Here is a 56,977-nt window from a genome sequence, read left to right on the forward strand (position 1 = left end):
GGCTTTACCCTGATCGAGGACGCAACCCTGCCCCCGCTCGGTTTTACCGATGACGAGCTGGAGGCGCTGGTTCTGGGTCTGCGCGAGGCGGAGCTGATCGGCGACCCGGCGCTGAGCCAGGCCGCCAGCGCCGCTCTGCGCAAGCTTCAGGGCCGCCTGCCGCCGCGCCAGTCGCACCGGCTGTCCCATGCGGTGCTGACCGCGACCCGGTTTGACCGGCCCCAGCCGCCAACAATCCCGGTGGCCGAACTGCGCGCCGCCGCCTGGGACGAGATGGCGGTGAGCTTCGATTATACCGACATGCATGGTGCGGCCACCTCGCGCACCGTCTATCCGCTGTCCATCGTTTATATGGATCGCTCCAGCGTGCTGATCGCCTGGTGCCTGTTGCGAAAGGATGTGCGGGTGTTCCGGCTTGATCGGATGCGCGATCTGGTGATCACCGGGCAGAGCTTTCGCCCGCGCCGGGTGCCGATGCTGCGCGATGCGCTGGCACAGATCCGCGCGCAACAAGCGTGAGTACTTTGTCCGCCGCCGCTTTCGCGGTAGGCTGGGGCCCGAGCAGCAAAACAGGGCGCGACCCATGATCCGGTTCCTGACATCTCTGGCGCTTTGCCTGGGCGGCAGTGTTGCGGCGGAAACACCCGCCACGTTGATCCCGGCGGTGGCGCAATCCTTGCGCCCGGTGCTGCGGCCTGACCTGCTCACCCCTGTGTCTCAGGATATCGAAGCGCAGTTTCAAACCTGGTTGATCGAGTTTCGCGCCCGCGCGCTGACCCTCGGTATCACCCCCGCCACGCTGAATGCCGCCCTGCCCGGCCTCAGCTATGACGCCGAGGTGGTGCGGCGCGACCGCAATCAGGCGGAGTTCACCAAGACGATCTGGGACTATCTCGACACCGCCGTGTCCGAGGCCCGCATCGCCAACGGCCGCAAGGCCGTGGCCCGTCACCGGGACCTGCTGGCCCGGATCGAGGCGCGATGGGGCGTCGACCGCCATGTGGTCGCTGCCATCTGGGGGCTGGAAAGTGCCTATGGCGCGGTGCGCGGGGGAGACAGCACCCTGCGTTCGCTGGCTTCGCTGGCCTTTGACACCCGTCGCGCCGAGTTCTTCGAAGGCCAGCTGATCGCCGCCCTGCGTATTCTTGACAGCGGCGATGCCCGGCTGCGCGATCTGCGCGGCAGCTGGGCGGGCGCGATGGGCCATACCCAGTTCATGCCGACCTCGTATCAGGAGCATGCGGTGGATTTCACCGGCGACGGGCGCCGCGACATCTGGTCGGATGACCCCAGCGACGCGCTGGCCTCGACCGCCGCCTATCTCAAGGCCAATGGCTGGGTCAGCGGCCAGCCCTGGGGGATCGAGGTGCTGCTGCCCAAGGGGTTCGACCTGACCACAGCCCGGCGCGAGTTGACGCGGATGCCCTCGGACTGGGCCGCTGCCGGAGTGCGCGATCTGGAGGGGCGCGCAGTGCCCGACCATGGCCCCGCCAGCATCCTGCTGCCCGCCGGACACAGCGGCGCGGCCTTCATGATCTTTGACAATTTCGCGGTGATCGAGACCTATAACACCGCCGATGCCTATGTGATCGGGGTCGGCCATCTGGCCGACCGCATCGCCGGCGGGGGGCCGATCCGGGGCAACTGGCCACGCGCCGACCGGGCGCTGACCTTGGACGAGCGGATCGAGCTGCAAGAGCGCCTGACCGCCGCCGGGTTCAACACGCAGAAGATCGACGGCAAGATCGGCCCGCTGACCATCAACGCGGTGCGCGACTATCAACTGGATCAGGGTCTGGCGCCTGACGGCTATGCCTCGTTGCGGGTGCTGGAACGTCTGCGCAGCGCTAGCTGACGGCCCGCGCATATGCGGTCCGCTCTTTTCCATCCTGACCTAATCCGCTAAAGCCGGTTTGACCAAAACGAACCTTGGCAGCAGCGTTCCGGAACCGGCGACGGGCTGACCCGCATCAAGGACAGGACGACGACATGAAATTCACCCTCTCCTGGCTGAAAGACCATCTCGACACCACCGCCAGCGTGGACGAGATCGCCGAGGCGCTGACCGATCTGGGGCTCGAAGTCGAAGGTATCGAGAACCCCGCCGCGCGTCTGGCCGGGTTCACCCTGGCCCATGTCAAGTCCGCCAGCCAGCACCCCGATGCGGACCGTCTGCGCGTCTGCGTGGTGGAAACCAACGAGGGCGAGAAACAGATCGTCTGCGGCGCCCCCAACGCGCGCGAGGGCATCACCGTGGTGCTGGCGAAACCCGGCGACTATGTGCCCGGGATCGACGTGACCCTGTCGGTCGGCAACATCCGGGGCGTCGAAAGCCACGGCATGATGTGTTCCGAGCGCGAGCTGGAACTGTCCGACGAACATGACGGCATCATCGAGCTGCCCTCGGGCGAGGTGGGCGAGCGGTTCATCGACTGGCTGGCCGAGAACGACCCGGCCAAGGTCGACCCGGTGATCGAGATCGCGATCACCCCCAACCGCCCCGACGCGCTGGGCGTGGCGGGCATCGCCCGCGATCTGGCCGCGCGCGGGATCGGCACGCTGAAAACCCGCGCCTATGCGCCGGTGCCCGGCGATTTCGACTGTCCGATCAAGGTGACCATCGACGAGGATACCCGCGACGGCTGCCCGCTCTTCACCGGCCGCCTGATCCGCGACGTGCGCAACGGCCCCAGCCCGCAATGGTTGCAGGACCAGCTGCGCGCCATCGGCCTGCGCCCGATCTCGGCGCTGGTCGATATCACCAACTACATGACCTATGACCACAACCGCCCGCTGCATGTCTTTGACGCCGACAAGGTCAAGGGCAACCTGCGCGTCCACCGCGCCGCGGGGGGCGAGACGCTCAAGGCGCTGGACGAGAAGGAATACACCTTTCAGCCGGGCATGATGGTGATCTCGGACGATGAAGGCGCCGAAAGCATCGCCGGCATCATGGGCGGTGACGCCACCGGCTGCACCGAGGAGACGGTGAATGTCTTCCTCGAAAGCGCCTATTGGGACAATGTGCAGATCGCGCTGGCGGGCCGCGCACTCAAGATCAACTCGGACGCGCGCTATCGTTTCGAGCGCGGCGTCGATCCGGCCTATACGCTCGAAGGGCTGGAGCACGCGACCCAGATGATCCTCGATATCTGCGGTGGCGAGGCCTCGACCGTAGTGATCGCGGGCGCGGTGCCCGATCATTCCCGCGCCTACAAGCTGGACGCCGAGCGGGTGCGGTCGCTGGTCGGCATGGACATCCCCGAAAGCGAGCAGCGCCAGACGCTGACACGGCTCGGCTTCCGGCTTGAAGGCAACATGGCCCATGTGCCCAGCTGGCGCCCCGATGTGCAGGGCGAGGCCGATCTGGTCGAGGAAGTGGCCCGTATCGCCTCGCTGACCAAGCTGGTGGGCAGGCCGCTGCCGCGCCTGACCGATGGTGTGCCCAAACCGGTGATGACGCCGCAGCAGCGCCGCCTGTCGATGGCGCGCCGCACAGCGGCCTCGCTCGGTTACAACGAATGCGTCAGCTATACCTTCATCGATCAGGCCTCGGCCGCTCTGTTCGGCGGCGGTACTGATGCGACCATGCTGGAAAACCCGATCTCGTCGGAAATGAGCCATATGCGCCCCGACCTGTTGCCGGGCCTGTTGGCGGCTGCCGCCCGCAACCAGGCACGTGGTTTTGCCGATCTGGCCCTCTTCGAGGCCGGGCCGGTGTTTCACGGCGGCGAGCCGGGCGAACAGCGGGCGCAGATCGCGGGCCTGCTGGTGGGCCGCACCGGGCCCAAGGACGTGCACGGCGCCGCGCGCGCCGTCGACCTCTATGACGCCAAGGCCGATGCCGAGGCGGTGCTGGCCGCGATGGGCGCACCCGCCAAGGTGCAGATCCTGCGCGACGGTGACGGCTGGTGGCATCCCGGCCGCCATGGTCGCATCTGCCTGGGCCCGAAAAAGGTGCTGGGGGTCTTTGGCGAGCTGCACCCGCGCGTTTTGCAGGCAATGGATGTAAAGGGCCCGGCGGTCGCCTTCGTGCTCTGGCCCGAAGAGGTGCCGCTGCCGCGCAAATCGGGCACCACGCGCGCCGCGCTGGCGCTGCGCGACCTGCAAGCGGTCGAGCGCGACTTTGCCTTTGTGGTCGATGCGGGTGTCGAGGCGCTGACGCTGGTCAATGCCGCCGCCGGTGCCGACAAGGCCCTGATCGAAGATGTGCGGGTGTTTGACGAGTTCATCGGCGGCTCGCTGGGCGAGGGCAAGAAATCGCTGGCCATCACCGTGCGCCTGCAACCGACCGAGACCACGCTCAAGGAAAAGGATATCGAGGCCGTCAGCGCCAAGATCGTCGAAAAGGTCGCCAAGGCCACCGGCGGCACCCTGCGCGGCTGATCCGTTCCCGGTACTTGATGAAAAGGCGCGCCAGGACGGCGCGCCTTTTGCGTTCTACCCTGTCAGGTATTCGGCCAGAATGTCGAACACCAGACGGATGCGCCGGCTGGTGTGCAACTCGCGATGTGCGGTCAGCCAGACCGGGAACAGCAGCGGTTCCATCTGCGGCAGCACGCGTTCCACGCCGGGTGTGGCGGCAGCCACGCCATCGTCCATCGGCGCGATGCCAAACCCCTGCCGCACGTAATCCCAGGCCACCACCCCGCTTTGCGAACCAAGGCGGAAGTTGGCGCGCGTCAGCGGCAGGCCCAGCGGCGTCAGATGGCCGAGCATCTCGGTCACATCGCCAAAGGCGATGAAATCATGCGTGGCCAGATCATCCTTGGTCACCGGGCGCCCGCGCCGGTCGAGATAACCGGAAGCGGCATAGAAATGCGCCGTTGCCTCGCGCACCAGCCGGGCGATCAGATCGGGCTGTTCGGGCCGCACGTGGCGGATGGCGATATCGGCCTCGCGCCGCATCAGGTCGCGGATATCGTTGGCGGCGATCACCTCGATCTCCAGCCGGGGGGCCTGCGCGCGGATGCGGCGCAGTGCCTCCGGCAGCACATAGGCCGACATCACGTCGCTGGCCGTGATCCGGACGCGCCCCTCGATGGATTGCGCCTGACCCGAGGCCGCCAGCGCCACCCGATCCGCCGCCGCCCCCATGGCGCGCGTATGTTCCAGCAGGTCGGCCCCCGCATCGGTCAGCACCAGTGTCCGCCCGATCCGCTCGAACAGCATTACGCCCAAATCCTGTTCCAGCGCGGCGACCTGACGGCTGAGCGTCGGTTGTGTCAGGTCCAGCCGCCGCGCCGCCGCCGACAGCGACCCCGTCTCGGCGGTTTTCAGAAAGGCGCGGATGTGGTTCCAGTCCAGCTTGGTCAGATCGCTCATGCATTCCTGTATAAGCAAACTGCGAATTTCGGCAATTTCTATTGACTCTGCGCATATCTATTCTGCCGCCAAAAGGAGCACCCAATGGTTGACAGCACCACATTCTGGAACAAGGTCGCCGAGAAATACGCCCGCACCCCGATCGCGGACATGACATCCTATGACTATACACTCGAACGCACCGCGGCCCATCTGAAACCCGGTGACCGGGTGCTGGAACTGGGCTGCGGCACCGGCTCCACCGCCTTGCGGCTGGCGCCCGATGTGGCCGCAATCGTTGCCACCGACATCGCCCCGGCGATGCTGGCGGTGGGGCGGCGCAAGGCCCGCGAGCAAGGCGTGGAAAACGTCGACTTTGTCGAGGCGCCGGCCAAGACACCGCCCGAAGGCCCGTTTGATGCCGCGCTTGCCTTCAACCTGCTGCATCTGGTTGATGACCTCGATGCCAGCCTGGCCGCCATTCACGACCGGCTGAAGCCCGGCGGGCTGTTCATTTCGAAAACCTTCTGCATCGGAACGGGACGAAACAGCTTCAAACTCTACGCCATCCGTCTGGCCCTGCCGGTGATGCAGCTGCTGGGCAAGGCGCCCCCGGTCACCTTCCTGACCGAGGCCGAGCTGGACAATGCCATCACCCGCGCGGGCTTTGACCTGGTCGAGCAAGAGAGCTTTCCAGCCAAGGATCCGCGTCGCTTTCTGGTCGCGCGCCGCCGCTGAGGGGCTGGGGTTGCCCCCGGCGGCACCGCACCCTAGGCTCGCCCCAAAGCGGATGAAGGAGAGCGGCATGACCCTGAACGTCTATCTGTCGGGCGAGATTCACACCGACTGGCGCGAGCAGATCGTGGCCGGCGCAAAGGGGCTGGACCTGGCGTTTTCGGGCCCGGTCACCGATCATGCCGCCAGCGACGATTGCGGCGTGGCGATCCTGGGCGCCGAGCCGGACAAATACTGGCATGACCACAAGGGCGCGATGGTCAACGCCATCCGCACCCGCAGGGGCATATCCGATGCGGATGTGGTGGTGGTCCGATTTGGCGACAAGTACAAGCAGTGGAACGCCGCCTTTGACGCCGGCTATGCCGCCGCGCTGGGCAAGTCGATCATCGTGCTCAGCCCGCCCGAACACCAGCATGCGCTGAAAGAGGTACACGCCGCTGCCCTTGCGGTTGCCGAAACACCCGCGCAGGTGATCGCCGTCCTGCGTTATGTGCTGACCGGGGCCTTGCCCGCCTGACCGGCACGCGATTTTCGTTGACGGACAACGGATTATACTGAAGCTGGTCGCATTTGCTGTCGGGGGGGGGAACGATGGCGTTGCACTGGCGTATTCTTATCCTGCTGTTTCTGGTGCGCTGCACCATGGCTTTTCAATTCGCGACCATCGGCGGCATCGGTCCGGTGCTGTCTGACACCTATACGTTGGATATCGCCGGGCTCGGCTGGATCGTGGGCCTCTATTTCCTGCCGGGGGTGGTGATTGCCCTGCCGGGCGGCGGCATCGCCCGCTGGTTCGGTGATGAAAGGGTGATCCTTTTCGGTCTGGCGCTGATGACGGCGGGATCGCTGATCATGGCACTGCAACCGTCGTTGAGCGTGTTCAGCGCCGCCCGGCTGATGGCCGGTATCGGCGGCATCCTGATGAACGTCCTGATGAGCAAGCTGGTGCTCGACTGGTTCGCCAATCGCCAGATCGCAACCGCCATGGTGATCTTCATCAACTCCTGGCCTGCCGGTATCGGCCTGTCGCTTGTGGTACAGCCCTGGCTGGCGGCCCAGGGTGGTGTTGCCCTTCCGTTCGCGGTCGAAACCGGCCTGATTGCCACGGCCCTGGTTGCCTTTTTCCTGTTCTATCGCCGCCCCGACACAGCACCCGCCACCTCTGGCGCACCTGCCCGGGCCATGCCGCAGGGGGCGGTTCTTGGCGCGGTGCTTGTCGCCGGGTTCTCGTGGGGCGCGTTCAATGCCAGCCTTGCCGCCTTGTTGTCTTTTGGCCCCACATCGCTTGTCGACAGGGGAATGTCGCTGGAGCTGGCGGGCCTGTCGATCAGCATCGTGTCCTGGACCGTTGTCGTCACCGGCACATTTGGCGGTTGGCTGACGGATCGCACCGGGCGACCCGCGATGGTGCTGTTGACGGGCCTCAGCCTCTTTGGCCTCGCCCTGTTCCTGTTTCCCCGCGTCCCGCCGATGCTGATCACAATGGCCTTGATCGGCCTCCTGTCGGGCGTGCCGGTCGCGGGATTGATCAGCTTGCCCGCCCGGGTTCTGAAACCCGAACAGCGGGCCATCGGCATGGGCCTGTTCTACACTGTCTATTACGCCTGTTTCGCAATCTTGCCCGGTCTGGGCGGCAAATGGGCCGAAAGCGCCGGAACGGTGTCCGCCGCCTTCGAATTTGCCGCCTTTGTCATCGTGCTGGCGATACTGGGCGTCTTTGTCTTTCTACCCCTGTCGCGCCGGGTCTGAGGGGCGTTACCCCTCGCGCGCCGGGATCGTCAGCCCGCGCTGCACCGCAGGGCGCGCCAGGAACCGCTCCAGATAGGCAACCGCATTGGGATGGTTCTGCCAGCCTACCAGATCCTGCGCACCGTAGAACGCCAGCGTATTGAGCCAGGGCGCAATGGCGATATCAGCAATGGAGTAATCGCCGGCGATCCAATCGCGCCCCTCCAGCTGCGCGTCGATCACTGCCAGCAGCCGCTTGACCTCAGCCACATAGCGGGCACGCGGGCGCGGGTCTTCGATCTCGGCACCGGCGAATTTGTAGAAAAACCCGAGCTGACCGAACATCGGCCCCACACCGCCCATCTGGAACATCAGCCATTGGGTGATGCGGGCGCGGTCGGCCGCGATTTCACCGATCAGCTTGCCACTCTTTTCAGCCAGATACAGCAGGATCGCCCCACTTTCGAACAGCGCCAGTGGCTGCCCGTCCGGCCCGTCTGGGTCGATGATCGCTGGGATCTTGTTGTTGGGGTTCAGCGACAGGAACTCGGGGCTTTTGACATCGGCATCCGACAGGGTAACCCGATGCGCCTCATACGGCAGGCCGATCTCTTCGAGCATGATCGACACCTTCACGCCGTTGGGCGTGGGAAAGGAGTAGAATTGCAGGATATCGGGGTTTGTGGCGGGCCAGCGCTGGCTGACAGGGAATTCGGCAAGATCAAACATGGCGCGTCTCCGGTTGTGGTGTCGGATACAATCTAAGACCCCTGAGCGCGCAGAGAAGGCACCCGTCTGTGCGCCTCTGGCTATGCGCCTGTGTGGCACCGAACAGGCAAAATGGGCGGTTTGGTGCCGGACAGGCCGGAAAACGGCCGAAAGAGATGCAGAAATCCGTATTTCGCATAGTTTTTTCCCCGTGCAGATCAACAACACCCTGCTATTCCTAAAAACCAAGCCGGGCCGACATACGAAGCCCGGCGAGACAGCGACCAACGAAACCAGACGGGGACACTACATGCTACAGGAATTCAAAACCTTCATCGCCAAGGGCAATGTCATGGACATGGCGGTGGGGATCATCATCGGCGCCGCCTTTACCGCGATCGTGAAATCGCTGGTCGACGACCTGATCAATCCGATCATCGGTCTGTTCACGGGCGGTGTGGACTTTACCAACAATTTCGTCGTCCTGGGCGGCGACGGTACCGCCTATGCCTCGCTTGCCGCCGCGCGCGAGGCCGGGGCATCGGTCTTTGCCTATGGCGCCTTCTTCATGGCGGTCTTCAACTTCCTGATCATCGCCTGGGTCGTGTTCATGCTGGTCAAGGCAGTGAACCGCGCCAAGGAAGCCGCCGCCAAGGAAGAGGCCGCCGCCGAACCCGCAGCCCCCGCAGGCCCGTCGGAACTCGACGTGCTGCTGGAAATCCGCGACTCGCTCAAGCGCTAAGACGTCGACCGTACCTATCCGCCGCCCCGGCCCGGCCGGGGCGGTTCGCTTTTTGGGCAACCTGCCGCAACAGGAGCATACAAGACCATGCAGGACTATCTGAACCAGGCCGAGGTGATCTGGCCGCTTCTCGTCAGCGCCGCCAAGGCGCTGGTTGTGCTGATCCTGGGCTGGACCCTGGCTGGAACGATTGCCGGGCTGGTCCGCCGCCGCATCAATGCCACCCCGCAGATTGACCCGACGCTGGGCAATTTCACCGCCAGCCTGGTCAAATGGGCCATCCTTGCCATGGTGCTGGTTGCGGTGCTGGGTATTTTCGGGATCGAGGCGACCAGTATCGTCGCCGTATTGGGTGCCGCCTCTCTGGCCATCGGTCTGGCGCTGCAAGGCACGCTCAGCGACCTGGCGGCTGGCGTGATGCTGGTGGTGTTCCGGCCCTACAAGCTCGGCCAGTTCGTCGACATTGGCGGCACCTCGGGCACGGTGCGCGATCTCAACCTGTTCACCACCGAGCTGGTAACGCCGGACAATGTACAGATCATCGTCCCCAACGGTCAGGCCTGGGGCGCCATCATCACCAATTACTCTGCCCACGACACCCGCCGCGTCGATCTGGTCTTCGGCATCGACTATGACGACGATGCAGGCAAGGCGATGGAGATCATCGAACGCACCGCCAGCGCAGACAGCCGCGTTCTGGCCGATCCCGCCCCCTGGGTTCGGGTTACCAATCTGGGCGACAGTTCGGTCGATCTGACCGCGCGGATATGGTGTCGGGCCGAGGACTACTGGGAGCTGAAATTCGAACTGACGCGCCGGGTCAAGGAAGCCTTCGATGCCGGCGGAATCTCGATCCCCTATCCCCACAGCGTCGAGATCCACAAGGAGGCCTGAACCCTCTTCATTCCGCCCGAATTACTCCGGGGGAGTAGTCACCGCGCTCGGCAGCGAGGCAGCGCCCCCTCCCCCGTTTGCGGCCGAAAAAATTGGCGCCAAAGGTCCGGAATCCGTTTGACACCGCCGCGGGCCTTAGGTAGTCACCGCGCGTGGTTGCGGCGTGATAGCTCAGTTGGTTAGAGCACAGCACTCATAATGCTGGGGTCGGCGGTTCAAGTCCGCCTCACGCTACCACCCTTCTCCCGAACTTCCCCAAAATATGAAGCAGGCCACCGGTCGGACACGGCGCTGGCCTATGTTTGGCGCGAGATTATTCGTCGAATAATCTCGTGTGCTGGCTCGTTTGTGGACATGAAAAAAGGCCGCTCCGGGGGAGCGGCCTTTTCTATTCGTCACCTTTGTCGCACCTGGCAGATTTTCCGGAGGAAAATCTCCTGGAGCAACCAGGTGCGTCTCGGGGTCACCGATTACTCGATGATCTTCGACACATCCCTGACGGTGCGTCTGGGGATCACCGATTACTCGATGATCTTCGACACAACGCCGGCGCCGACGGTGCGGCCGCCTTCGCGGATGGCGAAACGCAGGCCGTCTTCCATCGCGATCGGGGCGATCAGCTCGACGGTGAAGCCAACGTTGTCACCCGGCATCACCATCTCGGTGCCTTCGGCCAGCGTCACGGTGCCGGTCACGTCGGTGGTCCGGAAGTAGAACTGCGGACGGTAGTTCGCGAAGAACGGGGTGTGACGGCCGCCCTCTTCCTTGGTCAGGATATAGGCTTCGGCTTCGAACTTGGTGTGCGGGGTCACCGAACCGGGCTTGCACAGCACCTGGCCGCGCTCGACGCCTTCACGATCGATACCACGCAGCAGCGCGCCGATGTTGTCGCCGGCTTCACCGCGGTCCAGCAGCTTGCGGAACATTTCCACACCGGTGCAGGTGGTGGTCTTGGTGTCGCGAATGCCGACGATCTCGATCGAGTCGCCAACGTTGATCACGCCACGTTCCACACGCCCGGTCACCACGGTGCCACGGCCCGAGATCGAGAACACGTCTTCGATCGGCATCAGGAAGGGCTGGTCGACCGCACGCGCCGGGGTCGGGATGTACTCGTCGACCGCCGCCATCAGCGCGCGGATCGATTCTTCGCCCATCGACGGCTCGGTGCCGTTCATCGCGTGCAGCGCCGAACCCCGAATGATCGGAATGTCATCGCCCGGATAATCGTACGAGGACAGCAGCTCGCGGATTTCCATCTCCACCAGTTCCAGCAGTTCCTCGTCATCCACCTGGTCGACCTTGTTCATGTAGACAACCATGAAGGGAATGCCGACCTGACGGCCCAGCAGGATGTGCTCGCGGGTCTGCGGCATCGGGCCGTCAGCGGCGTTCACAACCAGGATCGCGCCGTCCATCTGCGCCGCGCCGGTGATCATGTTCTTCACATAGTCGGCGTGGCCGGGGCAGTCGACGTGAGCGTAGTGACGCGAGTCGGTCTCGTATTCCACGTGGGCGGTCGAGATGGTGATCCCGCGCGCTTTCTCTTCCGGCGCGCCGTCGATCTGGTCATACGCCTTGAAATCGCCGAAATACTTGGTGATCGCTGCGGTCAGCGTCGTCTTGCCGTGGTCAACGTGGCCAATCGTACCGATGTTGACGTGCGGTTTACTACGCTCAAACTTTTCCTTTGCCATGATGGCCTCCTTTTGCGTTTGCCGCCATTGCCTGCGCAATAGCGATTACTCTCCGAAGATCGCAATCTTCATATTATTGGCGAGACTATCTGTAGCCTCGTCGAGTTCCTTCTTCGGCGTTCTGATGAACGCAGCGCCCAAAATGCCGATCCCATAGTTTTCCGTTGCGCCGTGTACTTCGAACTTGTCCCCGATGAGCGCACCGGTTTTCATATCAAACAGCGAAACCTCAGTGTTAATTGTGCTGGTATCAGCGCCAATCAATGCAGCAAGGGCTGGATTGGCAATATGGAACTGAACTACGTCAACGTGCACACGCACCGGACGGCCTCCCGCCCGGTTTGCGCTTGACAGCCTCGAAAACGACTTGGTTTGAACCGTATCCAAAATCTGTTGCTTTGGAATAGCCGTATTCTCGCGTGTCACCTGCGTGCTGACCGAAACCTCGGCAACACGCAGGTTGGAAGCTGTCCCCGCATCAACCAGCTGCTGCTGTGTGCAGCCGGCCAATACGGCGAAAACACCTGCCAGAACAAAATTGCGTCGATTGATCATCTTACGCGTATTTTGCCTGGATCTCGTCCGAGATGTTCTGCGGGACCGGATCGTAGTGATCGAACAGCATGGTGAACTGGGCACGGCCCGACGACATCGAACGCAGGGTGTTGATGTAGCCGAACATGTTGGCCAGCGGCACGAAGGCGTTGATCGCAATCGCGTTGCCACGGCTTTCCTGCCCCGACACCTGACCCCGACGCGAGGTCAGGTCACCGATGATACCACCGGTGTACTCCTCGGGAGTGATCACCTCGACCTTCATGATCGGTTCCAGCAGCTTGGCGCCGGCCTTCTTCATGCCTTCGCGCATACCCATGCGGGCCGCGATTTCGAAGGCCAGAACGCTGGAGTCAACGTCGTGGAACTTACCGTCGATCAGGGCGACCTTGAAGTCGATCACGGGGAAGCCGGCCAGCGGGCCGCTATCCATGACGGACTTGATGCCCTTTTCCACGCCCGGGATGTATTCCTTGGGCACGGCACCGCCGACGATCCGGCTCTCGAAGGAGTAGCCTTCGCCCGGCTCGGTCGGGGTGATGACCAGCTTGACCTCGGCGAACTGACCCGAACCACCCGACTGTTTCTTGTGGGTGTAGGTATGCTCGACCTCTTTCGAGATGGTCTCGCGATAGGCCACCTGAGGCGCACCGATGTTGGCTTCGACCTTGAACTCGCGCTTGAGACGGTCCACCAGGATGTCCAGGTGAAGTTCGCCCATGCCCTTCATGATGGTCTGACCCGACTCGATGTCGGTTTCGACGCGGAAGGAGGGGTCTTCGGCGGCCAGACGGGCCAGACCCTGGGACATCTTCTCCTGGTCGCCCTTGGTCTTGGGCTCGACCGCGATCTCGATCACCGGATCGGGGAAGGTCATGGTTTCCAGAACCACCGGATCCTTGGCGTCGCACAGCGTGTCACCGGTGGTGGTGTCCTTCAGACCCGCCAGCGCGATGATGTCGCCTGCAAAGGCTTCATCGATTTCCTCGCGGTTGTTCGAGTGCATCATCATCATCCGACCAACGCGCTCTTTCTTGCCCTTGGTCGAGTTCAGCATGGTGTCGCCCTTTTTCAGGACGCCCGAGTAAACGCGGGTAAAGGTCAGCGAGCCGACAAACGGGTCGTTCATGATTTTGAACGCCAGGCCCGAGAAGGCCATGTTGTCATCGGCGCGACGCGCGATGTTACGCACTTCTTCCTCGTCGCCGGGCTTGAAGCCCATGTAGTCGACAACGTCCAGCGGGCTGGGCAGATAGTCGATCACGGCGTTGAGCAGCGGCTGAACACCCTTGTTCTTGAAGGCGGAGCCACCCAGAACCGGCACGAAATGCAGGGCCAGTGTGCCCTTGCGCAGCAGTTTGCGCAGGGTCGGCACGTCGGGCTCGTTGCCTTCGAGGTATTCCATCATCGCGTCGTCGTCTTCTTCGACGGCCGCTTCGATCATCTTACCGCGCCATTCTTCGGCCATGTCCTTCAGGCTGTCGCGGATCGGGGCCTTGACCCAGCTTGCGCCGAGATCTTCGCCCTGCCACAGCCATTCTTCCATGGTGACCAGGTCAACCAGGCCTTCCAGCTCGGTTTCGGCACCAATCGGAATACCGACCGGAACCGCGCGGGCGCCAGTGCGGTCTTCGATCATGCGCACGCAGTTGAAGAAGTCTGCGCCGATCTTGTCCATCTTGTTGACGAACACCATGCGCGGCACCTTGTAGCGGTCAGCCTGACGCCACACGGTTTCGGTCTGGGGTTCGACACCGGCGTTGGCGTCGAGCACGCAGACGGCACCGTCGAGCACGGCCAGCGAACGCTCGACTTCGATGGTGAAGTCGACGTGGCCGGGAGTGTCGATGATGTTCAAGCGGTGCTTGGGGGTGTCGGCGGTCGCCCCGTCCTCGGTGCGCTCCCAGAAGGTGGTGGTCGCAGCCGAGGTGATGGTGATGCCGCGTTCCTGCTCCTGCTCCATCCAGTCCATGGTGGCGGCGCCGTCATGCACCTCACCAATGTTGTGGGATTTGCCGGTGTAATACAGGATACGTTCCGAGCAGGTCGTCTTGCCTGCGTCGATGTGAGCCATGATACCGAAGTTCCGGTACAGGTTCAGCGGATATTCGCGTGCCATTGGTCTGAGCCTCTAGAATTACCAGCGGTAATGGCTGAAGGCTTTGTTCGCCTCGGCCATCTTGTGGGTGTCTTCGCGCTTCTTCACGGCGGTTCCGCGCGACTGGACGGCGTCCAGCAGCTCGCCGGCGAGGCGTTCTTCCATGGTGTTTTCGTTACGGTTGCGCGCAGCGGCGATCAGCCAGCGGATGGCCAGCGCTTCGCGGCGCTCGGGGCGCACTTCGACCGGAACCTGATAGGTGGCACCACCCACACGGCGCGAGCGGACCTCGACCGAGGGTTTGATGTTGTCGAGCGCTTCGTGGAACACTTCGACGGGGGCGCGCTTGATCTTGTTCTCAACGCGATCAAAGGCGTTGTAGACGATGCGCTCTGCGACCGACTTCTTGCCGTCGATCATCAGGTTGTTCATGAACTTGGTCAGAACCTTGTCGCCAAATTTGGCGTCGGGCAGGACTTCGCGTTTTTCTGCGGCGTGACGACGGGACATCTCGGCCTCTCCTTCTTACTTGGGACGCTTCGCGCCGTATTTCGAACGACGCTGCTTACGGTCTTTGACGCCCTGGGTATCCAGAACACCGCGCAGGATGTGGTAACGCACGCCGGGAAGGTCTTTTACACGGCCGCCACGGATCAGGACCACCGAGTGTTCCTGCAGGTTGTGGCTCTCACCGGGGATGTACGAGATGACCTCGTACCCGTTGGTCAGGCGGACCTTGGCAACCTTACGCATTGCCGAGTTCGGTTTCTTCGGAGTGGTGGTATAGACCCGGGTGCAGACGCCGCGTTTCTGCGGGCACTGTTCCAGGTGCTGGGACTTCGAGCGTTTTACTTTCGGCTGCCGCGGCTTGCGGATCAGCTGTTGGATCGTTGGCATTCCGGTCTTTTCCCCGTTTTGCAACACACATGTCATGCACGCGCGCTGCGTGCGGCTTCAGTTTGGCGTACTTGCGATCTATGCAAGCACAAAACCCGCGAGCGTTCCCATTCCGAGGCGAACGTCGCGGTTGGTTATCAGAGGATCGGGACGATAAAGCTGTCCGGACCTTGACCACGTCTATTTGAAATCGGTCGTGGGGCGGCCCACGGTGTCCGAGATAGCGCGCGTAATAGGGGGAGTCGGGCGGAGTGTCAACAGCCCAGCCCCGGTTGCCAAGGTCGCGACAGGCTGCCAAAATCGTGACGCAGTGTCGAGAAGGTTTTTTTCATGGACAGCAGAGACATGCAGGCCATCGGCCTGTGCCGGTTCTCTTACCCCGCGATCGGCGGATTCCAGGTCGAACACGAGACCATCGAGGAGCGTATCTCTTATCTCTATGCCGAAGACCGGCTGGAGGAACGGTTTCAGCTTCTGGAAACCGTCGCACTGCCCTGCTTGCGTGAGCAGACGGACCAGAACTTCGAGTTGATCGTGGTGATCGGCGACACCCTGCCAAAGCGGCATGGCGACCGGCTGCACGACCTGACCTCGGATATGCCGCAGGTACGGATCGTGGTCGAACCGCCACGCCCGCAACGCGAGCTGATGAAAGAGCTGCTGAACAGCGCCCGCACCGACCCGTCCAAGCCCTGCCTGCAATTTCGTTATGATGACGATGACGCCGTGTCGGTCGATTTCATCGAACGGTTCCGCAATGCACTGAACGACTGTCGCGGCCTTGTTACCACGAACCGTACCGTGGCCGTCGATTTCAATCGGGGTTACGTGGCGGAACTTGGCGCCGACGGGATTGCCGCCACCGAAACGGTACGCACCCTCTATGTCGCTTCGCTGGGAATGTACGTGAAAGGCGGCTGCAGGCTGACGATCATGAACTTCGCACATGAGAAGATCGGGCGCTTCATGCCCGTCATCAGCATTTCCGATGTGCCCATGTGGGTCCGCAGTCACAACGGGTTTAACGACTCGCGCCAGAAGAAGGTCAAACCGGTGCCGGTCGTGCCTCTGACCGAAGATCAGAAAGCGGAATTCGCCGCTCGTTTCGCGATCCGCGAGGATCACGTCAAACGCGTCTTTTCGGGGGGCTGAGCATGCAGGTTCTGGGTCTTTGCCGGTTCAGCTACCTGGGCCTTGGCGGGTTCAAGGTGATGCATGAAACGCTCGAAGAGCGGCGCGCCTATCTCTATGCGCCCGCCCGGATGGAGGACCGGTTCCGCCAGTTCGAGGCGGTCACCCTGCCCTCGGTCACGGGCCAGACCGACCCGGATTTCGAGTTTCTGGTGGTGATCGGCGAATGCTTTCCCGACAGTTACCGGGCCCGGCTGGAGGACCTGGTGCGGGGCGTGCCCCAGGTCCGGATCCGCGCCTATCCACCGCTGCGCCACCGCACCGCGATGGCGCAGGCGCTGGACGATCACCGCCGCGACATGGATGCGCCCTGTCTGCAGTTCCGGCTGGATGACGATGACGGCATGGCGCGCGATTTCGTCGCCCGCTATCGCGAGGTCGCCGCCGATACCGAGGCGCTTTGGCGCAAACACCCTGCGGTGGCGGTCGATTTCAACACCGGCTATGTGTTTCGCTGCGGGAAACGCGGGATCGAGATCAGCCCGTTCCAGTTCGCCTACAGCGCCATCGCGCTTGGGGTGATCGTTGCCCCCGGCCATCGCGAGGGGATCATGCATTTCGGTCATCACAAGCTGTGGACGGTGATGCCGACGATCACGGTCCCGGGCGAGGACATGATGCTGCGCGGCCATAACGAATTTAACGATTCCCGCGCCAAGCCGGGCGCCAAACAGTTCAGCTATCAACCGCTCGATGCCGACGAGGAGGCCTATTTCAAGGCCCGCTTCAATGTCGACAATGCCCGCGTGCGCGAGATTTTCTCAGCCCCGATGCCGTGAGGCACGTTCGCGGAACAGGGTAAAAAGCCCGGTCGCCACCACCAGCGCCACCCCGGCCATGGTCAGCGGATCGGGCCAGTCGCCAAAGACCAGCCACCCCAGAACCAGCGCCCAGAGCAGGCTGGAGTAGCGAAACGGCGCGACAAAGCCGACCTCGCCGATCCGCATCACCATCACGCTGAACAGATAGCCGCCCAGCACCAGCAGCGACGCCGCCAGCAGGCCAAGGCCAAGGTCGGTCGTCAAAGGCACCCAATCGACCGTGAGCGAGCCGACCAGGCCAAAGGACATAACCGACAGTGCGGTGGCCAGCGTCACCGTCAGCGAGGGCACATGGGACGACATCCGCCGCGTCACCAGATCGCGCGCGGTCACGCAGATCACCGCCGCCATCGCGTAGATCGCGTGCAGCGTGAATCCGTCCGGCCCCGGACGCACGATCAACAGCATACCGCAGAAGCCCAGCCCGATCGCCAGCATCCGCCGCCACCCGACCTGCTCGCCAAAGAACAGCGCCGCCCCCAGTGTCACCGTCAGCGGCAGCATCTGCAGCACCGCGGTCACGTTTGCCAGCGGCATGTTGAGCAGCGCGGTGAGGAAAAAATAGGTGGCCCCGATCTCGGACAGGCAGCGCAGCGCCACCAGCATCCGGTCGCGACGGCCGAACCGCAGGTGCAGCGCGCCAAGCCTCCGGGCCAGGAAATAGATCCAGACCGCCGAAAGCCCGCTGCGCAGGACCAGGATCTGGAACAGCGGCATTTCGCTTCCCAGCAATTTGACCACCGTGTCGTTGCAGGTGAAGGCCGCCATGCTTCCTGTCATCAGAAGCGCGCCGCGCATATTGGGTGACATGTCCTGGCCTCGCCACAAGGAATGGGCCGGTACCGGTTCCGAGGCCGCGCACTGGCTGCCCAGCATTTCTGGCGATGGAGGGGAGAAATGGCAAGACGCCTCGCCCCGGGCCCGCGCCTATTCGCGCAACCGGCGCCGCCACAACCAAAGGTGCAGCGCGATCCCCGCCAGATAGATCAGGATCACGACCGCCAGCAATCCGCCGGTTCCCCAGCCCGCCAGCACCAGCAGCAGCACCGGCGTGCCCAGCGTGTTGCCCAGATTGCCCATCTGCGCCAGCGCACCGTTGGCCAGCGCGCGATCCTGGGCAGAGGCGTTAAGCGCGGGGATCGCGGCAAAACTCGCCCCCTGCACCAGCCCCAATGTCGCAAAGAGCAGCACGCACAGAACCGGCGTCGGCACCCCCAGCCAGAAACCCGACAGAACCAGCGCCGACAGACCGAACCCTGCCATGACAACTCCGGGGGCTGGCCAGCGCCGCAACAGCGGGGTCACCACCAGCAGCGCCACCGCGATGCTGGTCAGGGGCATCACACCCACGATGGTCGCCTGCAAATGCATGGGCAACAGCGGCGGCAGGATCGCCACCAGCGAGACGAAGGTCAGCGTATAGAACAGCCAGCCCGCCGCTGGCGCCGCAATGCGGGGCGAGCCATAGGCCGACAAGTGGCGGGCAAGCAGGGCATGCGGGCGCAGGCTGGTTTCACCACCGGCGGCGACCGTGTCGGCAGGCAGCAGAAACCAGACCGCAACGGCCAACGCCGCCATGGTCGCGCCGTGAAACAGGAACAGCCCGGTCACCCCATGCACCTGCGCCCAGGGCAGGCCGATCCAGGCCACCAGCGCAAAGGCAACGCCGAAAAACGTGCTCCACAGCGTCATCGCAAAGTTGCGCAGGGGATCGGGCGCAATCTGCGCGATCAGGGTGGGCGCGGCCACCACGATGGCCAGATGCGACAGGCCCTCGATCATGCGGCTGGCCAGCATGGCGCCAAAGCCGGGCTGAGCGGACTGCCAAAACGACATCAGCGCGCCCAGGGCCAGGCCGGCCACCAGCAACCGGCGGCTGCCATAGCGCCCGACCAAGACACCCGCCATCATGCCGAACAGGATACCGAAGACGCTGATCACTGACAGCAGCCAGCCCTGCCCCGCGCCCGCATCGGGATAGAGCTGGCGCACCATGTCGAAGGGCACCGCGATCTTGGCGAATTGCCCCGCCGCGCCCAGGCCGGCCAGCCAGAGCAACAGGATCAGAGGCAAGGGGGGCAGGTTCGATTTCAGGCGCATGATCCCGCGATACCCCGCCCCGGCAGCGCGCGCCACGTATTAATTATGCGGGCTGGGCGCATGCGAGCAGAGCCGGACCGGGGTGCCGTCGGCGAGATAGAGCCGCTCCCACAATAGGCCGCCCTCGACCACGGTCAGCGCATCATAGACACGTCGGCTGGTATGGAACAGGCGGGGGCGCGGAACCTGGCTGTCCCACCAGTCCGACCCGTCCAGCGCCGCCTCGGCGGCCTGGATTTCGACCGTGGCAAAAGGCCAGAGCGATTGGCCCAGCAGCGCGCGCTGCGATTGTCCCCATTGGCGCGCGCGCGCCGGAGAATAGGCAAGGCAGACATGATTGGCCTCGTCCACCAGATGCACGCAATCGCGGGAATGTTCGACCAGCCGGCGCAGCACCGCATCATCGCAGACATTGCGCGTCAGCAGGTCCAGCGCCCGGTGCCGGGTCTTCGGGTCGGGCAGTTGCGCCCCTGCCTCCCAGCGCGAAACGGTGGCCTGACTGGTGTCCAGGGCCTCGGCCAGAGTGGACTGCTTCATCAGCCGCGCCCGCCGCAAGCGGCGCAGACGAGGGCCGAAGCCGGGCAATTCTCGCGGTCTGGAATCGAGCATGGCGCACCTCCTGCGCCATCCATTCTACGCCGGGCCGCACAAAGAAAAACCCCCGTGCGCGGCACGGGGGTTTTCCAAAAGTCATGGCGATTGGATCAATCGCGGCTTTCCGGCGTGTCCACCAGCGTGTCGAAATCGTCGTCCACGATATCCGCATCCATGATCGGTGCGGCCAGCGCGGCGGCGGCTTCGGCCTCTTCGCGACGGGCGGCGATCACCACGTTGTCGCGCTGGGTCGCGATGTGGCGCATCTGCTGCGTCGCACCACCTGTGCCCGCCGGGATCAGACGACCGACGATCACGTTCTCCTTGAGACCGACCAGCTTGTCCTTCTTGCCCTGAACCGAGGCTTCGGTCAGCACGCGGGTGGTCTCCTGGAAGGAGGCCGCCGAGATGAAGGAGCGGGTCTGCAACGAGGCCTTGGTGATCCCCAGCAGGATCGGCTCGCCCGAGGCCGGACGACCGCCCCGGGCGATGGTCTTTTCATTGGCCGCGTCGAATTCCTGCTTGTCGACATGTTCACCCTTGAGCAGCGTGGTGTCACCCGAATCCGAGATCTCCCACTTCTGCAGCATCTGGCGCACGATGACTTCGATGTGCTTGTCGTTGATCTTCACGCCCTGCAGACGATAGACCTCCTGCACCTCTTTCACCATGTAGTTGGCCAGTGCCTCGACGCCCAGGATCGACAGGATGTCGTGCGGGGCCGGGTTGCCGTCCATGATATAGTCACCCTTCTGCACGAAGTCGCCTTCCTGCACCGGGATGTGCTTGCCCTTGGGCACCATGTATTCGACGGGTTCCATGGCCTCGTTCGACGGCTCGATCGAGATGCGACGCTTGTTCTTGTAGTCGCGGCCAAAGCGGACATACCCGTCGATCTCGGCGATGATCGCGTGATCCTTGGGACGACGGGCCTCGAACAGTTCCGCCACGCGGGGAAGACCCCCGGTGATGTCCTTGGTCTTGGCGCCTTCGCGCGGGATACGGGCGATGACGTCGCCGGCCTCGATGACCTGGCCATCTTCGATCGACAGGATCGCGTCCACCGACATCGGATAGTGAACCGGGTTGCCCGCGTCGTTGCGGACCGGTTCGCCATCGCTGTCCACCAGGATGATCTCGGGCTTGAGGTCGCTGCCCTTGGGCGCGGCCCGCCAGTCGATCACGATCTTCTGGGTCATGCCGGTCGCTTCGTCGGTCTCGTCGCGGACAGCGATGCCCGAAACCAGGTCGACATATTTGGCGGTACCGGCCTTCTCGGCGATGATCGGCAGGGTGTAGGGATCCCATTCGAACAGCTTGTCGCCACGCTTGATCTGGGCACCGTCCTTGACGAACAGCTTCGAGCCATAGCCCAGCTTGAAGCTGGCGCGCTCTTCGCCCTGCGCGTCCTTGATCAGCAGCTTCATGTTACGGCCCATGACCAGGCTTTCGCCCGAGGCATTGAGCAGCAGCTGCGGGTTCTCGAACGTGATGGTGCCGTCCTGGTTCGCTTCCTGGAACGACTGCTGGCCACCCTGGGCCACGCCGCCGATGTGGAAGGTCCGCATGGTCAGCTGGGTCCCCGGTTCACCGATCGACTGAGCCGCGATGATACCGACGGCCTCGCCCTGGTTCACCATGGTGCCGCGCGCCAGGTCACGGCCATAGCACATGGCACAGACGCCTTCCTCGCTTTCGCAAGTCAGCGGCGAGCGGACCCGCGAGGTCTGCACACCGGCCTCGTGGATGGCATCGGCCATCCGCTCGTCGATCAGCTGACCGGCGGCCACCAGCACCTCTTCTGTGCCCGGACGCAGGATATCGTCGGCGGCGACACGGCCCAGCACGCGCTCGGCCAGCGAGGCCACGACTTCGCCGTCGTTGACCGCCGCTTCGGCAGTCACGCCGCGATCGGTGCCGCAATCATGCTCGCGCACGATGCAGTCCTGCGCCACGTCCACCAGACGGCGGGTCAGATACCCCGAGTTCGCCGTCTTCAGAGCGGTGTCGGACAGACCTTTCCGCGCGCCGTGGGTCGAGTTGAAGTATTCAAGAACGGTCAGACCTTCCTTGAAGTTCGAGATGATCGGCGTCTCGATGATGTCGCCGTTCGGCTTGGCCATCAGGCCGCGCATGCCGCCCAGCTGTTTCATCTGGGTGACCGAGCCCCGGGCACCCGAGTGGGCCATCATGTAGACCGAGTTCGGCTCCATCACGGCACCGTTCTCGTCACGCTTGTCCGCCGAGATGGTGGACATCATCGCTTCGGTGACACGGTCGTTACACTTGGACCAGGCATCGACAACCTTGTTGTACTTTTCGCCCTGAGTGATCAGGCCGTCCATGTACTGCTGTTCGAAATCCTTCACCTGGTCGCGGGTCTCGTCCACGATGCCCCATTTGTCATCGGGGATCACCATGTCGTCCTTGCCGAACGAGATGCCCGCCTTGAACGCCTCGCGGAAGCCCATGGTCATGATCTGGTCGCAGAAGATCACCGACTCTTTCTGGCCGCAATAACGGTAGACGGTGTCGATCACCTGCTGCACCTCTTTCTTGCGCAGCAGACGGTTGACCAGTTCGAACGGGGCTTTGTTGTTCATCGGCAGCAGCGCGCCCAGGCGCACACGGCCCGGCGTGGTCTCGACCCGCTTGAGCACCTCGTTGCCCTCGTCGTCGATCTGCGCGATGCGCGCGGTGATTTTGGTGTGCAGATGCACCTCACCCGCGTCCAAAGCGTGCTGAACTTCGTCGATCGAGCCGAAGATCTTGCCTTCGCCGACCATGCCCTCGCGTTCCAGGGTCAGATAGTAGAGACCCAGGATCATGTCCTGCGAGGGAACGATGATCGGTGCGCCGTTGGCGGGCGACAGAACGTTGTTCGTCGACATCATCAGGACGCGCGCTTCCAGCTGGGCCTCAAGGCTCAGCGGGACGTGCACGGCCATCTGGTCACCGTCAAAGTCGGCGTTGAAGGCCGAGCAGACGAGCGGGTGCAGCTGGATCGCCTTGCCTTCGATCAGGATCGGCTCGAACGCCTGGATACCCAGACGGTGCAGCGTCGGCGCGCGGTTCAGCAGAACCGGATGCTCGCGGATCACCTCGTCGAGGATATCCCAAACCTCGGGACGCTCTTTTTCGACCAGTTTCTTGGCCTGTTTCACGGTGCTCGACAGGCCCTTGGCCTCGAGCCGCGAATAGATGAACGGCTTGAACAGTTCGAGCGCCATCTTCTTGGGCAGGCCGCACTGGTGCAGCTTGAGTTCGGGGCCGGTCACGATGACCGAACGACCCGAGAAGTCGACCCGTTTCCCCAGAAGGTTCTGACGGAAGCGGCCCTGCTTGCCTTTCAGCATGTCAGACAGCGATTTCAGCGGGCGCTTGTTGGCGCCAGTGATCACCCGGCCGCGGCGGCCGTTGTCGAACAGGGCGTCGACCGACTCTTGCAGCATCCGCTTTTCGTTGCGCACGATGATATCGGGCGCGCGCAGCTCGATCAGACGCTTCAGACGGTTGTTCCGGTTGATGACGCGGCGATACAGGTCGTTCAGGTCCGAGGTCGCAAAGCGGCCCCCGTCCAGCGGCACCAGCGGACGCAGTTCCGGCGGGATGACCGGGATCACGGTCAGCACCATCCATTCCGGGCGGTTGCCGGATTCCAGGAAGCTCTCGACGACTTTCAGCCGTTTGATGATCTTCTTGGGCTTCAGCTCGCCGGTGGCCTCGGCCAGGTCGGCGCGCAGTTGCTCGGCCTCGGCCTCGAGGTCGATCTGGGACAGCATCTCGCGGATCGCCTCGGCGCCGATATTGGCGGTGAAGGCGTCCATGCCATACTGGTCCTGGGCATCCATGAACTCTTCTTCGGTCATCAGCTGACCGTAGGTGAGATCGGTCAGGCCCGGCTCGGTGACCACGTAGTTTTCAAAATAGAGGATGCGTTCCAGATCGCGCAGCGTCATGTCCAGCATCAGGCCGATCCGGCTGGGCAGCGATTTCAGGAACCAGATATGTGCGACGGGCGCGGCCAGTTCGATATGGCCCATACGCTCGCGACGCACTTTTTGCAGCGTCACCTCGACACCGCATTTCTCGCAGACAACGCCGCGATATTTCATGCGCTTGTACTTGCCGCACAGGCATTCGTAATCCTTGATCGGGCCAAAGATACGCGCGCAGAACAGGCCGTCACGCTCGGGCTTGAACGTGCGATAGTTGATGGTCTCGGGCTTCTTGATCTCGCCATAAGACCACGACAGGATCCGCTCGGGCGATGCCAGAGAGACCTTGATCTCGTCAAACACCTTGGGCGGTGTCAGCGGATTGAACGGGTTGTTGGTCAGTTCCTGGTTCATTGGGTGTCCTTTCCAGGTTCCGGACATTCGAAGGCGTAAAAGCGGCGGTCGTAAAGAGCCAAGCCGCGTTCGAACCGAATGTCCGAGGCATTGGTGTCGTAAGGAAGATCGCAGGTAGAAAGAGCGGCCTTGAATGCACGCCTGTAGCCAGCATCGGGATTGCCCATTTGCAGGACACTCATAGAAACTGTGTGCGAGGCGCCGCTTCGCTGGCGGATCGGATTATCATCCGCCAGCGTGGAGACTTTTGGCGCACATGCCGCAACAGCCGAAGCAGCGCTAGCAGCAAGCATTGCCAGGCCTACGTTCACTCCTCAACCTCCGCATCCAGGAGTTCCATGTTCAGGCCGAGGCCGCGGACTTCTTTCACCAGAACGTTGAAGCTCTCGGGAATGCCCGCCTCGAAATTGTCCTCGCCCTTGACGATGCTCTCGTAGACCTTGGTCCGGCCGGCCACGTCGTCCGACTTCACCGTCAGCATCTCCTGCAGGGTGTAGGCGGCGCCATAGGCTTCCAGAGCCCAGACCTCCATTTCCCCGAAACGCTGACCGCCGAACTGCGCCTTGCCGCCGAGCGGCTGCTGGGTCACCAGGCTGTAGGGGCCGGTCGAACGTGCGTGGATCTTGTCGTCGACCAGGTGGTGCAGCTTGAGCAGATACTTGATGCCCACGGTGACGGGGCGCGCGAACTGTTCACCGGTACGCCCGTCGAACAGAACCGACTGGCCCGAGGTATCGAAACCGGCGCGTGTCAGCGCGTCGTTCACATCCGCCTCTTTTGCACCGTCGAAGACCGGCGTTGCGATCGGAACGCCACGGGTGACGTTGCCTGCGGCCTCGACCAGCGTGTCCTCGTCCATGCCAGAGATACCCTCGGCATAGACATCCTCACCATAGGCATGCTTCATCGCGTCGCGCACCGGGGTCAGGTCGCCCGAACGGCGGTATTCCTGCAGCGCCTCGTCCACATTCAGGCCCAGACCGCGCGCGGCCCAGCCCATATGGGTTTCGAGGATCTGACCGACGTTCATCCGCGACGGCACACCCAGCGGGTTGAGGCAGAAATCGACCGGGGTCCCGTCGGCGAGGAACGGCATGTCCTCCATCGGCACCACTTTCGAAATCACACCCTTGTTGCCGTGACGGCCGGCCATCTTGTCGCCCGGCTGCAGCTTGCGCTTCACCGCGATGAAGACCTTGACCATCTTCATCACGCCCGGGGGCAGATCGTCGCCGCGACGCACCTTTTCGACCTTGTCTTCGAAACGGGCATCCAGGGCGCGCTTTTGCAGTTCGTACTGCTCGTTCAGCGCTTCGACGATCTGGGCATCCTGCTCACCTTCCAGAGCCAGCATCCACCACTGACCGCGGGTCAGGGTTTCCAGCAGCTCTTCGGTGATCTCGGAACCCGGCTTGATGCCCTTGGGGCCCTTGACCGCGGTCTTGCCCAGGATCAGCGACTTCAGACGCGCATAGATGTTGCGGTCCAAGATCGCCAGCTCGTCGTCCCGGTCACGGGCCAGACGCTCGACTTCCTCGCGCTCGATCTGCAGCGCACGCTCGTCCTTGTCGACGCCGTGGCGGTTGAACACGCGAACCTCGACCACGGTGCCGTAGTCGCCCGGCTTCACGCGCAGCGAGGTGTCGCGCACGTCGCTGGCCTTTTCGCCGAAGATGGCGCGCAGCAGCTTTTCTTCCGGGGTCATCGGGCTTTCGCCCTTAGGCGTGATCTTGCCCACCAGAATGTCGCCCGGCTGCACCTCGGCACCGATATAGACGATCCCCGCCTCGTCGAGGTTGCGCAGGGCTTCCTCGCCGACGTTCGGGATGTCGCGGGTGATCTCTTCCGGCCCCAGCTTGGTGTCGCGGGCGGCAACTTCGAATTCCTCGATATGGATCGAGGTGAATACGTCGTCACGCGCGATGCGTTCCGAGATCAGGATCGAGTCCTCGTAGTTGTAGCCGTTCCACGGCATGAAGGCGACGACCACGTTCTTGCCCAGAGCCAGTTCACCCATATCGGTCGAGGGACCGTCGGCGATGACCTCGCCCTTGGAAACCTGCTGACCCACCTTCACCAGCGGGCGCTGGTTGATGCAGGTGTTCTGGTTCGAGCGCTGGAACTTGCGCATGCGGTAGATGTCGACGCCCGCATCGCCCAGTTCCAGATCCTCGGTGGCGCGAATCACGATCCGCTGCGCGTCGATCTGGTCGATGATGCCCGCACGCTTGGCCTGGATGGCCGCGCCCGAGTCGATGGCCACCTTTTCCTCGATCCCGGTGCCGACCAGCGGCGCCTCGGCCCGCAGAAGCGGAACCGCCTGACGCTGCATGTTCGAGCCCATCAGAGCGCGGTTGGCGTCGTCGTTTTCGAGGAACGGGATGAGCGAGGCGGCGACCGAAACCAGCTGTTTCGGCGACACGTCGATCAGGTCCACGCTTTCCATCGGGGCCAGCGTATAGTCGCCGGCCTGACGGGTGTTGACCAGCTCGTTCACGAACTTGCCATTCTCGTCCAAGGTGGCGTTGGCCTGTGCCACGGTGTGGCGCATTTCCTCGGTCGCGGACATATAGTGCACCTCATCGGTGACCTGCCCGCCCTTGACGACGCGGTAGGGGGTCTCGATGAAGCCGTATTTGTTCACGCGGGCAAAGGTGGCCAGCGAGTTGATCAGACCGATGTTCGGACCTTCGGGGGTTTCAATGGGGCACATCCGGCCATAGTGGGTCGGGTGCACGTCGCGCACCTCGAAACCGGCACGCTCACGGGTCAGACCGCCCGGCCCAAGCGCCGAAAGACGACGCTTGTGCGTCACCTCGGACAGCGGGTTGGTCTGGTCCATGAACTGCGACAGCTGCGAGGAACCGAAGAATTCACGCACGGCGGCCGCGGCCGGTTTCGCGTTGATCAGGTCCTGCGGCATCACGGTGTCGATCTCGACCGAGGACATGCGCTCCTTGATGGCGCGTTCCATGCGCAGCAGCCCGACGCGATACTGGTTTTCCATCAGCTCGCCGACCGAGCGCACCCGGCGGTTGCCGAGGTGGTCGATATCGTCGATGTCACCCTTGCCGTCGCGCAGTTCGACCAGTGCCTTGATACAGGCGATGATGTCTTCGCGGCGCAGGGTGCGCTGAGTGTCGGCGGCATCCAGATCGAGACGCATGTTCATCTTGACCCGGCCCACGGCGGACAGGTCATAGCGCTCGCTGTCGAAGAACAGGGTGTCGAACAGGGCCGAAGCGGCCTCGACGGTGGGCGGCTCGCCCGGGCGCATGACGCGATAGATGTCCATGAGCGCGGTTTCCCGGTTCATGTTCTTGTCCTGCGCCATGGTGTTGCGGATGTAGGGACCGACGTTGATGTTGTCGATATCCAGCACCGGGATATTGGTGACGCCGTTGTCGATCAGCTCCTTGACGGTGCCGCCAATCAGATCGCCATCCTTGTCATATTCCAGCGTCAGCTCGTCACCGGCCTCGACATAGATCGCGCCGGTTTCCTCGTTGATGATGTCCTTGGCCGCGAACTTGCCGACGATATGGTCGAACGGGACCAGCAGGTCGGTCACGCTGCCTTCTTCGATCAGCTTCTTCACCGCGCGCGGGGTGACCTTCTTGCCGGCTTCGGCGATCACCTCGCCCGAGGCGGCGTCGATCAGGTCATAAGTCGGACGGGTGCCGCGCACGCGCTCGGGGAAGAACGGCGTGACCCAGCCGCGCTTCTTCTCGAGGCGATAGGAGACGGTCTTGAAATAGGCATCCATGATGCCTTCCTGATCCAGGCCCAGCGCATAGAGCAGGGTCGTCACCGGCAGTTTGCGGCGACGGTCGATACGGGCAAAGACGATGTCCTTGGCGTCGAATTCGAAGTCCAGCCACGAGCCGCGATACGGGATGATGCGGCAGGCAAAGAGCAGCTTGCCCGAAGAGTGGGTCTTGCCCTTGTCATGGTCGAAGAACACACCGGGCGAGCGGTGCATCTGCGAAACGATCACACGCTCGGTGCCGTTGACGATGAAGGTGCCGTTGGGCGTCATCAGGGGCATGTCGCCCATGAACACGTCCTGCTCCTTGATGTCCTTGACGGATTTGGCGCCAGTGTCCTCGTCCACATCAAACACGATCAGACGCAGCGTGACCTTCAGCGGCGCGCTGTAGGTCATGTCGCGCTGCATGCACTCCTCGACATCGTATTTCGGCTTTTCCAGCTCGTATTTGACGAATTCCAGCACGCTGGTTTCGTTGAAATCCTTGATCGGGAAGACCGACTGGAACACGCCCATGATGCCTTCGCCATCCAGCGGCTGAGGCGCATCGCCGGAGTTCAGGAACAGGTCGTAGGAGGATTTCTGGACCTCGATGAGGTTCGGCATTTCCAGCACTTCGCGGATTTTGCCGTAGTATTTGCGAAGACGTTTCTGGCCAAGGAACGTTTGAGCCATGTCAGATGTCACCTTTCAGTTTCTCACCGGTCAAGAGCGCCGCCGGGCCCCGGCGCCTTGACCATTCGAGACGACGCGTTTGGGATCAATTCATGGCCACCGTCCCGAGTGGCGGCCTCCCGATCCGTGAACCGCGCCTTAGAAAATACCCCGCCGCAGGGGTCCTTTCTAAGACAGGTTCGGCTGGACCCGGATTTCCCGGGTCCAGCCTCGAAGTTTCGGAGCGCAACCGGAATTTTGCAAAAATTCCGGCCCGTTTTCCGTGACGGAAAACGGCTCCTGACCGATCGGCCTTAGGCCAGCTCGACCTCGGCGCCAGCTGCTTCCAGCTTTGCCTTGATCTCTTCGGCTTCTGCCTTGGCAACGCCTTCTTTGATCTTGCCGCCGGCTTCGACCAGGTCCTTGGCTTCTTTCAGGCCCAGACCGGTGATGCCGCGAACTTCTTTGATCACGTTGATTTTCGAAGCGCCGGCGTTCTTCAGAACGACGTCGAATTCGGTCTTCTCTTCTTCGGCCGCTGCGCCGGCGTCGCCGCCTGCTGCTGCAACCATCACGGCGCCGCCAGCTGCGGGTTCGATGCCGTATTCATCCTTCAGGATGTTTTTCAGTTCCTGTGCTTCCAGCAGGGTCAGACCCACGATGCTTTCTGCGAGTGCTTTCAGATCAGCCATTTTATCAGCTCTTTCCGTTTACAGTGTGTGTTCCAACGTCAGGGCACATGCCCCACGCAGATCATTCAGTGCCAACCGCTTACGCAGCTTCCGCCTTCTCGATGATGGTGGAAAGGATGCCAGCGATATTGCTTGCAGGTGCGCCAATCGCGCCAGCGATGTTCGAAGCAGGTGCGCCAATGCAGGACACGATCTGAGCAATGAGCTCTTCACGCGACGGCATTTTCGACACGGCTTCGACGCCGGCACGGTCCAGAGCGTTCTCGCCCATTGCACCGCCGAGGATCTCAAATTTCTTGTTATCCTTGGCGAAGCCCTCGGCCACCTTGGCTGCTGCCACGGGGTCCTCGGAATAGGTCAGAACGGTCATACCCGTCAGCAGGTCGGCCATGCTTGCACACGGCTTACCCTCAAGGGCGATTTTGGCGAGCCTGTTCTTGGCAACACGCACAGACCCACCCGCTTCGCGTGCACGCGCGCGCAGGTCCTGCATCTCGGCAACTGTCAGACCGGCGTAGTGAGCAACCACCACGACGCCAGAGCTTTCGAAGATCTGGCCGAGTTCCTCGACCACTTTCTCTTTCTGGGCTCTATCCACAGTTCTCTCCAAATTTGGGATGGTGAACATCCCGGCTCATATTTGCCGGGCTCGCACCCGGCGTTCATGTCCGTTTTACGGGGTGGAGCCAAATAATCGCCCGAGGGTCGAGCCCCCGATCTCTTTGGTCTTTACCCGTCTCAGGCAGGAAATTAAGGCTACGGATGCAGCCACCCACCGTCTTGGACGAAACAAAATAAAGCGCACGACGAATCGCACGCTTTACCTCGCCCCTCCTCTTAGGCCAGAGCGGCGGGGTTTCCAAGGGGTAAAACAACCGTTCGCACAGGGTCAGGTGACGGCAAAGGTCGCGCCAAAGACCCGGGCCGCGACTCCGTCCACATCGACCGGCGGTTCCAGGCAGGCGCCCTCGGCTCGCAACCGATCGAGCCGCGCCCGCTCAACCGCGTGCAGATCACTGTGCAGCGCCCGCAGGCGGCTCTCGGCGTCGGGCTCGTCCATCAGCGCCCGGATCCGCTCGGTCAGGGGCACGGTAAAGCCGCTCGATACCAGCCGCCAGTCGAGCTTGGCCCGCCAGATGTCGTAGTCAAGCCCGATATGATGCAGAAGCGCCGCTCTGCCGCCGCGCACCGGCACAAAGGTTTCGGCCATCTCGGCCCCGCCTTGCCGCTGTGCCCAGTGCTGACGCAGGGCCACATCCTTCAACCCGCAGCGGATGAAGGATTTACCCTGCGGATGGCCGATCAACCCCTTGCGCCGGGGCCCGAACAGCGCCGCGCTCTCGCCATAGACCCGGCGCGCGGCGTCGCGCTCCATCGGCAGGCGATAGACCGGGCCCGCGGCCCCGTCGTGCACCGCCACGATCTCGGCGGTCTCGACCCGGATCGCCTCGGCCTCAACCGGCTGCGCGGCCAGGAATGCCCCGATGCCGTCCCCCGGCGCCCACATGAACTCATCGGCGTCGACATTCAGCAACCACCCTTCGGCCTGCTGCCGATAGACCCAGGTCAGCGCCACGTTCTGCCGCTTGGTGAACCGGGTCTCGGGGGTCAGCCCCAGATCGGCCCAGAATTCGGGCGTGCAGGGCACACAGGTGACGCGCGGATGCCCGTCGAGGATCGCGATTGCCGGGTCTTGTGGATTGTCGAACAGCAGGGTCACTGCCTCGGCGCCAGCCTCAAGATACCAGGCGGCGAAGCGGAGCGTATCGGCCAGGGGCTCATTCAGAATGGCGCCAACTTGCCAAGGCACCGTCATGCCGGGTTCCGATCGTTCATCACTGCCTGCCTCGTTGATATGCCGCTCTTTTCCGCCGCGTAGCCTATACCGCCGCCCGGCGACGAGTCAAAGCGGGCCTGGCGCGCGTTGACCCGGGCAAAGGCCATTGCTAGCATCCCGTCACGCAACGGGCAGCCCCGCCCAAGGCAGTGCAACGCAAAAGGCGGAGGCCGATGACCGAAGCAAGCGGTTTCTCACTTCTGACCTTTGTCCTGCAGCCCGCGCATTGCGTTGTCCTGCGCGACTGGATGGAGTTTTTCGACCAGCCGCCGGATCGTCTTGTTGTGCATGTCGGCCAGAACCCGGCCATCGCCGACCAGCTGCGCAGCCTCGCCTCAGAGTTCGGCGCCGAGCTGGTGATCGCGGGGCAGACCGATCCCGCCCAGACGACCGAAAATGAAACCGGCCTCTTGTGGCAGCAATTCGATCTGATCGGCGACGACCTGGCCTGTATCGTGCGGCTCGATACCCTACCCTATCGCGAGTCCAATCTGCCCTGGCAGGCTGAGGCAATGGAAGCAATGGCGCGCCACGGCGCCGCGTTTCTGACCGGCTCGACCTTGCCGTTTCGCGCCGACACGACCCTGCCCGAAACGGGCCTGATGCAAACGCAGCGGTTCAGCAACTGTTTCGCGATCCTGCCGGCGCCGGTCTGGCGCAAGGCGCAGCAGGCTCAGCAAAGCGGCGCCGATGCGTTTGGCCGGTTCGGCTCCGAAGCGGCGGTGGAACTCTATTGCGCGGAATCCGGTGCCTTTGGCCTGCGACTGCCGAACAGCCCCGAGCTGCGCATCTTTCATTGCCAGGAATGGGGGCCACGCATGGCCGAGGTGCGCGCGGCCTTTCATGCGGGCCGGGGAATTGCCCCCTTCCTGAGGGGGTATCAGGACGATTTCATGGGCGCGCGGGCGCGGTTCTATATGGAGCGGCGCCCGCCTCTGTCCCGGCGCGTGCGCATCCTGCTGGGCCGCTGGAAACGCAACCTGCTGGGCCAGACGGGCTGATACCACCCGAAAAAGGAAAACCCGGCGCCGCAGGATGCGGGCCGGGTTTCCGTATTTGTGTCTGGCGGCCAGAACCGCCAGCCTGACCGCTTAGTTGCCCGAGGCGCTTGCCACGTCAACCGACACGCCCGGACCCATGGTCGAGCTGAGCGCGATCTTCTTCAGATAGGTGCCCTTAGCACCAGCCGGTTTGGCCTTGGCCACGGCATCCACAAAGGCGCGAACGTTCTCGACCAGCTTGGCCTCGTCGAACGACACCTTGCCGACGCCGGCATGGATGACACCGGCCTTTTCGACCTTGAACTGGACTTCACCGCCCTTGGCGTTCTGCACGGCCTGAGCGACATCCATGGTCACGGTGCCGACTTTGGGGTTCGGCATCAGGTTGCGCGGGCCGAGGATTTTGCCCAGACGGCCGACAACCGGCATCATGTCCGGGGTCGCGATGCAGCGGTCGAACTCGATCTTGCCGGACTGGATGGTTTCCATCAGGTCCTCGGCGCCAACGATGTCCGCACCTGCGGCCTGGGCTTCTTCAGCCTTGGGGCCACGGGCAAAGACGGCGACGCGCACGGTTTTGCCGGTGCCGTTGGGCAGGCCGACAACACCACGGACCATCTGGTCAGCGTGACGCGGGTCGACGCCCAGGTTCATCGCGATCTCGACGGTCTCGTCGAATTTGGCCGAGGCGGCCGACTTGATCAGGGCGACGGCCTGTTCAACCGACAGCTCTTCTTTGCCGGCAAAGGCTTCGCGGGCAGCGCGGGTGCGTTTTCCAAGCTTTGCCATCTTACTTCACCTCGATGCCCATGGACCGGGCAGAGCCCAGGATGATCTGCATTGCGCCGTCGATATCGTTGGCGTTCAGATCCTTCATCTTCGCTTCGGCGATCTCGCGGATCTGAGCGACGGTCACGGTGCCGGCGGTCTCGCGCGAGGGCTTGTTGGCGCCCGACTGGATCTTGGCTGCTTTCTTCAGGAAATACGACGCCGGCGGCGTCTTGATGTCCATGGTAAAGGACTTGTCCTGATAATAGGAAATCACGGTCGGGCAGGGTGCGCCCACTTCCATGTCTGCGGTCTTGGCGTTGAACGCCTTGCAGAATTCCATGATGTTGATGCCGCGCTGACCCAGCGCCGGACCAACTGGCGGCGACGGGTTCGCCTTGCCTGCGGGCACCTGAAGCTTCAGCGTGCCGATCAGTTTCTTGGCCATTGGCCTTCTCCTTTTCAACTCCGCCGGAACGCGATCCGGCAGATGCTATTGATGTGGTCCGACATCGGGGGCGCGCCCCTTCCGTCTCCCACGGGATTCGCCGCCCTGGGACGGCATCGCGTGCGGATAGACCGGATCAGGGTGTTTTGCAAGCGCAACCGGCCCGGCGGCAATCGAATCTTAAGCCGCACCTGATGTTCTGTGCGCTGTTGCAAGCAGACGGCTGAGTCATGACCATCTATTCCTGGAACGCGCTTTACCTTGGGAACGCGGGCGATATCGACAGCTATGAGGGCGATCTTTACGCCGAAGGCGCGTCTAACATTCTCGGCAGCTACGGGTCGCCCGGCGACCCGCTCTACGATCATATCGTCGACGTGGTGGTCAATGACGCCGATGACGATACCGACATAAATTCCGACAATTACGATTTCTGGTCGCCGGACGCGATGACGGTGGACGGCGTCGCCCACACGCTCGATTCCGGCGTTGTCTACAACGCCACCCTCACCTATGCCGATGGCAGCACCGCCAACATCACCGCCGTTGTCATTCAGACCACCGACGGCGATCTGTATCTGGCGCCTGAAATGACCGCCAATGACGACTGGGTCGCGATGGAGGCCAAGGCGATCGTTTCCGTCTCACTCGACAGTGTCTCGGTCGATACCACCTATATCGCGGCAAACCGGCAGCAGACTAATTTCATCTGTTTCGCGGCGGGCACCCGCATCGCGACACCAAAGGGCGCGCGCCCGGTCGAAACCCTTGCGGTCGGGGATCTGGTCCAGACACTTGACCACGGACCGCAGCCGATCCGCTGGATCGGCACGCGCCGGGTCGGCTTAGCGACACAATTGTTGTCGCATGGTGTGGCACCGGTCGTGATCCCTGCACACAGCTTTGCGCCATCCATACCGACACACCCACTGCTTTTGTCGCAACAACACAGGGTGTTGCTGCGCAGTCGGATCGCCAGACGCATGTATGGCTCGGACGAAATCCTGATCGCCGCGCGACGCCTGACGGGGTTACACGGTATTGCCCTACGACCGGCAACCGGCCCGGTCCGGTACATCCATTTCGCGCTGGACCGGCACGAGATCGTGTTTGCAAACGGGCTGCCAGCCGAGACGCTGCTGCTGGGTGCAGAGGTCGAGCGGGTGCTGGGGACTGACGTCTTTACCCAGATCGAGCAAAGTCAGAATCGGGGTGCGATTGCGCTGGCGATGCGACCCGCCCGGCCCATCGTCGAAGGCCGGCGCGCGCGGTCATTTGTGGAACGGCTTCGCAACCGGGCCTGTCGTCATGCCCTGGCCAACCCGATCAAGGTACCGCAAAACCGGGTGACCGGTCTGATCAGCCTTGTTTCGCCACCTGGGTAAAGTCCAGCTCGACCGGGGTTTCGCGACCGAAGATCGACACCGACACGCGCAGTTTCTGGCTATCGTCGTCAACGCCCTCGACCATGCCGTCGAAGCCTTCGAACGGGCCGTCGTTGACCTTGACGCGCTCGCCGATCTCAAACGAGATCAGGGTGCGCGGCGCCTCTTCGCCTTCCTGCACGCGGTTGAGGATCTGGTTGACCTCGGCATCGCGCATCGGCATCGGGCGGCCCTGCGGGCCCAGGAAACCGGTGACCCGGTTGATCGTGTTGATCAGGTGATAGCCCTGGTCGGACATTTCCATATGCACCAGCACATAGCCGGGCATGAACCGGCGCTCGGTCGAGACCTTCTTGCCGCGGCGCACCTCGATGACCTCTTCGGTCGGCACCAGCACCTCGTCGATCTGATCTTCAAGCCCGTTCTCGGCGACCGAGGCGCGGATCTGTTCGGCGACCTTCTTCTCGAAGTTCGAAAGCACGCTGACCGAATACCACCGTTTCGCCATGACCCTGTCGTCCTCGTCTTCTGGCCGGTCCGCGGGCGCGTCCCGGAGCATTTCTGAATTGCGGCCACCCATCGAGCGGCCAGCCGGAACAAAAAGCGGCGCGCAGCTCGAATCGCCGCACGCCCGTCCCGAAGGTACTGCGTGACCTAGCCCCTGATCCGGCGATGTGCAAGGCCGGATTGCGCCGTGGCGCGAGCTCTGGTCAGTTGAACATGCCAAACAACAGTTGCAGCCCGCCCCGGATCGACAGGTCGACCAGCGCGAAGAAAATCGCCGTCAGCGCCGCCATGATGAACACCATTACCGTGGTCAGCAGCACCTCGCGGCGGGTCGGCCAGACGACCTTGGACACTTCGGCGCGGACCTGCTGGATGAACTGGATCGGGTTGATGGTGGCCATATGCCTGACTTCTCTCTGCTTGCGGACTATCGGCACATAGCCGGAGCAGGCCGCGAATTCAAGGCCGGTTCGCCGCCGACTGGGGCGGGGTCAGATAGTCACTGTCGCCCACCTTCTCCAGCCAGTTGGCGACCTGACCGTCTTCGGCCTCCTGAATGGCCAGATGTACCATACCGGTTTCCGGCCCGGCCCCGTGCCAGTGTTCCTCGCCGGGCGGGATCCAGACCGTGTCGCCGGCGCGGATCACGCGCGGGGCGGTGTCGCGCAGGCCGACCAGGCCAGTACCGGAGAGCACATACAACGTCTGGCCCAGCGGATGGGTATGCCATGCGGTGCGGGCGCCCGGTTCGAACCCGACCCGCAGCGCCCGCACCCGCGCGGGCGCCGGCGCCTCGATTACCGGATCCTGCCAGACCGTGCCAGTGAACCAGTCCGAATTCGCCTTGCGCGTCGGGCGGCTGCCGTTCTCGTAGATGTCCATCCTGTCCCTCCCCTTCGGTTCCCACTCTGGCGCAGAGAGCGGCGGGGTCAAGGCTTGGGCTTGTCGTCCCAATCCCCCGACAGGATACGGCGCGCATCGCCTTCGGGGTCGTCATACTGGTCGGACCGCACGGTATAGACAAAGGCCAGCAGGCCCACCGCGCCAAGGATCAGCGATATCGGGATCAGGATCGCCAGGACTTCCATCAACTCACCTCAGGCGCAGGGCATTCAGGGACACGGTAATCGACGAGGTCGACATCGCCAAGGCCGCGATCAGTGGCGAACAGAGGCCAGCCACCGCAAGCGGCACCGCGATCACGTTATAGACAGTGGCGATGCGGAAATTCTCGCGGATACGTTTGGTGGCGCGGATGGCGGTATCGCAGGCCCCGGCAATCGGGGACAAGTCGTTGCCCAACAGCACGATATCAGAGGCCACGCGCGCCGCGTCCAGCGCCGAGGCGGGCGAGATCGACACATGGGCGGCGGCCAGTGCGGCAGTGTCGTTCAGCCCATCGCCCACCATCAGCACCCGCTTGCCCGCATCGGCCAAGGCCTGCACCCGGTCGGCCTTGTCCTGCGGCAAGGCCTCGGCCATCCAGCTCTCGATCCCCAGACGGCGGGCCAGCGACTCGACCGCGCCGGTGGTATCGCCCGAGATCAGCAGAACCTCCTTGCCCGCGGCCTTGAGGCCCGCGACGGTCTCCTCGGCCCCCGGGCGCAGCGCGTCGGAGAACAGAAACGCCACCGGCGCCCGGTCGCCGACCGCCAGCCAGGCCGAGGTCTGCGCGGCCTGCTCGGCCCCGACCCAGGCGGCCCGGCCCAGCCGCACCCGCTGACCCTGCCAGGCACCTTCGGTGCCGAACCCCGGAACCTCGGTCACATCGTCGATCCGGGCTGGATGCAGCCCGGCGGCCCGCGCCGCGCGGGTGATCGCAACGGAAAGCGGATGCGAGGACGCCTCGGCCAGGGCCAGCGCGATCTCCATGTCGGCCCGGCGGTGATCGCCCAGGTTGGTCAATTCGGGCGTGCCCGCCGTCAGCGTGCCGGTCTTGTCGAACACGACTGTGTCCACTTCGGCCAGCCGTTCCAGCGCGGTGGCGTGCTTGATCAGCATTCCCCGCTTGAACAGCCGCCCCGAGGCGGCCGTGGTCACCGCCGGCACCGCAAGGCCCAGCGCACAGGGGCAGGTAATGATCAGTACGGCTGCGGCGATGTTGAGCGCAGTGCGCACATCCCAACTGTAGAGATACCAGCCGACAAAGCTGAGCGCCGACAGGATATGCACCCCCGGCGCATAGAGTTTCGCGGCGCTGTCGGCCAGCGAGGTATAGCGCGAGCGCCCGCTTTCGGCGATGGCCACCAGATCGGCCATGCGGTGCAGCGAGGTATCCTGCCCCACCGCATTGGCACGGATCACCAGCGGTCCGGTCAGGTTGACCTCGCCCGCGCTGACCACAAGCCCCGGTTCGGCAAAGACCGGCAACGTCTCTCCGGTAAGCAGCGAGCGGTCCAGTTCCGAACGTCCCTCGACAATCTCGCCATCGACGGGCATCCGCCCGCCGGGGCGCACCAGGATCAGGTCACCCACCGCCAGTTGCGCTACGGCGACCTCGGTCTCGACCCCGTCTTGCAGACGGATCGCGCGCGGCACCTCGAGCGCGGCCAGTTCCTCGGCCGCGGACCGGGCAACGGCGCGGGTGCGGTAATCCAGATAGCGGCCCGCCAACAGGAAAAAGGTCAGCGTCAGCGCCGCATCGAAATACGCGTGTTCGCCGCTCAGCGAGGTTTCCCACAGCGAGGTGACCAGCGCCAGCACGATGGCCAGCACGATGGGCACATCCATGTTGAGCCGCCTGGCCTTGAGCGCGCCCCAGGCTCTGACAAAGAAGGGTTGGCCGGAAAAGGCGATGGCGGGCATCGCGATGGCGGCGGAAATCCAGTGGAACATGTCCCGCGTCGCGTCCGAGGCGCCCGACCAGACCGAGACCGACAGCAGCATCACGTTCATCGAGGCAAAGCCCGCCACCGCCAGCCGCATCAGCAGGTCGCGCCCGGCACGGTCGGTGCGGGTCGCGTTGAGCGTACCGGGATCAAGCTCGTGCGCCTCGTATCCGGCGCGCTCGAGCACCGGGATCAGATCGGCGGCGCGCAACTCGGGCGCGGCCTTGATCAGCGCCCGTTTCAGCGTCAGGTTCACCCGCGCATCCTCGACCCCCGGATGGGCCTGCAAGGCGCGCTCGACCGTCGAGATACAGGCCGAACAGTGGATGCCCGGCAAAGACAGCGCGATCTGCACATCCTCGGGCACCGGGCGGGCCGGCTGGGCCGGAACCGCAACACAGGCCGGACAGGCCGCGGGCGAGGGGCGGAGCTGCGCCGTCATCGCGTTATCCTTTCACATGCAGTACAACCCGCTGGACGAATTCGGTGCCGTCCTCGGCCCGCGCCACCATGCGGATGTTCCAGTTGCCGTCGCCCAGTTCCGCCTTGGCCACATAGGCGGTGCCGTCAAAGGCGAAATCGGGCGCGAAATCCTCTTGCACATGGGTCGCGCGGCCCAGCACCGCCTTCAGCTCGGAAACCTCGACCGGTTTGCCGGCGCGGTCGGTGATCGACAGGACCACCAGACCCCCCGTCGCATCGGCGCGCACATGCCAGCCCAGCGCCTCTTGCGCGTCGCGGCGGGTGTCGAATTCCTGGCTGGCGACATAGGAGTTCTTAACCTCCAGCCCCGGAAAGGTCTTGATCGCGCTATAGGCCAACAGGATGTTCACCCCGATGATGATGCCGAATGCGCCGACAAAGACCATGGCCGCATGTTTGCCGGTGAAGGTGCGCTCAGCCATCCTCAGTTCCCCCGTCCGTTGAATGTGGTGTCCTTATAGGCGCGTTCGCCGTTGCTTTGATCCTCGACCCAGATACGGACATCGGTGCTGGCCGCTTGCGACGGGGCCGCGTCCTTGGGCGTCACGATATAGACCCGCTGCAAAAAGGCGGTATCGGCGGGGACGGAGACGTTTTCATCGGGCAGGCCCTCCAGCTCGATCCGCATCGACGGATCGCCGACCACGGACAGCTGGAACGGGCGTTCCTCGCCATGTTTGTTGCGCAGCCGCACATCATAGGTGTTGCGGATCGACCCGTCCGACAGGGTGACAAAGGTCGGGTTGCGCACCGGCGCCACGGTCAGGTCGATATCCGAGCGGATGAAGAGCGCAAACAGCAGCCCAAAGCCCACCAGCGACCACAGGCTGGTATACATGATGGTGCGTGGGCGCAGGATATGTTTCCAGATGTTCTTGGGCGGGTGACCGGCCCGCTCGGCCTCTTCGTCCTTGAGCGCCATATAGTCGATCAGCCCGCGCGGCTTGCCGATCTTCTCCATCATGTCGTCGCAGGCGTCGATACACAGCGCGCAGGTGATGCATTCCAGCTGCTGGCCGTCGCGGATATCGATCCCGACCGGGCAGACGTTGACGCAGGCCATGCAGTCGATGCAATCGCCCAGTTCCGAATCCTCGGTCCGCTTGCCTTTGCCGCGCGGCTCTCCCCGCCATTCGCGGTAGCCCACGACCAGGGTATCCTCGTCCATCATGGCGGCCTGAATACGCGGCCAGGGGCAGGCATAGATACAGATCTGCTCGCGCGCGAAGCCACCAAAGAAGAAGGTGGTAAATGTCAGCACCGCCATGGTCGTATAGGCGATGGGATGGGCGTTGCCGGTCACCAGATCGCTGAGCAGCGTCGGCGCATCGGCGAAGTAAAAGATCCAGGCCCCACCGGTGGCGAGGCCGATCAGCAGCCAAGCGGCCCATTTGGTGATCCTGAGCCGCGCCTTGCGGAAGTCGAGCTTTTCCTGACGGTGCAGGCGCAGCCGGGCGTTGCGGTCGCCCTCGATCCAGCGTTCGACCAGGATGAAGAGGTCGGTCCACACCGTTTGCGGACAGGCATAGCCACACCAGACCCGGCCCAACGCCGAGGTGAACAGGAACAGGCCAAGCCCTGCCATGATCAGCAGGCCGGCGACAAAATAGAACTCGTGCGGCCAGATCTCGATCCAGAAGAAATAGAAGCGCCGGTTGGCCATATCCAGCAGCACCGCCTGATCGGGCAGGCTGGGGCCGCGATCCCAGCGAATCCAAGGGGTCAGGTAGTAGATCCCCAGTGTCACCGCCATGATGACCCATTTGAGATTGCGGAACGTGCCTGACACGCGCCTTGGAAAGATCGGTTCTCGGGCGGCATACAGGCTGGGTTCTGGGGTCGACTCGCTCACGGACTCACTCCGGGTTTGGCTATTCTACAGCGCGACTTCTTCCAGATGATCGCGCAACACACTTTGATATGGGTCAAAAAGCGTATCTGTGGCGCAGCTTTTGGTGCTGCAATTGCGCCGGGCGTTACGTCGCAGGCAGGGTTTCAAGGCGAAAACTGCTGGTTCTCATCGCCCAACGCGCACAGAAATCACGAAAACGTGATGTGATTCCAATGAATTACCGTGCCGCCAGATCACTCTCGCAAAAAAACCGCCGACCGGATTGGTCGGCGGAGTCTTTGCCGTTATGACTAAAGGCGCCGGCTGTTCAGGAAACGCGCGAACAGATCGAACAGCCGACGCCAACCTCCGGGCCGCAAACGCAGCCCGGAGGTATCCTTGTTCTACTCACCGCCGCCCAGCTGGTGGACATAGGCCGAGACCGCGCGGATCTGCGCTTCGGTCAGGCGGCTGTCCCAGGCGGGCATCACGCCGAACCGGGCGTTGTTGACCGAGTCCGAGATCGCGGCATAGTCGCCGCCAAACAGCCAGATCGCATCCGCCAGGTTGGGCGCACCCTGCGTGCGGTCCCCGGTGGCGTCTTCGGCATGGCAGGACGAGCAGTTGTCGGCAAAGACCACCGCACCGGCGGCCACTTGTGCGGCATCCTGCGGTTCACCCGACAGCGACATCACATAGTTGACCACCTGGTCGATCTCGGCAGCTTCCAGCAGTTCGTCGCGGCCAAAGGCGGGCATCTCGGAATAGCGCGCATCGTCGTTTTCCGTGTTGCGGATACCGGCGGTGACGGTCTGGTGGATATCCTCGATCGAACCACCCCAAAGCCAGTCGTCATCCAGCAGGTTGGGATAGCCCACCGCACCGGCAGCACCCGACCCGTGGCACTGGGCGCACCAGGTCTTGAACACGGCGGAGCCTGCCGACACCGCATAGGAGTTCAGGTCGGCATCGGCTGCGATCGCGGTCAGCTCGACCGATTCCAGCTTGGCATTGATCGGCGCGTTGGCCTCATCCACGGCGGCGATATCAGCCGCCACATTGGCCCGGGTCGACCAGCCCATCACCCCGGCGGTGGCCGAGTTGATCATCGGCCAGGCGGGATAGGCGATGGTATAGCCGATGGCCCAGATGATGCAGAGATAGAAGGTCCACAGCCACCAGCGGGGAAGCGGGTTGTTGTATTCCTCGATCCCGTCCCAGCTGTGGCCGGTGGTTTCGACCTCTTGTTTCTGAACAGGTTTCTTGCTCATTGCCGCGCCTCCTTGAATGTGGCGGGTTTGTCGTCGCCCCGCAGGGGCGCTGCTGCATCGCCCTGAACGGGCGCGGGTGCGTCCGCATGCCGGAACGGGATGTTGGCGGTATCGTCATAGGTGCGGGTCGAACCCGGGCGGAACACCCAGATCACCACCCCGATGAAGAAGGCGAACAGTGCCAGCAACATCCAGCTGTCGGCGAACTGCCGCAGAAGGGTATATTCTTCCATATCCCCCTCCTCAGCGGCTCGCGTCCGGCGTGAAGGTCGAGAAGTCGACCAACGTACCCAACATTTGCAGATAGGCGATCAGCGCATCGGCCTCGGAGACCCCCGGCTGACCGTCGAAGTTACGCACATTGACCTTGTCTCCATAGCGCTCCAGCAGCCCGTCATAGTCGCTGTCGGGATCGGCCTGGGCGGCAAAGTCGGCTTGGGCGGCTTCGATCATCTCGTCCGTGTACGGCACGCCGACGATCGCATTGGCGGCCATGAGATCACCGATGTACTTGCCGTCGATCATGGTGCGTTCCAGGTAGCCATATTTGGGCATCACCGATTCCGGCACCACCGACTGCGGGTCACGCATGTGATCCACGTGCCAATCGTCCGAGTAGCGACCGCCCACGCGGGCGAGGTCGGGCCCTGTCCGCTTGGAGCCCCACTGGAACGGGTGGTCGTACATCGACTCTGCCGCCAGCGAGTAGTGGCCATAGCGTTCGACCTCGTCCCGCATCGGGCGGATCATCTGGCTGTGACACACATAGCAGCCTTCGCGAATGTAGACTTCGCGCCCTGCCATCTCGAGAGGGGTGTAGGGCCGCATGCCCTCCACCTTCTCGATGGTGTTTTCCAGCCAGAACAGCGGTGCGATCTGCACGATGCCGCCGATGGTCACGACCAGAAAGCTGAAGATCAGCAGGAGGGTCGCGTTGGTCTCGAGGATTTTATGTTTGTCGAGAATTGCCATTGCTCCGGCCCTCCTTATTCAGCCGGGACCGCGACGGACAGGCTGGCCTCTTTGGCCGGTGCCTTCCGAACGGTCATCCACAGGTTGTAGCACATGATGATGGCACCGGTGAGGTACAGGACCCCGCCCAGACCACGCACCACATACATCGGGAACTTGGCGGCCACGGTGTCGGCGAACGAGTTCACCAGGAAGCCGTTGGCATCCACTTCGCGCCACATCAGGCCTTCCATGATCCCGGTCACCCACATCGAGGCGGCGTAGAGCACGATACCGATGGTGGCGAGCCAGAAGTGGTAATTCACCAGTTTCAGCGAGTAGAGGCGATCACGCTTCCACAGCACGGGCACCAGGAAGTAGAGCGCGCCGAAGGTGATCATCCCGTTCCAGCCCAGCGCACCCGAGTGCACGTGACCGATGGTCCAGTCGGTGTAGTGGCTCAGCGAGTTCACCGCGCGGATCGACATCATCGGGCCTTCGAAGGTGGACATGCCGTAGAAGCCGACCGAGATCACCATCATGCGGATGATGGGGTCGGTGCGCAGCTTGTCCCAGGCGCCCGAGAGCGTCATCAGACCGTTGATCATGCCACCCCAGGAGGGCATCCACAGCACGACCGAGAACACCATGCCCAGCGTCGAGGCCCAGTCAGGCAGCGCGGTATAGTGCAGGTGGTGCGGACCGGCCCAGATATAGATGAAGATCAGCGCCCAGAAGTGGATGATCGACAGCTTGTAGCTGAACACCGGACGTTCGGCCTGTTTCGGGATGAAGTAGTACATCATGCCCAGGAAGCCGGCGGTCAGGAAGAAGCCCACGGCGTTGTGGCCGTACCACCATTGCACCATCGCGTCCTGCACACCCGGCCAGACGATGACCGATTTGCTGCCCCAGATGCTGACGGGGATGGTCAGGTTGTTGACCACATGCAGCATGGCGACGGTGACGATGAAGCTCAGATAGAACCAGTTGGCCACATAGATGTGGGGCTCCTTGCGCTTGATGATCGTGCCCAGGAACACGGCCAGATAAGCGACCCAGACCACGGTCAGCCACAGGTCAACGTACCATTCGGGTTCGGCATATTCCTTGGACTGGGTCCCGCCCAGCAGATAGCCGGTTGCCGCCAACACGATGAACAGCTGGTACCCCCAGAATACGAACCAGGCCAGGTTGCCGCCCCAGAGCCGCGCGGCGCTGGTACGCTGGACCACATAGAACGAGGTGGCGATCAGCGCGTTGCCGCCAAATGCGAAAATCACCGCCGAGGTGTGCAGCGGGCGCAGGCGACCGAAATTTGCATACCCCTGGGCCCATTCGAAATTGAGCCCCGGAAAGGCGAGTTGAAATGCGATGAACGTCCCGGCCAGAAAGCCGACGACGCCCCAGAATGCGGTTGCGATGACACCGTAACGGACGACATCGTCCATGTATTCGCCCGACAGATCGAGGAGACCGCGGGCCTCGTCGGTCTTGCGCAGCGTCCAGATGAACAGCCCACCGGAGACAAGCAGCACGATGACTGCATGCACCATGTAAGCCACGTCGCGCGCATAGTTGATCCCCATCGCCGCGAACAGCGCGATGAGACCAAGCGCGATGAGCTTGATATAGTTCGACATATTGCGTCCCTTTGCCTTGTCCCGCGCGATTCTCACGCCACGCCAGACGGATTAGACTGGTCGCTTAATTGAAGAGTTGAGCAAAAACCCGCTTTGATCTGCATCAAGACGCGACCCCGAAATGTGTGAGACGCATATCTCAATTGAAACGCCCGGGCCGATCCGGGCAAAACGTACGCACGAGGTTCATGATGGCCTATAAATCCCTGTTGACCGTTCTGACCGATCCCAAGATCGCTCCGGCAACCTTGGCTCAACTGGTTGCCCTGGCCGAAGCGCAGGACGCCCATGCCGAGGCCCTGTGCCTGGGCGTCGATCGCAGCCAGACCGGCTATTACTATGCGGGCGCCAATGCGCTGATCCTTCAGGAAACCCTGAACCGGGCCAATGCCGAAGCCGAAGAGGTGCTGACGCTGGCTCAGGACACTCTGGGCAAATCCGGTGTGCGTTGGTCCGCCGAAAGCGGCGTCGCCCAGATCGCCGATCTGGGCCGCCATGTCGCCCATCGCGCCCGCTTTTCCGACCTGGTGGTGCTGTCGCGCCCCTATGGCGAGGATCGCGGCAGCGAGGCCGAGCCGATCGTCGAGGCCGCCATGTTCGAGGGTCACGCCCCGGTTCTGGTCGTGCCCGACAATGCGCCGCCGCTGAAACAGCCGCGCACCGTGCTGCTCGGCTGGAACGAGAGTGTCGAGGCGATGCGCGCGATCCGGCTGGCGATGCCCTTCCTGCGGGCCGCCGATCTGGTGCGGATCGTGGTGATCGACCCGCCGCGCCACGGCCCCGACCGCTCGGATCCGGGTGGCCTGCTCAGCCAGATGCTGGCGCGTCATGGCGTCAAGGTGGAAATCGACGTTCTCAGCAAGACGATGACCCGGGTGTCGGACATCCTCAACCGCCACGCCACCGATACCAGCGCCGACATGCTGGTAATGGGCGCCTATGGCCATTCGCGGTTCCGCGAGGCGATCCTGGGCGGCGCCACCCGCAACATGCTGGAACAGGCCACCGTGCCCGTGTTCATGGCGCATTAAGACCGGGACAGAAAGTCAGAGGGGCCGGGGCGGACAAACCGCCCTGGCCCCTTTTTTGTTCACGCCTTGCGAATCAAACCGATCACGAAAAGCAGGATGACCGACCCGATCGTGGCATGGATCACCGAGGCCAGAAATCCACCGCCCACGGCAAAACCAAGCGCCGGAAAGATGGTGCCGGCCAGAAACGCGCCAACGATCCCGACCAGGATATTGCCCAAAAGGCCAAAGCCGCGCCCGGCCATGATCTTGCCCGAAAGCCACCCGGCCAGCGCGCCGACCAGCAGCAGGATCAGAAGGCTGTCAAATTGCATCACCCTGTTTCCCTTGCGATTTCTCTGGCCGATTAGAGCATGGACGCGCGCCCGGGTCACGACCTGATATGGTGCATCCCCTGAAACCGCGCCCGCATCTCACGCGTGCGCAGCGCCACCGCTTCGGGATCGTTGCCGGTGAGACCTTGGGTGATCAGCCAGGCCAGTTCGGCGGCATGCTCTGGCGTGACCCCTCGGCGCACCAGCTCCGGCGTGCCGATCCGAAGGCCGTTCATATCCCCCGCAACCGGCGCGATCGGCAGGCCGATGCCACAGGCCAGGAAGCCTGCCCGCCTCAGCGTCTTGGACGCCGCCTGACCGCCGCCGAACCGCGCCGCCTCGACCGCGAACTGGTGCGAGGCGGTGGCCCCGCCCGCGCCATGAAACACCGGCAGGCCCAGCGCCTCCAACTCGGCGGCCAGCGCCTGCGCCAGATCGACCATGGCCTGGGCATAAGCCGCGCCATGATCGACCCAGTCCAACAGCGAGATCGCCAACGCCGCCGATTTCGCCGCGTCGAAATTCGCGGTCATGCCGGGAAAGGCGATGGCGTCCAGCCGTTCGGCGATCTCGGCCTCGTTGGTCACAATCAGCCCGCCGGCAGGGCCGCCGAGGCTCTTGTAGGTGCTCATCGTCATCAGATGCGCCCCCTCGTCCAGCGGGTTGGCCCAGGCGCCGCCCGCGATGATGCCGCATTGATGCGCCGCGTCGAACAGAACCTTGGCACCAACCCTGTCGGCAATCTCGCGCACGGCTGCAACTGGATGCGGAAACAGGTTGAGCGAGCCGCCCACCGTGATCAGCCGGGGCCGGTGCCGCTCTGCCAACTCTGCCAGCGCGCTCAAATCCAGGCTGTAACCATCCGCATCCACCGGCGCCTCGATGGTTTTTAGGCCATAAAGCCCCGCACAGCCCGCCTTGTGATGGGTTACATGGCCACCGATACTGGCCGGTGGCGCGATGATCGTATCGCCGGGCCGGGTCAGCGCCATGAAGCCATAAAGATTGGCGAGCGCGCCCGAGCCCACCCGGATCTCGGCATAGCGCGCGTTGAACACCTTTGCCGCCAGTTCTGCGGCAATCACCTCGATCTCTTCGATCGCCTCCAGCCCCATCTCGTATTTGTCGCCGGGATAGCCCAGCGAGGGGCGGCTGCCCAATCCCCGCGCCAGCACCGCCTCGGCGCGCGGGTTCATAACATTGGTTGCCGGGTTCAGGTTGAAACATTCCGCGTCATGGATGGTGCGGTTCTCTTCGATCAGCGCCTCCAGGTGGGCGTCGATGGCATCGCTGTCGGCGCGTGCCGTGGTCTCGGCGATTTGCTGAACGCGGGTTTCGCAATGGGCGGGCACCCAGGGGCGGGCGGCAAGCTGTGGCATGGGATCCTCCGTATCTCTGCCTGCAGGATCACCAAACCACCCCTTGCGCGCAAATCAGTTTCCGGGAAAATTAGGGTCAGGAAATCTAAGGCTTTCTGATGCCCGTCGCCCCACCCCGCCCAAGACCGCTGCCCCTGAACGCCCTGCGCGCGTTTGAGGCCGCCGCGCGGCTGGGCGGATTCGCCGCCGCCGCCGAGGAACTGGGCGTCAGCCCCGGCGCGGTCTCGGCCCAGATCAAGCAGCTCGAGGATGTGCTGGGTGCGCCGCTGTTCGAACGTGGCGTCCGGGGCGTCAACCTGACCGCGCTTGCGGTCGATGTCCTGCCGGACCTGACTGGCGCTTTCGACCGGCTGGCCACGGTCAGCCATGGCCTGCGCACCGGCGCCAAGCCGCAGGTGGTGCATGTGGCGGCCCTGCCCTCGGTCGCCCAACTCTGGCTGTCTCCCCGCCTGCCAGGCCTGCGCGCAGCTGCGTCCGAGATCGAGATTTCGGTCACCGCGATGGAACAGCCGCCCGATCTGAAACGCGCGCCTTTCGATCTGTGCCTGTTCTTCGGCGAAAGCCCGGGCGAGGCGCTGGCCGCAGATACGATCACACCCGTCTGTGCACCCGCTCTGGCGGATCGGTTGCACCGGCCCGAGGATCTGCGCCACCTGCCCTGTCTTATCGACACCACCTGGCACGCCGATTGGTCGCACTGGATGGCCACCGCCCTGCCCGGCCAGACCTTTGTGCCGCGCGGACCCGAATTCTCGCTCTATGCTTTGGCGGTCGAGGAAACGGTGAACGGTGCCGGAGTGCTGATGGGACACGAGGCACTGATCGCCCCGTTTCTGGCGCGCGGCCAGTTGGTGGCCCCTTTTGCCACCCGGGTCACCCTGCCCCGCGCGCTGCGCCTCTGGGCACCGCGCCCGCTGCCACCCGGCTCTGCCGCGCAACGCGTGGCCGACTGGCTGCGCCGCCAGAGCTGATCGCCGGCGCAAATCTCTTCATTTCGCCATAAACACTTCGTAGCGCGAGGCAGAGCCGCGCAAACACACAGTCTCAGACCAGGAAACCGCCATCGGTGTCGTCGCCCGCTTCTTCCATCAACCGGCCCATATCCGGGATGGTGACGTGGCGCTTGCCTTCCAGGTGAATGACCCCATCCTTTTTCAGGGCCGAGATCTGGCGGCTAACCGTTTCCAGCGTCAGACCCAGATAGTCGGCCATCGCCTCGCGGGTCAGCGGCAGGTCGAACACCATTGGCCCGCTCACGCCACGCATGCTCAGCGAAGCGTCGCGGCGGGCGATGATCGACAACAGGCTGGCGATCTTCTCGCGCGCGGTCTTGCGACCCAGCACCAGCATCCATTCGCGCGCCGCGTCCAGCTCGTCCAGCGTCATTTCCAGCAACCGGTGCGCGATATGCGGGGTACGCGCCATCAGCTCTTCGAACGGCTTCTTGCGGAAACAGCACATGACCAGATCGGTGGTTGCCACAACGTCATAGGGCGCCCCGTCGCGCCCCGGGCGACCGACGAAATCCGACGGCAACAGCAGGCCCACCATCTGTGTGCGGCCATCCTCCATCGTCTGGGTCAGCGTGGCGATGCCAGAAACGACGGAGCCGACAAAGCTCATCTGATCGCCCGACCAGATCACGGTCTGACCCGCCTCGAAGCTGCGATAATACTTGATCTCTTCCAGCTTCTCCAACTCATCCGCATCGCAATGGGCGCATACGGCGCGATGCCGAATCGGACAGTCGTCGCAACTGGTATGGCAAAGCTGAGGCTGGGTGCTCATGGATTTCGGTCCTACTTGATCTGAGTCAAGGTCCATCACGGACCGCTCTCATAACGGTACTCGCATGATAGCGAAATCACAATTGGCCCGGCTCGGACTTTTTGACGCGAAAGTGCCGAGATACACGAGCTACCCGACCGCCCCCCATTTCAGCAATGACGTGGGGCCTGATCGTTTCGGCGACTGGATTTCGGGCATCGCACCCGGCAGCGCGATCTCGCTCTATGTGCATGTCCCCTTCTGCCGTCGTCTTTGCTGGTTCTGCGCCTGCCGTACGCAGGGCACCCAGACCGACAATCCGGTCATCGCCTATGTCGATACGCTCAAGGCCGAGCTGGCGCTGCTGGCCGAGCGTCTGCCCGAGGGCGTGCACCTGTCGCGCCTGCATTGGGGCGGCGGCACGCCAACCTTGCTGAACCCCGAGCTGATGCGCGGCCTTGCACGCAGCATTTTCGACACGGTGCCACTGGGCCCCGAGGCCGAGTTCTCGGTCGAGATCGACCCCAACGAGATCGACCCGGCCCGGCTGGACGCGCTGGCCGAGGCGGGAATGAACCGCGCCTCGATCGGGGTGCAGGATTTCGATGACGAGATCCAGAAAACCATCGGCCGCATCCAGGGCTATGACGTCACCCGCGACGCGGTCGAGATGATTCGCGCCCGTGGCATCTATAGCCTGAACGCCGATATCCTTTATGGCCTGCCCCACCAGACCCGGGCGCGGATGACCGAAAGCGTGCAGAAGCTCTTGTCGCTCAACCCCGACCGGGTGGCGCTCTATGGTTATGCCCATGTGCCCTGGATGGCCAAGCGGCAGCAGCTGATTCCTTCGGACGCGCTGCCGACGCCGGAACAGCGGCTCGACCTGTTCGATACCGCGCGGCGCCTGTTCATGTGGGACAATTACGCCGAGATCGGCATCGACCATTTCGCCACCCAGGAGGACGGCCTGACCCGGGCGCTGAAAACCGGCAAGCTGCGCCGCAATTTTCAGGGCTATACCGACGATCAGGCCGAGGTATTGATCGGCGTCGGCGCCAGTTCCATCTCGCGTTTCCCGCAGGGCTATGCACAGAACGCCCCGGCCACCTCGGCCCATACCGCTGCAATCCGGGCCGGGCGCTTCTCGACCGCGCGCGGCCACCTATTCAAGGGGCAGGACGTGATGCGCGCCCGCCTGATCGAGGCGCTGATGTGCGATTTTCGCATCGACCGGGCCGAGATCCTGCGCGATCACGAGATTACCGCCGAAGAGCTGGACCAGATGTTCCGCAACGCAGACGAGGCCTTCGACGGCCTTCTGCGCGTCACCGCTGACGGTCTGTTCATCCCGCAAGAGGCGCGCGCGCTGACGCGAATGGTGGCCCGCCTCTTCGACGCCTATGACCTCAGCAAGGCCGGGCACAGTTCAGCGATCTGATCGGTTGCGACCGGTGCCTTGCCCTTGCGGGTTTCCTGCTCATTCGCGGCAAGGGGCTTGACGTCCAAGTGCCGGATTTCACACACTCGGGACAGGGCGGGCCGCCCTGCACCCGAGACCGGTTGCACCGGGCAGCGCGGCGACCTCGCCCCGAGGCAGGGAATAGATGCACCACAGGCATGCGATGCGACCGCATTCGCGCGACCCCTGATTGCGCAGCAGATGACAGGATTACAGCAAGAAAAGGGATAGCCTCCATGCGCGTATTCACCGTTCTGGGACCCAGCCAATCCGGCAAGTCCACATTGGTCGAGGCCATCAGTCGCCTCGACAGCCGCCCGACCACATTCGACCTGTCCGAAACCGTGCATCTGCACGGTTTTTCTTATTTGGAGGAACCCTGGTGCGCCATCGACGTTGATGGCGGTAGCGATGCGCTGGCCTTTGCCGGGCCGGCCATGGCAATCTCGGACGCGGCGGTGATCGTGGTGCCGCCCGACCCCGAGGCGGCGGTGCTGTGCGCTCCCTATCTGCGGCTGGTCGAAGAGGCGCGTATCCCGGCCTTTCTGTTCATCAACCGGATGGACAACCCCAATGGACGCATCCGCGACATCGTCGCGGCGCTTCAGGCCTATTGCAGCCATCACATCGCCTTGCGCCAGGTGCCGATCCGCGAGGGCGATCAGGTGGTGGGCGCGGTCGACCTGATCTCGGAACGAGCTTGGAAGTATCGCGAAGGCGAGCCCTCGGCCCTGATCGAACTGCCCGCCGCGGCGGTCGAGCGCGAACAGGAAGCGCGCGCCGAATTGCTGGAGGCGCTGTCGGATTTCGACGACCACCTGCTGGAACAGCTGATCGAGGACCGCCAGCCGCCCAGCGCCGAGGTCTATGACCTTGCAGCGCGGGTCTCGCAAAATCACCAACTGATTCCGGCCTATCTGGGCGCGGCGAACCATGGGAACGGTCTGACCCGGATGATGAAGGCATTGCGTCACGAAGCGCCGGAATTCGATATCGCCGCCGGGCGCGATGCGGCCAGCGAGCAGGCACGCGCCATCGCGGGCTTTGGCGATATGCGCAAGCATATGGGCAAGATCGTGGTGCTGCGCGGACTCGGCGACGGGGTCAAGGCGCATGAGGCCCTGGGCGGCGATACGGTCGGCAGCCTGTTGGAGCTGGACGCGCGCAGTCAGATCGGCGCGCTGGCGGCCGGACAGATCGGATTGGCGGTGAAATCCGACCATCTGCGGCCCGGCCATATCTATGACAGCGCCGGGGCAAGCGATCTGCCCGACTGGGCGCGCAGCCACCCGCCAGGCCATCGCCAATTGGTCAGCCCGGCGCATGAACGCGACGACGCCCGCCTGTCCAGCGCGCTGGCGCGGATGAACGAGATCGACCCAGGTCTGCATCTGGGGGTGGACGAGGGCACCGGTCACGCTGTGCTGGGATGTCAGGGGCCACAACACCTGCGCCGGATCGCGACCAAGCTGGCCGAGGATTTCGGGGTCGAGATCACCTCGGAGCCGGTCGCAACCGCCTATCGGGAGACGATCCAGAAACCGGTCGAACACCACCACCGCCATCGCAAGCAATCCGGCGGGGCCGGTCAGTTTGCCGATGTGCTGCTGACGGTCGAACCGTTGCCGCGCGGGGCCGGGTTCCAGTTCGACGAGGTGGTCAAAGGCGGCGCGGTGCCCAAGACCTATATACCCTCGGTCGCGCAGGGCGCCGAAGAGGCTCTGGCGCGCGGCCCCGAAGGATTTCCGGTGGTCGATGTGAAGGTGACGCTGAAGGACGGCAAGCATCACGCGGTGGACAGTTCCGACTATGCCTTCCGCACCGCCGGCAAGGCGGCAGTGCGCGAGGCGCTGCCACAGGCGAAACCGGTGGTGCTGCAACCGATCATGCGGGCCGAAATTCACCTGCCCTCGATGTTTGTCGGCGACCTGGTGCCCGCGATCAGCGGGCTACAGGGCCAGGTGCTTGGGTTCGAGGCACATCCCTCGGCCGCAGGCTGGGAGATCTTCAACGCCCTGCTGCCGGCCGTCGCCGAGGACGAACTGCACCGGATGCTGGCCAGCTCCAGCCGGGGCACCGGCTGGGTCAGGTTGAGCTTCGATCACTACGAGGAGTTGCGCGGCCCGGTTCCGAAACCGTCCCGCGAAACGGCAGCCGCAGGCTGACCGGAATTCTGCAAGAATTCCGGCCCGGAAAACATCTGTTTTCCGGGCCGTTTTCCGTTTCGGAAAACGGCGCCCTAACCCGCCGCCGCGATCAGGCTGCGGGTATAGTCGGTCTGCGCATTGGTAAACAGCGCCTCGGTCTCACCCATCTCGATCACATCGCCCTGACGCATCACGATGACCTTGTGTGACATCGCGCGCACCACTTTCAGGTCGTGACTGATGAACAGATAGGCCAGGCCGTATTTACGCTGCAAGTCGCGCAGCAGCGCCACGATCTGCACCTGCACCGTCATATCCAGCGCCGAGGTCGGCTCGTCCAGCACCAGCAGCCGGGGCCGCAGCACCATGGCCCGCGCGATGGCGATACGCTGTCGTTGACCGCCCGAGAACTCATGCGGGTAGCGATCCATCGTGGCGGGGTCCAGCCCCACCTCCTGCATCACTTCGGCCACCAGCTCGCGCGGCGCGCGATGGGGGTCGACCTTGTGGATCGCCAACCCCTCGGAGATGATCTGGGCGCAGGTCATCCGTGGACTCAGGCTGCCGAACGGATCCTGAAACACGATCTGCATGTCCTTGCGCAACCGCCGCAGCTCCCGCGTGGACCAGCTGCGCACATCCTCGCCGCGAAAGGTGATACCGCCCTCGGACCCGATCAGCCGCATGATCGCCAGCGCCAGCGTGGTCTTGCCCGACCCGCTTTCGCCCACGATGCCCAGCGTCTCGCCCGCCCTCACCGAAATCGAGGCGTCGTTCACCGCCTTCACATGCCCCACCGTGCGCCGCAGAAAGCCGCGCTGGATCGGGAACCAGACCCGCAGGTGATCGGTACGCGCCACCTCTTCGGCTCCGGCCGGCACAGGGTCAGGGCGACCCTTGGGTTCGGCCGCCAGCAGCTTGCGCGTGTAGGGGTGCCGAGGGTTCGCGAAGATCTCTTCGGTACTGCCGCTCTCGACGATCTCGCCCGCCTTCATCACACAGACCCGGTCGGCGATCCGCCGCACGATGCCCAGATCATGAGTGATGAACAGCATCCCCATGTTCTCTTCGCGCTGAAGATCGGCCAGCAACTCGAGGATCTGCGCCTGGATGGTCACATCCAGCGCCGTGGTCGGCTCGTCCGCGATCAGGATGTCGGGTTTGTTGGCCAGTGCCATGGCGATCATCACCCGTTGCCGCTGCCCGCCGCTCAGCTGATGGGGATAGGCGTCGAGCCGGGTTTCGGGATCACGGATGCCGACCTTGACCAGCAGTTCCAGAATTCGCTCCAGCGCCGCCGCACCCACCAGTCCCTGATGCAGGGCCAGCGATTCCGCCATCTGCTTGCGGATCGTGTGCAGCGGGTTGAGCGAGGTCATCGGCTCTTGGAAGATGAAACTGATATCGTTGCCGCGCACGTCCATCAGCCGCTGTTCGCTGGCGCCGATCATCTCTTGCCCGTCATAGGTGACCGAGCCTTCGACAATCGCGCTGTCCCCCAACAGCGAGACGGTGGACAGCGCCGAGACCGACTTGCCCGAGCCGCTTTCACCGACCAGCGCAACGGTTTCGCCCCGGTTCACCGTGAAGGACACGCCGCGCACCGCCTGGCTGATCCGCCCATCCTGACGGAACGAGACATTCAGCCCTTTGACCTCGAGAAGCGCACTCATGAGAAGGTCTTTCTGGGGTCGAACGCATCACGCACGCCTTCAAAGATGAAGACCAAGAGCGACAGCATGATGGCAAAGGTGAAAAACGCGGTGAAGGCCAGCCAGGGCGCTTGCAGGTTCTGTTTGGCCTGCAAGGTCAGCTCGCCCAGCGACGGCGCCGAGGAAGGCAGGCCAAATCCCAGAAAATCGAGCGAGGCCAGACCACCGATGGACCCGGTCACCAGGAACGGCAGGATGGTAACGGTCGCCACCATCGCATTGGGCAGCATGTGGCGGAACATGATGGTCCAGTCGCTGACCCCCAGGGCCCGCGCCGCGCGCACATATTCCAGATTGCGGGCGCGCAGGAACTCGGCCCGGACCACGCCGACCAGGGCGGTCCAGCCAAACAGGATCGAGATGATCACCAGCATCCAGAAACTGCGCTGAAAGATCGAGAACATGATGATGATCACGTAAAGGCCCGGCGTGGCGCCCCATATCTCGATCACCCGCTGCATGATCAGGTCGGTACGGCCACCAAAGAATCCCTGTATCGCACCCGCGATCACCCCGATGATCGAAGCGGCAAAGGTCACGATCAGCGCAAACAGGATCGACAGGCGGAACCCGTAGATCACCCGCGCCAGCACGTCCCGCTTGGTATCGTCGGTACCCAGCAGGTTCTGCTCGTTCGGGGGCAGCGGGGCCGCGCCGGGGCGGTCGACCGAGGTGCGATAGGAATAGGGTATCGGCGGCCAGATGGCCCAGCCCTGTTCGAACCCGTCGGCCTGATAGGTGCCTGCCTCGATCTGTTCGATCACCCCTTCGGGATCGTCGAAACAGTCTTCGACGCCGCCGCTGGCGATCAGGCATTTCACCTCGGGGTCGCGATAGATCGCCTCGGTCCGGAAATCGCCACCAAAGGCGGTTTCAGGGTAGAAGGAGAAGATCGGCATCCGCAATTCGCCGCGATAGCTGACCAGGATCGGCTTGTCATTGGCCAGGAACTCGGCAAACAGCGAGACCCCGAACAGGATCGAAAACAGGATCAACGACCAGAAGGCGCGGCGGTTGCGGCGAAAATTGTTCCAGCGGCGCTGGTTCAGGGGCGACAGGCGCATGGCTCAACCCTCCCGCCGCTCAAAGTCGATGCGGGGATCGACCAGCACATAGGTCAGGTCCGACAGGATACCGACCAAAAGGCCGATCAGGCCAAACACGAAGAGCGTGCCGAACATCACCGGATAGTCGCGCGCCACCGTCGCCTCGAACCCCAGCCGGCCCAGCCCGTCGAGCGAGAAGATCGTCTCGATGATCAGCGAGCCGCCCAGAAAGACCGACAGGAACACGCCCGGAAAGCCCGAGATCACGATCAGCATCGCGTTGCGGAACACATGGCCGTACAGCACCCGGCTTTCGCTCAGCCCCTTGGCGCGGGCGGTGATCACGTATTGCTTCTTGATCTCGTCCAGAAAGCTGTTCTTGGTCAGCAGGGTCAGCGTGGTGAAGGCGCCGATCGTATAGGCGGTCAGCGGCAGGGCGATGTGCCAGAAATAATCCAGCACCTTGCCCAACAGCGACAGGTCCGAGAAATTGTCCGAGGTGAGGCCGCGCAACGGGAAGATCTGCCAATAGCTGCCCCCGGCGAAGAGCACCAGCAGCAGGATGGCGAACAGGAACCCGGGGATCGCATAGGCCGCGATGATCAACCCGCTGGTCCAGGTGTCAAAACGCGAGCCATCGCGCACCGCCTTGCGGATGCCCAGCGGGATCGAGATCGCATAGGCGATCAAGGTCGACCACAGGCCCAGCGTGATCGACACCGGCATCTTCTCCAGCACCAGATCGACCACGTCGATCTTGCGGAAATAGCTCTCGCCAAAATCGAGCGTCATATAGTTCCACAACATCATCAGGAACCGTTCGTGCGCCGGTTTGTCCAGACCGTATAGCTCTTCCAGCTCCTTGATGAATTCGGGCGGCAGGCCGCGCGCGCCGATATAGCTGTCGTTCACCGCGTTGGTCTGGCTGTTCAGCTGCGCGTCGTTGCCCTGGCCGGCAAAGCTTTCGAACACATCACCGCCACCCTGCAATTGCGCAATGGCCTGATCCACCGGACCACCCGGCACGAACTGCACCAGCACGAAGTTCACCAGCATGATCCCGAGCAAGGTCGGGATCACCAACAGCAATCGTCTGAGGATATAGGCGCCCATAAAGCCCGCTTACCTCAGCGCGCCCGAGGATTTCAACGCTGCCGCGCGGTCGGCATCGACCCACCAGAGGTCTTCGAGGCCCAGCGCATAGGGCGGCAGGTTCTCAGGGTAGGAATACTTGTCCCAATAGGCCACCCAATATTTACCCAGGTACCAGGTCGGCACCATGATCCGCTTGGCCCGCAACACACGGTCAAGCGCGCGCACGTTGGCCTGCAACTCTTCGGTGGTCGAGGCCGCGACAACCCCGTCGATCAGAGGTTCGATATCCGGCCCGTGCACACCCGAGGGGTTGAAAAGGGAATAGGCCGCCGCCTCGCTGCCGAACTGCTGGTAGAGCCCGGTTGAGGGTTGCAGCGACATCGGGTAGCCACCCATGATCATGTCGAAATCGCGGTCGCGCCGACGCAGGGTGAATTGCGCGTCATCCACCCGGTTGTAGCGGGCGTCGATCCCCATGACCTTGAGGTTGTCGACAAACGGCTGGATGATCCGGTCCAGCGTCGGTTCATCCGACAG

At 63.5% G+C, this 56,977-nt stretch carries 52 protein-coding genes and 1 tRNA gene (2 of these 53 cut by a window edge); 17 read left to right on the forward strand and 36 right to left on the reverse strand.

Annotation, left to right across the window (positions count from 1 at the left end; all coding sequences use genetic code 11):
* From SPO_RS17660 to pheT, 3 genes are all read left to right on the forward strand, one after another.
* On the forward strand, positions 1-519 hold the 3' portion of the coding sequence (locus SPO_RS17660; protein ID WP_011049170.1) for a helix-turn-helix transcriptional regulator. 171 nt of this gene lie to the left of the window's left edge; 519 of the gene's 690 nt are visible here — the last part of the coding sequence; its start codon lies off the left edge, out of view; the stop codon is at positions 517-519.
* Positions 520-583: 64 nt separating this feature from the next.
* Entirely contained in the window at positions 584-1,855 is a 1,272-nt protein-coding gene (locus SPO_RS17665; RefSeq protein ID WP_011049171.1) for a lytic murein transglycosylase, read from the forward strand.
* Between the two features lie 134 nt (positions 1,856-1,989).
* The gene (gene pheT, locus SPO_RS17670) at positions 1,990-4,386 is read left to right on the forward strand and encodes a phenylalanine--tRNA ligase subunit beta (protein WP_011049172.1); all 2,397 of its coding nucleotides are present in this window, start codon (positions 1,990-1,992) and stop codon (positions 4,384-4,386) included.
* Positions 4,387-4,440: 54 nt separating this feature from the next.
* Here pheT and SPO_RS17675 read toward each other — a convergent pair whose 3' ends face one another.
* A complete protein-coding gene (locus SPO_RS17675; RefSeq protein WP_011049173.1) occupies positions 4,441-5,325 on the reverse strand; it encodes a LysR family transcriptional regulator in 885 nt (294 codons plus the stop codon).
* 84 nt (positions 5,326-5,409) lie between these two features.
* On the opposite strand from SPO_RS17675, the gene SPO_RS17680 reads away from it, so the two are divergent.
* The 3 genes from SPO_RS17680 to SPO_RS17690 all read left to right on the forward strand — a co-directional run bounded on the left by SPO_RS17680 (position 5,410) and on the right by SPO_RS17690 (position 7,791).
* Complete coding sequence (locus SPO_RS17680) at positions 5,410-6,042, forward strand: class I SAM-dependent methyltransferase (protein WP_011049174.1); 633 nt, start codon at positions 5,410-5,412, stop codon at positions 6,040-6,042.
* A gap of 67 nt (positions 6,043-6,109) precedes the next feature.
* On the forward strand, positions 6,110-6,559 hold the full coding sequence (locus tag SPO_RS17685) for a YtoQ family protein (protein ID WP_044029385.1): 450 nt from the start codon (positions 6,110-6,112) through the stop codon (positions 6,557-6,559).
* 74 nt (positions 6,560-6,633) lie between these two features.
* Positions 6,634-7,791, forward strand: coding sequence for an MFS transporter (locus tag SPO_RS17690; RefSeq protein WP_011049176.1), 1,158 nt, complete (start codon positions 6,634-6,636; stop codon positions 7,789-7,791).
* Positions 7,792-7,797: 6 nt separating this feature from the next.
* On the opposite strand, the gene SPO_RS17695 is transcribed toward SPO_RS17690, so the two are convergent.
* Positions 7,798-8,499: a glutathione S-transferase family protein gene (locus SPO_RS17695; RefSeq protein WP_011049177.1), complete on the reverse strand. Its 702-nt coding sequence runs from the start codon at positions 8,497-8,499 to the stop codon at positions 7,798-7,800.
* Between the two features lie 289 nt (positions 8,500-8,788).
* Between SPO_RS17695 and mscL the strand changes: the two genes are divergently transcribed.
* From mscL to SPO_RS17710, 3 genes are all read left to right on the forward strand, one after another.
* The gene (mscL, locus tag SPO_RS17700) at positions 8,789-9,220 is read left to right on the forward strand and encodes a large conductance mechanosensitive channel protein MscL (RefSeq protein WP_011049178.1); all 432 of its coding nucleotides are present in this window, start codon (positions 8,789-8,791) and stop codon (positions 9,218-9,220) included.
* Positions 9,221-9,307: 87 nt separating this feature from the next.
* Positions 9,308-10,114, forward strand: a complete 807-nt coding sequence (locus SPO_RS17705; protein ID WP_011049179.1) for a mechanosensitive ion channel family protein — start codon at positions 9,308-9,310, stop codon at positions 10,112-10,114.
* A gap of 160 nt (positions 10,115-10,274) precedes the next feature.
* Positions 10,275-10,351, forward strand: a tRNA-Met gene (locus tag SPO_RS17710).
* Positions 10,352-10,635: 284 nt separating this feature from the next.
* On the opposite strand, the gene tuf is transcribed toward SPO_RS17710, so the two are convergent.
* From tuf to rpsL, 5 genes are read right to left on the reverse strand one after another with little or no spacing between them, the layout of a single operon-like run.
* The gene (gene tuf, locus SPO_RS17715; RefSeq protein WP_011046478.1) at positions 10,636-11,811 is read right to left on the reverse strand and encodes an elongation factor Tu; all 1,176 of its coding nucleotides are present in this window, start codon (positions 11,809-11,811) and stop codon (positions 10,636-10,638) included.
* Positions 11,812-11,856: 45 nt separating this feature from the next.
* Positions 11,857-12,366 carry a hypothetical protein gene (locus SPO_RS17720; protein WP_030003263.1) on the reverse strand — a complete coding sequence of 170 codons (510 nt, stop codon included), beginning with the start codon at positions 12,364-12,366 and terminating at the stop codon, positions 11,857-11,859.
* 1 nt (position 12,367) lies between these two features.
* Positions 12,368-14,485 carry an elongation factor G gene (fusA, locus tag SPO_RS17725; RefSeq protein ID WP_011049180.1) on the reverse strand — a complete coding sequence of 706 codons (2,118 nt, stop codon included), beginning with the start codon at positions 14,483-14,485 and terminating at the stop codon, positions 12,368-12,370.
* 18 nt (positions 14,486-14,503) lie between these two features.
* Positions 14,504-14,974, reverse strand: a complete 471-nt coding sequence (gene rpsG / locus SPO_RS17730) for a 30S ribosomal protein S7 (protein WP_011049181.1) — start codon at positions 14,972-14,974, stop codon at positions 14,504-14,506.
* Positions 14,975-14,989: 15 nt separating this feature from the next.
* Positions 14,990-15,361 (reverse strand): 30S ribosomal protein S12, encoded by a 372-nt coding sequence (gene rpsL / locus SPO_RS17735; protein ID WP_005862801.1) that lies wholly within the window; start codon positions 15,359-15,361, stop codon positions 14,990-14,992.
* 345 nt (positions 15,362-15,706) lie between these two features.
* On the opposite strand from rpsL, the gene SPO_RS17740 reads away from it, so the two are divergent.
* Together SPO_RS17740 and SPO_RS17745 are read left to right on the forward strand one after the other, a co-directional pair.
* Entirely contained in the window at positions 15,707-16,513 is an 807-nt protein-coding gene (locus SPO_RS17740; RefSeq protein ID WP_044028771.1) for a putative rhamnosyl transferase, read from the forward strand.
* 2 nt (positions 16,514-16,515) lie between these two features.
* The gene (locus tag SPO_RS17745) at positions 16,516-17,331 is read left to right on the forward strand and encodes a putative rhamnosyl transferase (RefSeq protein WP_011049183.1); all 816 of its coding nucleotides are present in this window, start codon (positions 16,516-16,518) and stop codon (positions 17,329-17,331) included.
* Here SPO_RS17745 and SPO_RS17750 read toward each other — a convergent pair.
* The 9 genes from SPO_RS17750 to SPO_RS17785 all read right to left on the reverse strand — a co-directional run bounded on the left by SPO_RS17750 (position 17,314) and on the right by SPO_RS17785 (position 31,350).
* Positions 17,314-18,183 (reverse strand): DMT family transporter, encoded by an 870-nt coding sequence (locus SPO_RS17750; RefSeq protein ID WP_044029387.1) that lies wholly within the window; start codon positions 18,181-18,183, stop codon positions 17,314-17,316. The genes SPO_RS17745 and SPO_RS17750 overlap by 18 nt on opposite strands.
* Positions 18,184-18,300: 117 nt before the next feature.
* Positions 18,301-19,509 carry an MFS transporter gene (locus tag SPO_RS17755; protein WP_011049185.1) on the reverse strand — a complete coding sequence of 403 codons (1,209 nt, stop codon included), beginning with the start codon at positions 19,507-19,509 and terminating at the stop codon, positions 18,301-18,303.
* Between the two features lie 3 nt (positions 19,510-19,512).
* The gene (locus SPO_RS17760) at positions 19,513-20,082 is read right to left on the reverse strand and encodes a helix-turn-helix domain-containing protein (RefSeq protein ID WP_011049186.1); all 570 of its coding nucleotides are present in this window, start codon (positions 20,080-20,082) and stop codon (positions 19,513-19,515) included.
* Positions 20,083-20,177: 95 nt separating this feature from the next.
* The gene (gene rpoC / locus SPO_RS17765; RefSeq protein WP_011049187.1) at positions 20,178-24,419 is read right to left on the reverse strand and encodes a DNA-directed RNA polymerase subunit beta'; all 4,242 of its coding nucleotides are present in this window, start codon (positions 24,417-24,419) and stop codon (positions 20,178-20,180) included.
* Positions 24,416-24,730, reverse strand: a complete 315-nt coding sequence (locus SPO_RS22950; protein ID WP_144084027.1) for a hypothetical protein — start codon at positions 24,728-24,730, stop codon at positions 24,416-24,418. The genes rpoC and SPO_RS22950 overlap by 4 nt, the downstream gene beginning before the upstream one ends.
* Complete coding sequence (gene rpoB, locus SPO_RS17770; RefSeq protein ID WP_011049188.1) at positions 24,727-28,863, reverse strand: DNA-directed RNA polymerase subunit beta; 4,137 nt, start codon at positions 28,861-28,863, stop codon at positions 24,727-24,729. The genes SPO_RS22950 and rpoB overlap by 4 nt, the downstream gene beginning before the upstream one ends.
* Positions 28,864-29,156: 293 nt before the next feature.
* Complete coding sequence (gene rplL / locus SPO_RS17775; protein WP_011049189.1) at positions 29,157-29,534, reverse strand: 50S ribosomal protein L7/L12; 378 nt, start codon at positions 29,532-29,534, stop codon at positions 29,157-29,159.
* A 79-nt stretch (positions 29,535-29,613) separates the two neighbouring features.
* Positions 29,614-30,132: a 50S ribosomal protein L10 gene (rplJ, locus tag SPO_RS17780; RefSeq protein WP_011049190.1), complete on the reverse strand. Its 519-nt coding sequence runs from the start codon at positions 30,130-30,132 to the stop codon at positions 29,614-29,616.
* A 291-nt stretch (positions 30,133-30,423) separates the two neighbouring features.
* Positions 30,424-31,350: a glycosyltransferase family 2 protein gene (locus SPO_RS17785; protein WP_011049191.1), complete on the reverse strand. Its 927-nt coding sequence runs from the start codon at positions 31,348-31,350 to the stop codon at positions 30,424-30,426.
* Between the two features lie 194 nt (positions 31,351-31,544).
* Between SPO_RS17785 and SPO_RS17790 the strand changes: the two genes are divergently transcribed.
* Entirely contained in the window at positions 31,545-32,372 is an 828-nt protein-coding gene (locus SPO_RS17790) for a hypothetical protein (RefSeq protein ID WP_044028775.1), read from the forward strand.
* Between the two features lie 90 nt (positions 32,373-32,462).
* Here SPO_RS17790 and rplA read toward each other — a convergent pair whose 3' ends face one another.
* Positions 32,463-33,161, reverse strand: a complete 699-nt coding sequence (gene rplA / locus SPO_RS17795) for a 50S ribosomal protein L1 (RefSeq protein ID WP_011049193.1) — start codon at positions 33,159-33,161, stop codon at positions 32,463-32,465.
* 1 nt (position 33,162) lies between these two features.
* Complete coding sequence (rplK, locus tag SPO_RS17800; RefSeq protein ID WP_011049194.1) at positions 33,163-33,588, reverse strand: 50S ribosomal protein L11; 426 nt, start codon at positions 33,586-33,588, stop codon at positions 33,163-33,165.
* A gap of 230 nt (positions 33,589-33,818) precedes the next feature.
* On the opposite strand from rplK, the gene SPO_RS22320 reads away from it, so the two are divergent.
* Positions 33,819-34,973 (forward strand): Hint domain-containing protein, encoded by a 1,155-nt coding sequence (locus tag SPO_RS22320; protein WP_011049195.1) that lies wholly within the window; start codon positions 33,819-33,821, stop codon positions 34,971-34,973.
* Here SPO_RS22320 and nusG read toward each other — a convergent pair.
* The 11 genes from nusG to ccoN form a co-directional block, all read right to left on the reverse strand.
* Positions 34,948-35,481 (reverse strand): transcription termination/antitermination protein NusG, encoded by a 534-nt coding sequence (nusG, locus tag SPO_RS17815; protein ID WP_011049196.1) that lies wholly within the window; start codon positions 35,479-35,481, stop codon positions 34,948-34,950. The genes SPO_RS22320 and nusG overlap by 26 nt on opposite strands.
* A gap of 202 nt (positions 35,482-35,683) precedes the next feature.
* Positions 35,684-35,881 (reverse strand): preprotein translocase subunit SecE, encoded by a 198-nt coding sequence (gene secE / locus SPO_RS17820; protein ID WP_030003265.1) that lies wholly within the window; start codon positions 35,879-35,881, stop codon positions 35,684-35,686.
* Positions 35,882-35,939: 58 nt separating this feature from the next.
* Entirely contained in the window at positions 35,940-36,362 is a 423-nt protein-coding gene (locus SPO_RS17825; RefSeq protein ID WP_011049198.1) for a (R)-mandelonitrile lyase, read from the reverse strand.
* Between the two features lie 47 nt (positions 36,363-36,409).
* A complete protein-coding gene (gene ccoS, locus SPO_RS17830; RefSeq protein ID WP_011049199.1) occupies positions 36,410-36,568 on the reverse strand; it encodes a cbb3-type cytochrome oxidase assembly protein CcoS in 159 nt (52 codons plus the stop codon).
* A 4-nt stretch (positions 36,569-36,572) separates the two neighbouring features.
* Positions 36,573-38,750 (reverse strand): heavy metal translocating P-type ATPase, encoded by a 2,178-nt coding sequence (locus tag SPO_RS17835; RefSeq protein WP_011049200.1) that lies wholly within the window; start codon positions 38,748-38,750, stop codon positions 36,573-36,575.
* A gap of 4 nt (positions 38,751-38,754) precedes the next feature.
* A complete protein-coding gene (locus SPO_RS17840) occupies positions 38,755-39,213 on the reverse strand; it encodes a FixH family protein (protein ID WP_011049201.1) in 459 nt (152 codons plus the stop codon).
* A gap of 2 nt (positions 39,214-39,215) precedes the next feature.
* Positions 39,216-40,544, reverse strand: coding sequence for a cytochrome c oxidase accessory protein CcoG (ccoG, locus tag SPO_RS17845; RefSeq protein WP_413243708.1), 1,329 nt, complete (start codon positions 40,542-40,544; stop codon positions 39,216-39,218).
* A gap of 482 nt (positions 40,545-41,026) precedes the next feature.
* Complete coding sequence (gene ccoP / locus SPO_RS17850; protein WP_011049203.1) at positions 41,027-41,893, reverse strand: cytochrome-c oxidase, cbb3-type subunit III; 867 nt, start codon at positions 41,891-41,893, stop codon at positions 41,027-41,029.
* On the reverse strand, positions 41,890-42,126 hold the full coding sequence (locus SPO_RS17855; protein ID WP_011049204.1) for a CcoQ/FixQ family Cbb3-type cytochrome c oxidase assembly chaperone: 237 nt from the start codon (positions 42,124-42,126) through the stop codon (positions 41,890-41,892). The genes ccoP and SPO_RS17855 overlap by 4 nt, the downstream gene beginning before the upstream one ends.
* A gap of 10 nt (positions 42,127-42,136) precedes the next feature.
* Positions 42,137-42,865, reverse strand: coding sequence for a cytochrome-c oxidase, cbb3-type subunit II (gene ccoO, locus SPO_RS17860; protein ID WP_011049205.1), 729 nt, complete (start codon positions 42,863-42,865; stop codon positions 42,137-42,139).
* A gap of 14 nt (positions 42,866-42,879) precedes the next feature.
* On the reverse strand, positions 42,880-44,487 hold the full coding sequence (ccoN, locus tag SPO_RS17865) for a cytochrome-c oxidase, cbb3-type subunit I (RefSeq protein ID WP_011049206.1): 1,608 nt from the start codon (positions 44,485-44,487) through the stop codon (positions 42,880-42,882).
* A gap of 191 nt (positions 44,488-44,678) precedes the next feature.
* Between ccoN and SPO_RS17870 the strand changes: the two genes are divergently transcribed.
* The gene (locus SPO_RS17870) at positions 44,679-45,518 is read left to right on the forward strand and encodes a universal stress protein (protein ID WP_030003266.1); all 840 of its coding nucleotides are present in this window, start codon (positions 44,679-44,681) and stop codon (positions 45,516-45,518) included.
* Positions 45,519-45,577: 59 nt separating this feature from the next.
* Here SPO_RS17870 and SPO_RS17875 read toward each other — a convergent pair whose 3' ends face one another.
* Both SPO_RS17875 and glyA read right to left on the reverse strand, forming a co-directional pair.
* On the reverse strand, positions 45,578-45,832 hold the full coding sequence (locus SPO_RS17875) for a GlsB/YeaQ/YmgE family stress response membrane protein (RefSeq protein ID WP_011049208.1): 255 nt from the start codon (positions 45,830-45,832) through the stop codon (positions 45,578-45,580).
* A 56-nt stretch (positions 45,833-45,888) separates the two neighbouring features.
* Positions 45,889-47,211, reverse strand: a complete 1,323-nt coding sequence (gene glyA / locus SPO_RS17880; protein WP_044028778.1) for a serine hydroxymethyltransferase — start codon at positions 47,209-47,211, stop codon at positions 45,889-45,891.
* Positions 47,212-47,309: 98 nt separating this feature from the next.
* Between glyA and SPO_RS17885 the strand changes: the two genes are divergently transcribed.
* Positions 47,310-48,182 (forward strand): LysR family transcriptional regulator, encoded by an 873-nt coding sequence (locus SPO_RS17885; RefSeq protein ID WP_011049210.1) that lies wholly within the window; start codon positions 47,310-47,312, stop codon positions 48,180-48,182.
* 73 nt (positions 48,183-48,255) lie between these two features.
* Here the strand turns inward: SPO_RS17885 and fnrL are convergent, their stop codons facing one another.
* Positions 48,256-48,999 (reverse strand): transcriptional regulator FnrL, encoded by a 744-nt coding sequence (gene fnrL, locus SPO_RS17890; RefSeq protein WP_011049211.1) that lies wholly within the window; start codon positions 48,997-48,999, stop codon positions 48,256-48,258.
* Positions 49,000-49,063: 64 nt separating this feature from the next.
* Here fnrL and hemN point away from each other — a divergent pair, with 64 nt between their 5' ends.
* A complete protein-coding gene (gene hemN / locus SPO_RS17895) occupies positions 49,064-50,419 on the forward strand; it encodes an oxygen-independent coproporphyrinogen III oxidase (RefSeq protein WP_011049212.1) in 1,356 nt (451 codons plus the stop codon).
* 257 nt (positions 50,420-50,676) lie between these two features.
* Positions 50,677-52,605 carry an elongation factor G gene (locus tag SPO_RS17900; protein WP_044028780.1) on the forward strand — a complete coding sequence of 643 codons (1,929 nt, stop codon included), beginning with the start codon at positions 50,677-50,679 and terminating at the stop codon, positions 52,603-52,605.
* 74 nt (positions 52,606-52,679) lie between these two features.
* Here SPO_RS17900 and SPO_RS17905 read toward each other — a convergent pair whose 3' ends face one another.
* The 4 genes in view from SPO_RS17905 to SPO_RS17920 are tightly spaced (at most 9 nt apart) and all read right to left on the reverse strand, a layout consistent with a single transcriptional unit that may run on beyond the window.
* Positions 52,680-54,260, reverse strand: coding sequence for an ABC transporter ATP-binding protein (locus SPO_RS17905; protein WP_011049214.1), 1,581 nt, complete (start codon positions 54,258-54,260; stop codon positions 52,680-52,682).
* Positions 54,257-55,363 (reverse strand): ABC transporter permease, encoded by a 1,107-nt coding sequence (locus SPO_RS17910; protein WP_011049215.1) that lies wholly within the window; start codon positions 55,361-55,363, stop codon positions 54,257-54,259. Before SPO_RS17910 ends, SPO_RS17905 begins: the two co-directional genes overlap by 4 nt.
* Positions 55,364-55,366: 3 nt before the next feature.
* Positions 55,367-56,458 carry a microcin C ABC transporter permease YejB gene (locus SPO_RS17915; RefSeq protein ID WP_011049216.1) on the reverse strand — a complete coding sequence of 364 codons (1,092 nt, stop codon included), beginning with the start codon at positions 56,456-56,458 and terminating at the stop codon, positions 55,367-55,369.
* A gap of 9 nt (positions 56,459-56,467) precedes the next feature.
* Positions 56,468-56,977: the 3' portion of an extracellular solute-binding protein gene (locus SPO_RS17920; RefSeq protein WP_044028782.1), read on the reverse strand. Its footprint extends 1,422 nt past the window's final position; only the last 510 of its 1,932 coding nucleotides appear in the window; the start codon falls outside the window, past its right edge — the gene reads right to left on this strand; its stop codon occupies positions 56,468-56,470.

Origin of the sequence: Ruegeria pomeroyi DSS-3 (genome assembly GCF_000011965.2) — a bacterium.
GTDB classification, from domain to species: domain Bacteria; phylum Pseudomonadota; class Alphaproteobacteria; order Rhodobacterales; family Rhodobacteraceae; genus Ruegeria_B; species Ruegeria_B pomeroyi.

Excerpts from the sequence above, each read along its gene's own strand:
- SPO_RS17665 (WP_011049171.1), top strand. The coding sequence starts at position 584 with ATGATCCGGTTCCTGACATCTCTGGCGCTTTGCCTGGGCGGCAGTGTT.
- pheT (WP_011049172.1), top strand. The coding sequence starts at position 1,990 with ATGAAATTCACCCTCTCCTGGCTGAAAGACCATCTCGACACCACCGCC.
- SPO_RS17675 (WP_011049173.1), bottom strand. The coding sequence starts at position 5,325 with ATGAGCGATCTGACCAAGCTGGACTGGAACCACATCCGCGCCTTTCTG.
- SPO_RS17680 (WP_011049174.1), top strand. The coding sequence starts at position 5,410 with ATGGTTGACAGCACCACATTCTGGAACAAGGTCGCCGAGAAATACGCC.
- SPO_RS17685 (WP_044029385.1), top strand. The coding sequence starts at position 6,110 with ATGACCCTGAACGTCTATCTGTCGGGCGAGATTCACACCGACTGGCGC.
- SPO_RS17690 (WP_011049176.1), top strand. The coding sequence starts at position 6,634 with ATGGCGTTGCACTGGCGTATTCTTATCCTGCTGTTTCTGGTGCGCTGC.
- SPO_RS17695 (WP_011049177.1), bottom strand. The coding sequence starts at position 8,499 with ATGTTTGATCTTGCCGAATTCCCTGTCAGCCAGCGCTGGCCCGCCACA.
- mscL (WP_011049178.1), top strand. The coding sequence starts at position 8,789 with ATGCTACAGGAATTCAAAACCTTCATCGCCAAGGGCAATGTCATGGAC.
- SPO_RS17705 (WP_011049179.1), top strand. The coding sequence starts at position 9,308 with ATGCAGGACTATCTGAACCAGGCCGAGGTGATCTGGCCGCTTCTCGTC.
- tuf (WP_011046478.1), bottom strand. The coding sequence starts at position 11,811 with ATGGCAAAGGAAAAGTTTGAGCGTAGTAAACCGCACGTCAACATCGGT.
- SPO_RS17720 (WP_030003263.1), bottom strand. The coding sequence starts at position 12,366 with ATGATCAATCGACGCAATTTTGTTCTGGCAGGTGTTTTCGCCGTATTG.
- fusA (WP_011049180.1), bottom strand. The coding sequence starts at position 14,485 with ATGGCACGCGAATATCCGCTGAACCTGTACCGGAACTTCGGTATCATG.
- rpsG (WP_011049181.1), bottom strand. The coding sequence starts at position 14,974 with ATGTCCCGTCGTCACGCCGCAGAAAAACGCGAAGTCCTGCCCGACGCC.
- rpsL (WP_005862801.1), bottom strand. The coding sequence starts at position 15,361 with ATGCCAACGATCCAACAGCTGATCCGCAAGCCGCGGCAGCCGAAAGTA.
- SPO_RS17740 (WP_044028771.1), top strand. The coding sequence starts at position 15,707 with ATGCAGGCCATCGGCCTGTGCCGGTTCTCTTACCCCGCGATCGGCGGA.
- SPO_RS17745 (WP_011049183.1), top strand. The coding sequence starts at position 16,516 with ATGCAGGTTCTGGGTCTTTGCCGGTTCAGCTACCTGGGCCTTGGCGGG.
- SPO_RS17750 (WP_044029387.1), bottom strand. The coding sequence starts at position 18,183 with ATGTCACCCAATATGCGCGGCGCGCTTCTGATGACAGGAAGCATGGCG.
- SPO_RS17760 (WP_011049186.1), bottom strand. The coding sequence starts at position 20,082 with ATGCTCGATTCCAGACCGCGAGAATTGCCCGGCTTCGGCCCTCGTCTG.
- rpoC (WP_011049187.1), bottom strand. The coding sequence starts at position 24,419 with ATGAACCAGGAACTGACCAACAACCCGTTCAATCCGCTGACACCGCCC.
- rpoB (WP_011049188.1), bottom strand. The coding sequence starts at position 28,863 with ATGGCTCAAACGTTCCTTGGCCAGAAACGTCTTCGCAAATACTACGGC.
- rplL (WP_011049189.1), bottom strand. The coding sequence starts at position 29,534 with ATGGCTGATCTGAAAGCACTCGCAGAAAGCATCGTGGGTCTGACCCTG.
- SPO_RS17785 (WP_011049191.1), bottom strand. The coding sequence starts at position 31,350 with ATGACGGTGCCTTGGCAAGTTGGCGCCATTCTGAATGAGCCCCTGGCC.
- SPO_RS17790 (WP_044028775.1), top strand. The coding sequence starts at position 31,545 with ATGACCGAAGCAAGCGGTTTCTCACTTCTGACCTTTGTCCTGCAGCCC.
- rplA (WP_011049193.1), bottom strand. The coding sequence starts at position 33,161 with ATGGCAAAGCTTGGAAAACGCACCCGCGCTGCCCGCGAAGCCTTTGCC.
- rplK (WP_011049194.1), bottom strand. The coding sequence starts at position 33,588 with ATGGCCAAGAAACTGATCGGCACGCTGAAGCTTCAGGTGCCCGCAGGC.
- SPO_RS22320 (WP_011049195.1), top strand. The coding sequence starts at position 33,819 with ATGACCATCTATTCCTGGAACGCGCTTTACCTTGGGAACGCGGGCGAT.
- nusG (WP_011049196.1), bottom strand. The coding sequence starts at position 35,481 with ATGGCGAAACGGTGGTATTCGGTCAGCGTGCTTTCGAACTTCGAGAAG.
- secE (WP_030003265.1), bottom strand. The coding sequence starts at position 35,881 with ATGGCCACCATCAACCCGATCCAGTTCATCCAGCAGGTCCGCGCCGAA.
- SPO_RS17825 (WP_011049198.1), bottom strand. The coding sequence starts at position 36,362 with ATGGACATCTACGAGAACGGCAGCCGCCCGACGCGCAAGGCGAATTCG.
- ccoS (WP_011049199.1), bottom strand. The coding sequence starts at position 36,568 with ATGGAAGTCCTGGCGATCCTGATCCCGATATCGCTGATCCTTGGCGCG.
- SPO_RS17835 (WP_011049200.1), bottom strand. The coding sequence starts at position 38,750 with ATGACGGCGCAGCTCCGCCCCTCGCCCGCGGCCTGTCCGGCCTGTGTT.
- SPO_RS17840 (WP_011049201.1), bottom strand. The coding sequence starts at position 39,213 with ATGGCTGAGCGCACCTTCACCGGCAAACATGCGGCCATGGTCTTTGTC.
- ccoG (WP_413243708.1), bottom strand. The coding sequence starts at position 40,544 with ATGGCGGTGACACTGGGGATCTACTACCTGACCCCTTGGATTCGCTGG.
- ccoP (WP_011049203.1), bottom strand. The coding sequence starts at position 41,893 with ATGAGCAAGAAACCTGTTCAGAAACAAGAGGTCGAAACCACCGGCCAC.
- SPO_RS17855 (WP_011049204.1), bottom strand. The coding sequence starts at position 42,126 with ATGGAAGAATATACCCTTCTGCGGCAGTTCGCCGACAGCTGGATGTTG.
- ccoO (WP_011049205.1), bottom strand. The coding sequence starts at position 42,865 with ATGGCAATTCTCGACAAACATAAAATCCTCGAGACCAACGCGACCCTC.
- ccoN (WP_011049206.1), bottom strand. The coding sequence starts at position 44,487 with ATGTCGAACTATATCAAGCTCATCGCGCTTGGTCTCATCGCGCTGTTC.
- SPO_RS17870 (WP_030003266.1), top strand. The coding sequence starts at position 44,679 with ATGGCCTATAAATCCCTGTTGACCGTTCTGACCGATCCCAAGATCGCT.
- SPO_RS17875 (WP_011049208.1), bottom strand. The coding sequence starts at position 45,832 with ATGCAATTTGACAGCCTTCTGATCCTGCTGCTGGTCGGCGCGCTGGCC.
- glyA (WP_044028778.1), bottom strand. The coding sequence starts at position 47,211 with ATGCCACAGCTTGCCGCCCGCCCCTGGGTGCCCGCCCATTGCGAAACC.
- SPO_RS17885 (WP_011049210.1), top strand. The coding sequence starts at position 47,310 with ATGCCCGTCGCCCCACCCCGCCCAAGACCGCTGCCCCTGAACGCCCTG.
- fnrL (WP_011049211.1), bottom strand. The coding sequence starts at position 48,999 with ATGAGCACCCAGCCTCAGCTTTGCCATACCAGTTGCGACGACTGTCCG.
- hemN (WP_011049212.1), top strand. The coding sequence starts at position 49,064 with ATGATAGCGAAATCACAATTGGCCCGGCTCGGACTTTTTGACGCGAAA.
- SPO_RS17900 (WP_044028780.1), top strand. The coding sequence starts at position 50,677 with ATGCGCGTATTCACCGTTCTGGGACCCAGCCAATCCGGCAAGTCCACA.
- SPO_RS17905 (WP_011049214.1), bottom strand. The coding sequence starts at position 54,260 with ATGAGTGCGCTTCTCGAGGTCAAAGGGCTGAATGTCTCGTTCCGTCAG.
- SPO_RS17910 (WP_011049215.1), bottom strand. The coding sequence starts at position 55,363 with ATGCGCCTGTCGCCCCTGAACCAGCGCCGCTGGAACAATTTTCGCCGC.
- SPO_RS17915 (WP_011049216.1), bottom strand. The coding sequence starts at position 56,458 with ATGGGCGCCTATATCCTCAGACGATTGCTGTTGGTGATCCCGACCTTG.